We start from the raw sequence: 43,366 nt of genomic DNA on the forward strand, positions 1-43,366 counted from the left end.
GCGTGGAGGTGACCGTACGCGACGACGACGGGCGACCGGTGCCCGACGGAACCGAGGGGCGGCTGCACATCGCGGGCTTCTCCGTGGCGCTGGGCTATCTCCACCGCGCCGAGGCCACCCGCCGCACCTTCGCCGCCGGTGGCGCCTTCACCGGCGACATCGTCCGGCGCGGCGAGGAGGGCGAGATCTGGTACCTGTGCCGGGCGGACGACGTGCTGAACCTGGGCGGCCACAAGGTCGCGCCCGCCGAGATCGAGGCGGTGCTGCGCGACGTGGACCAGGTCGCGGAGTGCGCGGTGGTCGCCGGGCAGGACGCCAACGGGCTGGAGCAGGCCGTGGCGTACGCGGTGCCGGTGGCGGGCGCCGACCACGCGGCCGTGCGCCGCGCGGTGCTGGCCGCCGTACGGTCCGGGCTGGCGCCCTTCAAGCGGCCCGCCCGTGTGGAGGTCATCGACGTGCTGCCCACCACCTCCACCGGAAAGCTGGCCCGCAACCGGCTGCGCGAATCGGCGGGCCGCCGATGAGCTGGGACATCACGGGCATGGGCGCCGTCGCCGGGATCGGCGCCACCCCCGAGGAGATCTACGGCGCGCTGTGCGAGGGCCGCTCGGGGCTGTCCCGGCTGCGCGCCTTCGACCTGGCCCACTACCGTGCGCACCAGGCGTACGAGATCGACGACCGCACCGGCGAGGGCCACGACCAGCCGCTGCGCGCCACCCGCTGGCTGCTCGGCGCCGTCGAGCAGGCGCTGGCCGACGCGGGCCTGACCGGGGACGCGGGGCGCTACCCGGTCCTGGTGGGCACCACACTGCGCGAGCAGCGCTCGGCCGAGCTGTGGTGGCGCCATCAGGCCCCGCTGGGCATGGGGGACCTGCACTTCGGCACCGCGCTGCGCGAACGCTTCGGCACCGCGCGGACCTACACCTTCGCCAACGCCTGCGCGGCCGCCCTGTACGCGCTCGGCATGGCCACCGACCTGATCGAGCTGGACCTGGCCGACACCGTGGTGGTGGCGGGCACCGACTCGATCACCGAGAGCGCCTTCGGGACGCTGGACCGCGTACAGAACGAGACGCCCGTCGCACTGCGGCCCTTCGACCGGGCGCGCGCCGGGATGCTGATGGGCGAGGGCGCGGTGGCCGTCGTCGTACGGCGAAGCGGCCTGTCGGGCACGGGAGTTCACGCGGTGCTGCGCTCGGTGAGCATGAACTGCGACGCCGGGCACCCCACCGCGCCCGACCCGGTGACCATCTCCTCGGCGATCCGGGACGCCTGGCGCCGCGCGGAGGTCAAGGCCGAGGAGATCGACCTGGTGATGCTGCACGGCAGCGGCACCCGGCTCAACGACTCGGCCGAGGCGACGGCGGTGAGCGGGGTGCTCCAGGGCACCGGCGCCGATCCGCTGCTGACCGCCGTGAAGTCGATGACCGGCCACACGCTGGGCGGCTCCGGGCTGCTCAGCCTGGTCACCGCCGTCCTCGCGCTGCAGCACGGCGTCGTACCGCCGGTGCTGGGTCTGGACGACCCGATCGAGGAGGTGGCCGGGCTGCGGCTGGTCCGCGAGCGGGCCGCGGCGGCACAACTGTCCACGGCACAGATCAACGCCTTCGGCTTCGGCGGGATCAACGCGGTGGCGATCGTGGGAAACCCGGAGAACCCGGGAAACCCGGGAGAGGGGACGTATTGATGCCGCCGGCTCCACCGATACCGGCCACCGCGGTGATCACGGGAGTGGGCATCGCCGTACCCGGCCTCCAGGAGGCGGGGGACCTGCTGCAACACCCGGACGCGCACGGCGTCTTCGAGCCCGTGCCGGGCGGCGGCTTCGACCCCGCCACCGGCCTCAAGGGCCGGGAGATGCGGCACAAGGACCGCGCCTCGCGCCTGGCACTGCGGGCGGTGGCGCCCGCGCTGCGCGCCGCGGGGCTGCTCACCGACGACGGCTACACCGGGTCCGGGCAGACCACCGCGGTGGTCGTCTCCACCAACCTGGGCAACCTCGACAGCGTCTGCTCCTTCGCCGACACCATCGCCGAGGAGAGCGTGACCGGGCTCAGCCCGCTCGGGCTGCCGCACACCTCCAGCAATGTCATCGCCGGCTGGGTGGCGATCCAGTACGGGCTGCGCGGGCCCAACATCACCGTGTGCAACGGGGCGACCAGCGGTGCGGACGCGCTGTTCTGGGCGCGCAATCTGCTAGCCGTACGGCGGGCCGAGACGGTCGTCGTCATCGGCGTGGAGCCGGACACCGAACCGGCAGCGCGGCTCCTGGCGGACGGGTCGGGGCGCGGTGTGCTGGACGGGGCGGCGGCGCTGGTGATCGAGCCGGCCGCGCGGGCCCGGGAGCGGGGCGCCCGCGCGCTGGCCACGCTCACCCACAGCGCACGCGCCGCCGATCTGGCCACGGCGGCCTCGATGGCGCTGCGGGCGGAGGCGGAGGGCGAGCGCACGGCGGTCGGGCTGTGGCTCAACTCGCCCGACCAGCAGGCGGGTTCGCCGGAGCTGCCCGACCCCGCGGGGCGGCTGGCCGGCGCCTACCGGATCGATCTGGCGGACCGGCTGGGCCACTGCTCGGGGGCGCTGGGCGTGCTGCAGTGCGCGGCGGGCACCGCGTATCTGGCGGGCGGCGGCCCGGGGCCGGTGCTGGCCACCAGCGGCGGCGCCGAGGGCGACGACGCGGCGGCGGCGCTGCTGCTGACCGGGGCGGGTGAGGCGGCGTGAGCACACGGGAAGCGGCCGAACTCGCCGTACCGGACAGCGCAGTGGAGCGCAGCGGCAGGCGGGTGGTGATCACCGGGCTGGGGGCGATCTCCCCGCTGGGCTCCGGCGTCCGGGCCTTCTGGCGCGGGCTGGCCGCCGGCGGCAGCGCTCCCCGTACGGTGCCCGGCCCCGACGGCACGATGGCGCACCGGCTGATGTACCTGGTCCCGCCGGGGGACGTCCCCGCGCGGCCCGAGCGGCATCTGCACGTGGCGCTGGGCGCCGGGCCGCGGATGGCGGTGGCCGCCGCCCGGGAGGCCGTCGCGGACGCCGCGCTGCCCGAGGACGTACGGTCCCAACTGCCCGTCGTCCTGGGCGTGGAGATGGGCAACGCGGGGATGCACGAGGCGCGCCGGGCCGTGGCCGCGCACGGCGGCCCCACCGAAGCGGCCGGGGCCCGCTGGTCGCCGCTGACGGTGACCGCGGCGGCGGTCGCGGGCGCGCTGGGCACCTACGGCGCCGCCACCAGCATGGGCAACGCGTGCGCGGCCAGCGGGTACGCGGCGGCCGTCGCCGCCGACATGATCCGCTCCGGCGAGGCCGACGCGGTGCTGACCGGCGGCGCGGAGGGCCCGACCCGGGTGGGCATGGGCGTCTTCAACCGCCTCGGCGCCGTCGACCCCGTACGCTGCCGCCCCTTCGACCGGGCGCGGCAGGGCACCATCTTCGGCGACGGCGCGGCCATGCTGGTGCTGGAGTCGGCCGAGCACGCCGCGGCCCGCGGCGCCCGGGTGTACGCGGAGCTGGCCTCGGCGTCCTTCAGCTGCGACGCCCACCACCCCACCGCGCCCGACCCGGACGCCACCCAGGCCGTGCGCGGCATGCGGCAGGCACTGGCGGACGCGGGGCTCAAGCCCGGCGACATCGGCTCGGTGGTGCCGCACGGCACCGGCACCCCGCTCAACGACGTGGTGGAGAGCCGCGCGCTGCACGAGGTCTTCGGCGCGCGCTGCGCCCAGTTGCCGCTGCTCAGCCTCAAGGGCATGATCGGGCACACGGCGGGGGTGGCCGGGGCGTTCGGGCTGCTGGCCGCCGCGCTGATGCTGCACCACCGCCAAGTGCCGGGCAACGCGCCCCTGGAGGACCAGGACCCCCAGTGCGCGGTGTGGCTGCCGCAAGGCGGCCCCGTACCGCTGGCCGAGCCCGCCGTCATGGTCAACGCCTATGCCTTCGGCGGCAACAACGTCTCGCTGGTCCTGGCGGGCGCGCGGCCCGGCGCCGCGCACGGGGAGGCGGCGTGAACGGCCCCTCGCTCGCCCTGGACGTCCTCGGTCTGGGCGTGGCGCTGCCCGGTACGGACAAGCCCGCGCAGGCCCTGTCGGTCCCGGCGGCCGGGGCCGGCTGGTTCGAGGTGGCCGCCGCGCTGCCGGGACGCGGCTACAAGCGGCTGCCGCCCGCCTGCCAGTACCTCCTGGCCGCCACCCGCAACGCCCTGGCGGACTGCGGCGACGCCCTGGCGGCGGTGCCCGCCGAGCGGCGCGGGGTGATCGTGGGCACCAACAACGCGGGCCTGGCGCTGCACGACGAACAGGACCGCACGATCATCGAGCGGGGCGCGGACGACATCGCCCCGCTGAGCGCGCCGTACTTCGCGACGAGTCTGTTCGCCGCGCGACTGGCCACCGAGCACGCCGTCAACGGCTTCACGCTGACCGTCAACTCGCCCCGTACCGCCGCGCTGGACGCCGTCCGGGCCGGGGCCCGCGCGCTGGCGGCGGGCCGGGCCGAGGTCCTGGTGGTGGGCGCGGCCGAGGAGACGCTGCCGCCCGGCGAGCCGGGCGCCGAGGGCAGCGACACCGGGGCCGCCGCGCTGATCTGCGTCCCTGCCGCAAACCGGCCGCGCACCGGCACGTACGGAACCGTGCGGGTACGCAGCGCCTTCCTGCCCCCGGGCGGCGACCCGGCCACCGCGCTGGCCGGCGCCTGGAGCGCGCTGTGCGCGGGCGCCGCGCCCCCGCGCGTGGAGGCGGTGCTGGACGACTCGCCCGCCGGTGTGGCGGTGGCGAACTGGCTGGCGGGCCGCGCCGAGGGCCTGACCGTCCACCGGGCCGGGGCCGGGGCGCTGACCCCGCTGCGCCACCTGGTGGCACCGCTGGCCTCGGGCGAGGACCCCGGGCGCCTGGTGGTGACCGCCTCCGCCGAAGGACATGTGGCCCTGGCCCGCCTGAGCGCCAGGGACATCAACCACCCCCATCCGAAAGGGAATCGGGAATGATCACGGAAATCCGGGGGACCTGGTCCCTGGTCCTGGGCGTCTCCAGCGGCTTCGGGCGGGCCACCGCCAAGGCCCTGGCCGAGCGCGGCGGGAACATCGTCGGCGTGCACTTCGACACCGCCGACGGCGCCGAGGCCGCCGCCAAGTTCGCCGACGAACTGCGCGCCACCGGCGCACAGGCGCACTTCTTCAACCTCAACGCGGCCAGCGCCACCACCCGCCGGGAGGTGGTCGCCCAGGCCGCCGAACTGACCGGCGGGCAGGGCGTACGCATCCTGCTGCACTCCCTGGCGTTCGGCTCGCTGCTGCCCCTCGCGCCCACCGAGCAGCGCCCGGAGACGGTCACCTCGCGGCAGATGGCGATGACCTTGGACGTGATGGCCAACAGCCTCGTGTACTGGGTGCAGGACCTGCTCGGCGCCAATCTGCTGCCGCGCGGCGCGAAGATCTACGGGATGACCAGCGCGGGCAGCACCCGGGTGCTGGACAGCTACGGGCCGGTCTCCGCGGCCAAGGCGGCGCTGGAGGCGCATCTGCGGCAGCTGGCGGTGGAGTTGGCGCCGCGCGGGATCGCGGCCAACGCGCTGCGCGCGGGCACCACGCTCACCCCCGCGCTGGAGAAGATCCCCGGCAGCGCCGCGTACGCCGAGGCCTGCCGGGCCCGCAATCCGCACCGGCGGCTCACCGAGCCCGAGGACGTCGCCGAGGCGATCGTCCTGCTGTCGATGACCGACTCGTCGTGGCTGACGGGCAACGTCATCGGCATCGACGGCGGCGAACTGATCACCGCCTGACCCCGACCGCACCACCCACCAACTGCCAACCACCAACCACCAACCACCACGCAACGCCTGGAAGGAACACCATGACCACCACCTCCCGGAACACCGCTTTCGACACCGAGGAACTGCGCTCGCTGATCGCCGACGCCCTGGAGCTGCCCGAGGAGGAGGTCACCGACGAGGCGCACTTCGTCAACGATCTCCAGGTCGACTCGCTCATGGCGCTGGAGATCGTCGTCAACCTGGAGAAGACGTACCACATCAAGATCGCCGAGTCGGACTTCAAGCAGGTCACCAGCCTGGTCCAGGTCCGCGACCTGGTGACCTCCAAGCAGGCCTGACTCCCGCCCCACGCCCCGACGAGCAAGGAGAGACAACGACATGCCAGCCAGCTCCCGTCCGGTCGCCCTGGTCACCGGCGGCTCCCGCGGCATCGGGGCCGCGGTGGTGACCCGCCTGGCCCACGACGGGTTCGACGTGGCGTTCTGCTACCGCTCCGACTCCGCCGCCGCCGAACGCGTCACCAAGGAGGCCACCGGGCACGGCGCCCGGGTGGCCGCCCACCCCGTCGACGTCGCCGACCCCGCCGCGGCCCGCGGCTTCGTCGAGCGGGCCGAGAGCGAACTCGGCCCGCTGGACGCCGTGGTCACCAACGCCGGTGTGGTGCGCGACAACCCGCTGGTGCTGATGGGCGACGACCAGTGGCGCGAGGTGATCGCCACCAACCTCGACGGCACGTACTCCATCTGCCGGGCCGCCGTCTTCTCCTTCATGAAGCGGCGCACCGGCTCCATCGTGACGATGTCCTCCGTGGCGGGCGTGTACGGCCACGCCGCCCAGAGCAACTACGCGGCCTCCAAGGCGGGCATCATCGGCTTCACCCGCTCGCTGGCCAAGGAGGTCGGCCGGTACGGCATCCGCGCCAACTCGGTGGCCCCCGGCCTGATCGAGACCGACATGACCTCCGAGCTGACCGACGACGCCAAGAAGAAGATCCTCCAGGACGTCCCCCTGCGCCGCCTGGGCACCCCCGACGAGGTCGCCGACCTGGTGTCCTTCCTCGTCTCACGCCGCGCGAGCTACATCACCGGCCAGGTCCTGGGAATCGACGGCGGGCTAGTGGTGTGAAGCAGGACCGGAACCGGGGGGCCGGTATGAGGGGGCGGGTGGCGGCGGTTCTTGTTGCGCCGCTGGAGGCGTTCCGTACGGCGTATGCGGCGTTTCATCCGCCGCGGGCCGAGCGGTGTCGCAAGCCCGGGCAGTTCGGGCTGGTGGCGCGGGAGTTCACCGTGTACGGGGCGGACGGGGTGCGGCTCGCGGCCTGGCTGTGCCGGGGCGCGGACCGGGGGCGGGTGGTGGTGCTGGGGCACGGGCTGGGGCTGGAGAAGTCGCGCAGCCTGCCCTACGCCCGCTTTCTGCACCGGGCGGGGTACACGGTGGTGCTGTTCGACTTCCGTAATCACGGCGGCAGTTCGCACGACGCGAGCTTCGGCGGCTACGACGGGCGCTTCGCCGACGACGCGGTGGCGGTGGTCCGGCAGGTGCGCGCGCTGCCCGACTTCGCGGGGGCGCGGCTGGCGCTGTACGGCTTCTCGCTGTCCTCCTTCGCGATGCTGCGCGCGCTGGAGCGGCTGCACGGCACGGTGGACGCCGTCGTCTGCGACAGCGGCCCGGCCTGCGACCCGCCCGCCATCTCGGTGAACCTGCTGCGCCAGGGCCTGCTGCCGCTGCCGGAGGCGATGCGCCGGGGCGCGGCGAAGGCCGTGGTGGAGCGGGTGTTCAAGCTCCTGAACCGCCGCACGATGGGCGCCGGCGCCCCCTGGCCGCCACCTCCCTCGGCGGCGGGCTACGCCACCACGCCGCTGCTCTTCATCGGCGGCGGCGCGGACGCGGTGGTGCCCGCCGAGGAGGTTCTGCGGCTGGCCCGCCGCTACCCGCGCGCCGAGACCCTGGTGGTCCCCGGCGCCCGGCACCTGCGCGCCCTGTGGGCCGACAAGGAGCGCTACACCCGTACTGTGCTGGAATTCCTGGAGCGTTGCCTGGCCCCGGACACCCCGGGGGCGGACACAACTACCGGCGAGACGACCAGGGCGGTGCGCTGATGCGACTGGGACTGAACCTCAGGTACCTCGGGAGTCTGGGCGCGGGCCCGGACCCCCTCACGGCCGCGCACTACGCGCAGGAGGCCGAGCGGCTCGGCTACGACTCGGCCTGGACCTCGGAGGCCTTCAGCTCGGACGCGGTCTCCGTGCTGGCCTACCTGGCCGCGCACACCAGCAGCATCGGCCTGGGCACCGCCGCGATGCAGATCCCGGCCCGTACACCCGCGATGACCGCGATGACCGCGGCCACCCTCGACATCGTCTCCCAGGGCCGCTTCCGCCTGGGCCTGGGCGTCTCCGGGCCGCAGGTCTCCGAGGGCTGGCACGGGGTGCGCTTCGACCACCCGCTGGCCCGCACCCGCGAGTACGTCGACGTGGTGCGCACGGCGCTGCGCCGCGAGGACCTGGCCTACAACGGCGCGCACTACCGGCTGCCGCTGCCGGACGGCCCCGGCAAGGCGCTGCGCCTGGGCAACCGGCCGCGCCGCAAGGATCTGCCCGTCTATCTGGCGGCGGTGGGCCCGCGCAACATGGAGCTGGCCGGGGAGATCGCCGACGGCTGGCTGTCGGTGTTCCTGCGGCCCGACGCGGGCGGCGAGCACCTGGAGCGGCTGCGCGCCGGCCGCAAGCGCGCGGGCAAGGGCCTGGACGGCTTCGACGTGGTGGCCGCGGTGCCCGTCGTGGTGGAGCAGGACCTGGCCGTGTGCGCGGACCGCGTACGGATGTACACCACCCACTACCTGGGCGGCATGGGCAGCCGGGAGCAGAACTTCTACAACCGCCTCGCGGTGCGCATGGGGTACGGGGATGCCGCGCGCCGCGTACAGGAGCTGTATCTGGAAGGGAAGCTGCGCGAGGCGGCGGCCGCGGTCCCGCAGGAGTTCCTGGACCGCACCTGTCTGCTGGGGCCGGTGGACCGGATCGCCGAGGGGCTGCGCGCGTACGCCGCGGCGGGGGTGACGACGCTGTCGGCGATGGTCTTCCCCACCGGGGTCGAGGACGGCGTACGCACGCTGCGCGCGCTGGCACAAGCACTGGAGAAGTCGGGCGTGGGCGCATGACGCCCGTGCGCCGGGCCACAACGGGTCCGGCCGGGGACAGGCCAGGAAGGGACGCCGCTTCGTGTATGACGTCATAGTGGTGGGGGCGCGGGTCGCCGGGTCCCCCACAGCGATGCTCTTCGCCCGTGCCGGCTACCGGGTCCTGCTGCTGGAGCGGGCCCGCTTCCCGCGCGACACGCTCTCCACCCTCTACATCCACCAGCCCGGCGTGGCCCACCTCAAGCGATGGGGGGTGCTCGACGAGGTCATCGCCACCGGCTGCCCGCCCATCGACCGCTCCCGCCACCAGGTCAAGGACGTGGTCCTGACCGGGTGTTCGTGGCCGTCGGACGGGGTCAGCGCCGCCTATGCGCCGCGCCGCCATCTGCTGGACGCCATCCTGGCCCGCGAGGCGGTGGCCTGCGGGGCGGAGTTCCGCGACGGCTGCACGGTGGAGGAGCTGCTGCGCTACGACGGGCGGGTGGTGGGGGTGCGCTACCGCTCGGGCGGCCGCACCTTCGAGGAGCGGGCCCGTCTGGTGGTCGGCGCCGACGGGATGCGCTCGAAGGTCGCCGAACTCGCGGGCGCCCGCATCGAGTCGGAGGACCCGATGCTGACCTGCGTGTACTACGCGTACTGGTCCGGCATGCGCACCGGCTTCGAGGTGTACCAGAGCACCGGCAGGTGGGCGGGGTTCCTGCCCACCGGCGACGGGCTCACCCTGGTGGCCACCTACTTCCCGATGGCCCGCTTCGCGCGGGTGCGCACCGACATCCGCGGCGCCTATCTGGCGAACATCGCCGCCGTCGCCCCGGGCCTGGCCGACCGCCTGGCCGAGGCCACCCAGGAGGACCGGATCTACGGCACCGGCGAGCAGCGGAACTTCTTCCGGCAGGCCTCCGGGCCCGGCTGGGCGCTGGTGGGCGACGCGGGCCACCACAAGGACTCGCTGACCGGCAAGGGCATCACCGACGCCTTCCGGCAGGCGAGTGCCCTGGTGGAGGCCGTCGGGGACGGGCTGCAGGACCGGCCCCGGCTGGAGGAGGCGCTGACGCGGTACGCCAAGGAGCGGGACGCGCTGGTGCGGGACGGCTACCACGACACGCTGCGCGCCGCCGAGCTGCGCCCGGGGCGCCGACTGCCGCTGATGCGCTCCATCGCCGACGACCCGGAGATGATCGCCCGCTTCTACTCCGTCATCTCCGGGGTGCTGCCCTCCAGCGAGCTGATGACCGAGGAACTGCGGGCGCGGGTCGGCGTCTGACGCCGCGGCCGCCGGTGAAGGCGGCGCCGGGCCACCGCCGCGTGGGCGGTGGCCCGGTTCCGTACCGGTGTCACAGGGCGGGCACCGGGCTAGCCGAGGATGTCGGGGTGGGCGGCCACCGAGCGGAAGTACTCCCGGGGGCCGGCCAGGAGCCTGCGCTCCTTGATGTCGAACACGCCGCCGACGTTGAACACCTCGGCGACCAGGGTGCCGTCGGGGCGGGTGAAGCGCTGCTCCACGCGGAAGGACTTGCCCTCCCCGAAGACGAAGGCGCAGCTGATGTCGACCTCGTCGCCCGCGACCACTTCACGGTGGTACTTGACGGTGGTCTCCAGGTTGATCGGGCTCACCCCTTTGGCCAGCAGGTCGCCGTGGTGGATACCGGCGGCCCGCAGCAGCTCCCAGCGGGCGTGCTCGGCGTGCTGGAGGTACACGTTCCCGTTCAGATGCCCCTGGGCGTCGGTCTCGTAGACGCGGACGGTGATCCGTACGGTAAACGGCTTCGCCATGCTGTTCCTCTCTGGTCCGGGCCGGTCCGGCCCGGGCTGGACAGTGCCGGTCCGTCTGCGGCGGTCATGCTCCGTAGGCGACGTAACGGGCCACCTCCACCCGGGAGTTGATGTCCAGCTTCCGGAAGATGGCCCGCAGGTGGTAGTTGACGGTGTGCGGGGACAGGCTGACCCTGCGCGCCACCTGGCGGTTGGTGAGGCCGTCGCTGACCAGCCGGGCGATGGTCCGCTCGGTCTCCGTCAGCGCCTCCCATCCCAGGTGGGCGCCGCTCCTGGCGGAGCGGGAGGGCACCGCGGCCGGCGCGCCCTGCTCGTCCATGAACGCCCGTACGCGGTCCACGTCCGCCTTCGCGCCGATCTGCTCGAAGCGGTGCAGCGCGGAGCGCAGGCTCCCCGCCACCAGGGCGCCGTTCTTGCCCTCCTCCGCCGCGAACAGCATTCCGAGGTCCTCGTCAGCCAATGCCCCCGCACACGGGCTGACATGGTCCCTGGAGGCCCGGCGCAGCGCCCCGGTGTCCCGCTCCAGCAGGCCTCTGGCGTGCGAGGCGGACACCGCGACCGTCGGGTACTGGCGGTTGGCCGCCGCCAGGCGTTCGGCGGCGGTGACCACCGTCGTCGCCAACGCGATGTCCTCGGCGGCCAGCGCGAGCCGTACGAACCAGGGCGCCGCGCCCGCCTCCTCGACGATGAGCTGCGGTGCGGTCAGGAGGTGGACGTACCGGGTCGTCAGCAGCTCGGCCGTGCGCCGTGGCCCGAGCTGTGCGGTGGCCACCAGGCACTCCCCCCAGTCGAAGTGGATCGAGGGAAAGACGGTGGTGTCCGCGCCGACCACGGCCCGGCAGCGCCACACGTAGTCGGCGGCCGAGGACAGGTCGCCGCGGCGCAGCGCGACCAGGATGAGCACGGCCTGGCCGACGGGGACGGCCCAGCCGCCGCCCGACTTCGCCGCGGCCGCCAGCCCCGCCTGCGCCGCGTCCTGGGCCTCCTGCAGGCGGCTGGACTGGAGCAGCAGTCTGGCGCGGGTGATCAGCGGCGCCACCATGTGGGCCGGATCGCCCAGCGCCTCCGCCTCCTCCCGGGCGGTGTGGATCATCCCTTCGGCCTCTTCGAACTGGCCGAGGTCGGAGAGTTTGGAGGCCAGTGCGAGGCGTACGTAGGGCCGCCACATGGGCGGTGAGTACGGGCTCAGGCTCTCCGCCGCCCGCCTGCCCCAGCGCAGCCCCTCGGTGAGATTGCCCGCCGCCCACTCCAGGTTGGACATCAGCACCGTGGCGGTGACCACGTCCGCCGCGCCGCCGTCGCCGGTGTGGGCCTCCAGCGCCTCGCGCGCCCGGTCCATCACGCGCTGCTCGTTGTCGGCGAAGAGGGAGACGATGGTGCGGGCCATGCGGTCCGCGCGGTCGGGGTCGGCGGCCGCCGAACCGGCCGGGGCCGGTACGGCGGCCAGGGACGCGATGAGCTCGTTGCGCAACTCCTCGGCCAGGCCCATCGGCAGGGGCTCCCTGCGGACGCTTCTGGCCAGCAGCAGGGCCGGCACCATCCGGCGGGCCAGGCCCGGTCCGGTGGTGTGCGGTGCGGGCTGCGGCGCCACGGCCGGCGGGCCGCTGGGCTGGGCCGGGACGGCGAGGCGTCCGGGGACCGGCGGGTGCAGGGGTGTGGTGCCCGCCGACAGCGAGGCCAGTGGTGTCGTCGGGGGCATCGGCGTGATCGCTGCCCCCGCGTCGATCGCGAGCAGGTGCGTGCCGGGCGCCAGGGCGTGCGCCGGCCCTTCCTGCACGGCGCCGGGCATCGGGCCGGTGAGCAGGAGTTCGGGCGTCAGCGGTGTCTGGACGCCGCGCCTGCTGCGCAGCGCGCCGACGTCCTGGCACAGCGCGCGGCGCACCGCGGCGGGCAGCGCCTCCGCGATGGACCTGCGGACCAACTCGTGCTGGAAGACAGCCTGTTCGCCGGGGCAGATGAGCAGCCCCGCGGCCATCGCCTCGTTGAGTGCCGGCAGCATGGACGCGGTGGTCTCCCGTTGCATCGCGGCCACTTCGCCGATCATGAAGGATCCGCCGACCGCGGCGGCCACCTGGACGAGCTGCCTGGCCTTCTCCGACATGGAGTCCAGCCAGTGCAGCGCGATATCTCGTACGCGCTGTGGAATGCGCTCCTCGACCAGCTGCGCCAAATCCCCCAGAATTTCCACGGAGCCCTCTTCGCGGAGGCCTTCCGCCAACTCCACTATCAGCAGGGGATTTCCGCCCGCGCCCTCAACCATAAGGGCGAGTTTCGCGTCCGGCCGAGCGCCCAGGACGTCCGTCACAAGCTCCAGGGAAACCTCGTCGGACACCCGCCCCAACTCGATACGGGAGGACCGGCCGGCCTCGCCGGACAGCCTCCGCACGGCCCGGCTGTCATGGTGGGCGCGCAGCCCGATGAGCCTTATCAAAGGGGCGGTTCTGCCGAAGTGCGCCAGCGAGATCACGGTATTGGCGAATTCGGCGGAGGCGTCGTGGAAGTTGTCCACGACGACCAGTCGCGGCTGCGCCTCGGCCGTGGGCCCGCAGTCCAGCGCGGCCAGGAACGAGGCGATGCCGCCCACTCCCGGCAGCCCGCCGACGGCGGGCATCGGGAACGAGGTGACGGCGAAACCCCGCTGCTCAGCTGCCAGTTCGGCTTCCAGGAGCAACCGGGTCTTGCCGACGCCGGGCGGCCCCTGGACGATCAGTGTGCCACTGTGCCCTTCGGAGCCCGCGGCGAGCATGTCGGCCACGCGCCCCCATTCCTGCTTTCGACCGAGAATCCGAATGCCTTCGGTACGTTCCGTCATAGCGCCTCAAATTTTTGGAGCCGACGAGAAAGTCACGATGCCGTTCTGGTGTGCATGGATGGAGCGACAGGTCATGAAGAACTCTCCTGCAACTGGGCGAGCAACTCATCGAACTGTGGCTCACACCACACTCGCACGGCAACCGATCGCGTGTGCGATCATTAGCGCAATCGCCATGTGATCTACATCTCACGGCAGTCAGCGGCCGTGAGATGGGCATGCTCTCTTCATGTCCGAGTACGAGTGGGACCGCACCACCATGGCCGTCGTCGCCTGCGCCCTGTCCGGCGACAGCGAAGGCGCGGTGGAACTTCTGCGACCTCTCCCCCAACGCGATGTGTGCCATATCGCCGTCCGGCTGGCCGCCATGGCAGCAGACGCGCTCATCGCCGCGGCGGAGGACACCGGGGGCGACCGGCGGGAGGCTCTGGCGCACTGGCAGCAGTGCATCCTCCAGCACGAGTCCGAACACAACACCGACTAGCGGTGGCCCGGGTGGCGCACGAGGCCCGGGAGCCGCACCGGGTGTGCCGTTGTCACCGGGCCGGCGGCCCGAGGGCAATGAATGCGGCATCCCACGATCGTGACAGCCCGCGCGGGCAAGGTCGACGCAATTGTTTGCCGGGCGGACGCCGAACACCCGCGCCCCGTCCGGTGGTTGAGCGCTCATGCATTCGGTCCTGCAATGGTCGCGCTTTCCATCATCCTGGCGAGCGTGCCGCCGAGCGCTTCCAGCCGCTCGCCGTCCGCGCCGTGACAGCCCGCCAGGTCCCGTACGCCCAGCTGTATTTCGGCCGGCACCTCCCAGGCCGCGCCGGGCAGCAGGTCGCGCAGCGCGCCGTCCACCGCGCTCCAGTCGGCCAGCGCGCACCGGCTGACGACGAAGGCCGCCGCCGAACCCGGCACCCCGGCCTCCGGGCGCGCACACCGTGACCTCAACGCGTCCCACTCCCCCGCGAGTTCGGCCACCCCGCGCTCGGCGCTGCCCGTCAGCGCGGCCTCGTAGCCGACGTACGGATCGTCCGGGGCCAGGGCAAGGGCCGCCTCCAGGGCGCGGCGGGCGTCGTCCGCGCGGCCCGCGCGGCGGTGGCAGCCCGCCTGGAGCGCCAGTGCGTGAGCGCACTGGCGGTCGCACTCGGTGGCGCGCTCGAAGTCGGCCAGCGCCTGCTCCGTGCGGCCGAGGAAGAGCTGGACCCGGCCGCGCAGGAGACGGCAGCGGACGCTGTCCTGGCCGAGCTCCACGGCCCGGTCCAGGTCCTCCAGGGCGGCCGTCAACTGGCCGCTGGCGCAGCGCACCTGGCCGCGCAGCAGCAGGAGTTCCGGGGCGTCCGGGGCGTCGCGCAGCTCCCTGTCGATGTCGGTGAGCGCGTCGGCGGGGCGGCCCAGGAGCAAGTGGAGCTCGATGCGCTGCTCGGCGAGCCAGGCGGCGCCGAAGCGGAGGTTGCTGATCCGCGTCAGTTCGGACAGGGCCTCCTCGCGGCGCCCCAGGTACCGCAGGACCACGCCCCGGTGGGCGCGGGCCCACACATAGTCCGGGTTGATGGCCAGCGCCCGGTCGAACTCCTCCAGCGCGTCCTGGTACCGGCCCATCATCCGGTAGGCCTCGGCGCGTTCGGCCATCGCCCAGGTGTAGGCGGGGCGGCGTTCGATGGCGCGGGTCAGGCCCGCCAGCGCCTCCTCGTACCGCGACAGGCGGCGCAGGCAGGAGCCACGGCTGGCGACGGCCCAGGTCAGGGACGGGTCGAGGGCCAGGGCCCGGTCGAACTCGGCGACCGCCTCCGCGTGCCGGCCCATCATGCGGTAGGTCTCGGCCCGGTTGGACAGGGCCGTGGCGGAGCCGGGGTCCAGCTCCAGGGCCCGGGTGAAGTCGCGGACGGCGCCGTCGAAGTCGCGCATCCGCTGGCGGGTGACGCCGCGGCCGACGTGGCCCTTGGCGTAGCCGGGGTCCAGCTCCAGGCAGTGGTCGTAGTCGGCCAGCGCGGCGGGCCAGTCGCTGCGCCGGCGGTGGGCCCGGCCGCGCAGCCGGTAGACGCGGGCCTGCTCCTCGCCGCCCCGGGCCAGCAGCGCGGTGAGCACCTCGGGCTCGGCGCCCCCGTCGGCCGTATCGTCGGTGCACGCCGCATGCAGCCGACCGCCCCACTCGGCGGCCTCCTCCACGTCGCCGTCCTCGCCCGCCTCCACGAGCGTGCGCGCGATGCGTCGGACCGCCGCGGCGGCGTACTCGGTGGCGTCCAGGACGTCGGTCAGGGCCTGTGGCAGGGCGGTGCGGGCGTCGGCGCACAGGCCGTGGTAGATGCCCTGCAGCCGGTGTTCCAGCCACCGTTCGTCGGCCCACTGCTCCTGCGGCGGCCTGCCGTGGGCGAGTTCGGCGCAGCGCGCGGCGGCGGCGTCGGCCAGCCTGCCGTGCCGGGCCGCCCAGGTCTGCGGGGAGCGGCGGCGCTGGAGCCGCAGCATCGCCGTACGCACCACCTGGTGGTACTGCCAGCTGCCGGCGCGCTCGGCGACGAACGGCAAGGAGCGCAGCCAGCCGAACTCCCCCGCCGCGTCCGGGTCGACGGCCAGCCGGTAGACGTCCTCGTCCAGCGTGCGCGGCAGGGCGGCCGCCAGCGCCGCCTGCCGACGCACCGGGTCGCTCTCCCACTTCAAGAAGCGCTCGACCGCGGTGTCGCTGGGGTCGTCCACCGCGTCGGGGCCGGGCGGGCGGTTCTCGGCGAGGGTGGAGACCAGCACCGGCAGGCCGCCGGACAGCCGCCAGATCTCCTCCACGACCCGCTCGTCGGTGATCTGCCGGGCGGCCAGGAACTGCCGGGCCTCGGTGGCGGTGAAGGGGTCCAGCGCGATGTCGCTGACGCAGTCCAGGTAGTCGGCCCAGCAGCGGCGGTCCAGCTCGGTCTGGCCCGCCAGCGTCACGACGACATTGAGCGCCAGGGGCCCGTAGCGGTCGCTGACCAGCACGTCGCGCAGCCAGGTGTCCAGGAAGGGGCCGGTGCGCTCGTAGGTGTCGAAGAACAGCGCCAGCCAGGGCACGTTCTCGGCCACGGCGCCCAGGTCGCGTACGAAGACGGGGGTGAGCGCGTCCAGGGGGCTGAGGACGAGCTGGACGTCGTCGGGGCTGCGCAGGCGGGCGCTGAGCAGTCCGCGCAGCCGGTCGGCGCCGCGCGCCACCTGCCCGGGGTCCACCGCGCCGGCCAGCGCGCCCACGCCGGGCACCAGGCCCAGCCCGGCCAGCCCCGCCCGGGCGGCGGCCAGGCTGCCCGTGGAGGGCCCGGTCTCGTGCTGCGCCTGCGGGCCCTGGACGGCGGACTCCGCCTCGTGGCGCCGCTCCCGGTAGGTGGCCAGCAGTTTGTCGAAGGCTTTGAGCGGGTGGCCCTGGCGCTCCAGCTGGGCGCTGATGGCGGCCATCGCCTCCGGGACGCCGGTGGTGCCCTCGTCCACGCACGCGGTCGGCGCGCCGTGCCCGCGCGCCGTCTGCTCGAACTGCCGCACCAGCGAGGTCTTGCCGACCCCCGCCTGCCCGTGCACATGGAAGAGGAACTGATGCGCCTCGTCCTCCGCGTCCTGCCCGAAGTTGTCGTCGAACACGGCCAGTTCGCTGCGGCGGCCCACGAACCCGGCCCTGCGCCGCCTGCCGATCAGCTCCTGCCTGGACGGTCTGGGCGCTCCCGACGGTCTGGACGCTCTCAACGGCCTTGGATGGTCCACCGCACCCCTCCCTCTACGACCCGTGAGCGCAGGCTAGCGCCCAACGGGCCGGTGAGCGGAGGGGCTCGGGCCACCGCCTGAGCTGGTGGAGCGGCCCGCGACGGCTGGCGGGACCACCGTCCCGCGGCACCGGCCGCGGCGCCGGCGCGGTCAGTCCAGGACCGGCAGCAGTTCCGGAAGATGTCCGTCCGAGGCCAGCGCGGCGTCCTGGCGCTCCTGGGGCACCGGGCCGTAGGTGGTCGTGCGCGGCCGCGCCGGACGGCCCGCCGCCTGTGCGATGCCCACCAGGTCGCGTATGGAGCGGTACGAGCCGTAGGAGGAGCCCGCCATACGGGAGATGGTCTCCTCCATGAGCGTGCCGCCCAGGTCGTTGGCGCCCGAGCGCAGCATCTCGGCGGCGCCTTCCGTGCCGAGCTTGACCCAGCTGGTCTGGATGTTGGTGATGTGCGGGTGCAGCAGCACCCGGGCCATGGCCGTCACCGCGCGGTTGTCGCGGGTGGTGGGGCCGGGGCGGGCGATACCGGCGAGGTAGACGGGGGCGTTGGTGTGGATGAAGGGCAGGGTGACGAACTCGGTGAAGCCGCCGGTCTCCTGCTGGATCTGTGCCAGCAGCCGCAGATGGCCCAGCCAGTGCCGCGGCTGGTCCACGTGCCCGTACATCATGGTCGAGGACGAGCGGATGCCCAGCTCGTGGGCGGTCCTGATGACCTCGACCCAGGTGGCGGTGGGCAGCTTGCCCTTGGTCAGCACCCAGCGGACCTCGTCGTCCAGGATCTCGGCGGCGGTGCCGGGGATGGAGTCCAGGCCCGCGGCCTTGGCCTCGGTCAGCCACTCCCGTATCGAAAGGCCGGTACGGGTCGCGCCGTTGACGACCTCCATGGGCGAGAAGGCGTGCACATGCATGCCCGGGACGCGCTCCTTGACCGCCCGCGCGATGTCGAAGTAGGCCGTGCCGGGCAGGTCGGGGTGGATGCCGCCCTGCATGCACACCTCCACCGCGCCCACCTCCCAGGCCTGTTGGGCACGGTCGGCGACCTGCTCCAGGGAGAGGGTGAAGGCGTCGGCGTCGGTGCGGCGCTGGGCGAAGGCGCAGAAGCGGCAGCCGGTGTAACAGACGTTGGTGAAGTTGATGTTGCGGGTGACGATGTAGGTGATGTCGTCGCCGACCGTGGCGCGGCGCAGGTCGTCCGCGATACGGCAGAGCGCGTCCAGGGCCGGGCCGTCCGCGTGCAGCAGGGCCAGCGCCTGGTCGTCGGTGAGCCGGGTGGGGTCCTCGGCCGCCTGCCCCAGCGCCGCGCGCACGTCGGTGTCGATGCGCTCGGGCACCATGCCGGGCGCCGCGGCCTCGCGCAGCGCCTCCCAGTCGCCGTAGACCTCGTCGAAGTCGTTGCGGCGATCGCCGGTGCGGCCTTCGGTGTCGATGGTGCGGTGCAGGTCCGTACGGCCCGAGGACGCCAGCGTGAAGCCCTCGTCGGGCTCCTGCCAGGGGTGGCCCTGCACGACGGCGTCCGGGAGCGCGAGGCCGGTCTGCGGGTCGGCCAGCGCGCGGACGTGGGGCAGCAGGCGGGGGTCCATCCAGGGCTCGCCGCGCTGGACGAACTCCGGGTAGACGCACAGGCGTTCCTCCAGGCGGAAGCCGGCCGCCGCGGACCGCTCGGCCAGCTCCTCCAGCTGGGGCCAGGGCTTTTCGGGGTTGACGTGGTCGATGGTGACCGGCGAGACGCCGCCCCAGTCGTCGATGCCCGCGCCGATGAGGCGGGCGTACTCGCCGTCGACGAGGTTGGGCGGGGCCTGCAGATTGCCGGAGGGGCCCATGATGTGCCGGGCGACGGCGACGGTGGCGACCAGGTCGTCCAGCTCGGCGTCGGGCATGCCGCGCATCGCCGTGTCCGGCTTGGCGCGGAAGTTCTGGATGATCAGCTCCTGGATGCCGTGGTAGGAGCGGGAGACGCGGCGCAGCGCGAACAGCGACTCGGCGCGCTCCTCGACGCTCTCACCGATCCCGATCAGCAGCCCGCTGGTGAACGGCACGGAGGAGCGCCCGGCGTCCTCCAACACCCGCAGCCGCACGGCCGGTTCCTTGTCGGGCGAGCCATAGTGGGGCATGCCCGGCTCGCTCCACAGCCGCTCGGCGGTGGTCTCCAGCATCATGCCCATGGAGGGGGCGACCGGCTTGAGCCGCTGGAAGTCCGTCCAGGTCATGACGCCGGGGTTGAGGTGCGGCAGCAGCCCCGTCTCCTCCAGGATGCGGATGGAGATGGCGCGTACGTAGGCGATGGTGTCGTCGTACCCCTCGGCCTCCAGCCACTCGCGGGCCTCGGGCCAGCGCTCCTCGGGCTTGTCGCCGAGCGTGATCAGCGCTTCCTTGCAGCCCAGTTCGGCGCCGCGGCGGGCGATGTCCAGCACCTCGTCGGGGGACATGAACATCCCGTGCCCGGCCCGGCGCAGCTTGCCGGGGACGGTGGCGAAGGTGCAGTAGTGGCACTTGTCGCGGCACAGGCGCGTCAGCGGGATGAAGACGCTCCTGGAGTACGTGATCACGCCGGGGCGGCCCGCGGCCTCAAGGCCGGCGTCGCGCACCCGGGCCGCCGAGGCGCACAGGTCGGCGAGGTCCTCGCCGCGCGCCTGGAGCAGCACGGCGGCTTCGGTGACATCCAGCGCCACACCGTCGCGGGCCCGTTTGAGCGCACGGCGCATCGCGTTCGCCGTCGGTGCGGGCCGGTCTGCCTGTGCGCTGGAAGTCATCCTCCGAGCATACGAGCGGCCACCGGCAAGACGAATGCCTGGCCACCCACCATTTGTGTGCCACTGATCACGTTATACGGAGGAAGCCTCCGCACACGCCGGGCACCCCCTGACGGTCCGTCCGCCGCGGCTTCCGGCGCAGGTCACAGGGGGTGGGGCAGGAGCGACCCAGGGGACGGCACGGCCCCCTGTGCTCACAGGTACTGCGCGTACTCGTCCAGCTTGCGCAGCACCTCACCCTCCCCTGCCGACGGCAGCCCGACCACGACCTCCCGCACCCCCATCTCGCGCAGCCGCGCCAGCTTTCCGGCCGACGGCACCACGGCGTAGGGCACCACCTCAGGCTCCCCCTCCCGGCCCGCCGCACGCCACACCTGCCGCAGCTGGGGCAGAGTTTCGGCCAGCCCGGCACCGCCGATCGGCAGCCAGCCGTCCGCGTACTCGGCGATCTGCGCGAAGAGCTTGGGACCCGCCGCCCCGCCGACCAGCGTCCGCGGGGCGCCCTTGACCGGCTTGGGGTACGCGTGCGACGCCCGCACCGACCCGAACTCACCCTCGTACGCGGTTGGTTCGTCCGCCCACAGCGCCCGCATCAGCGCCATCCGGTCGCGCACCGCCGAGCGCCGCGTCGCCCAGCGCACCCCGTGGTCCGCCGCCTCCTCCACGTTCCACCCGAAGCCCACGCCGAAGGTGAGCCGGCCGCCGGAGAGGAAGTCCAGCGTCGCGACCTGTTTGGCCAGATCGATCGGGTCGTGCTGGGCGACGAGCGTGATGCCGGTGCCCAGCGTCAGCCGCTCGGTGACGGCGGCGGCCTGGCCGAGCGCGATGAACGGGTCCAGGGTGCGCCCGTATTCACGCGGCAGCGGCTCTCCCATGGGCGCCGGGGTGTCCCGGCTCGCGGGGATATGGGTGTGTTCGGGCAGATAGAGCCCCGCGAAGCCGCGCTGCTCCAGCTCGGCCGCCAGCCGCAGCGGCCGGATCGTCTCGTCGGTCAGGAAGATCGTGGTCGAGATCCGCATACGGAACACCTCCGGCTCGGCAGTACGCCCCTTACTACCGGCCTCTCACGGCTCAGTCCACCACGCCGCAGCGACGCGGGGCCGATTCCCGACCGTCCTCTTCCCTTGTCCATCCGTTCACGGCTGAATACCAGAGTTCCATCGCGTAACGGGATTCCACCGCGTACCGGAGCCCCGCCGCACCACCCCTGTCCCGCCCGACGACCCTGGGAGCCGACGGCATGTGCGAGGACGGCACGAACGACAAGGACGGCACGGACGGCACGGACGGCACGGACAGAGAGGACCGCACCGGCGGCACCGACCGCACCGGCGGTGGCGCGAAGGGCGCCCTCGCTCGGCGCGCCGTGCTGGTGACGGGAGCCGCCGCGGCGCTTACGTTGAAGGGCGTGAGCTTCGCTGGAGCCGAACCGGCACCGGGCGCACGCCGCCCGGGCAACGAGTCCCGCGTCATCACCGGCCATCTCGACCCGGGCGCGGCCGACTACGTCTACCTGCCCGTCGAAGTGCCGCGCGGGGTAAGGGAGATGGCCGTCTCGTACACCTACGACCGCCCCACCGTGCCGCAGGGCACCGTCGGCAACGCCTGTGACATCGGCATCTTCGACGAGCGCGGTACGGACCTGGGCGGCAAGGGCTTCAGAGGCTGGTCGGGCGGCGCCCGCACGGAGTTCTTCCTGCGCGCCGACGACGCCACGCCGGGCTATCTGCCCGGCCCTCTCAACTCCGGCACCTGGCACATCGTCCTGGGCCCGTACACCGTCGCCCCGCAGGGCCTGGACTACCAGGTCACCGTCACCCTCCGCTACGGGAAGCCGGGCCGCCCGCCGAAGGCCGTGTACCCCCCGCAGCACGCCAAGGGCCGCGGCCGCGCCTGGTACCGCGGCGACAGCCATCTGCACACCGTCCACTCCGACGGCAGGCGCACCCCCGCCGAAGTCGCCGCGCTGGCCCGCGCCGCCGGGCTGGACTTCCTGACCACCACCGAGCACAACACCACCTCCTCGCACCGCGCCTGGGAAGGCCTGTGGGGCGAGGACCTCCTCATCCTCACCGGCGAGGAAGTCACCACCCGCAACGGCCATGTCGTGGCCATGGGCACCGACCCCGGCATCTTCATCGACTGGCGCTACCGGGCCCGCGACAACGCCTTCGGCAAGTACGCCCGCGCCATCCGCCGGGCCGGCGGCCTGGTCATCCCCGCGCATCCGCACGCCACCTGCATCGGCTGCAACTGGAAGTTCGGCCTCGACGACGCGGACGCGGTGGAGATCTGGAACGGCCCCTACACCCCCGACGACGAGATCTCCCTCGCCGACTGGGACAGCACCCTGGTCGCCTACGCGCAGGGGCGGCGCGGCCGCTGGCTGCCCGCGGTCGGCCACAGCGACGCGCACCGCGACCCGGACGTGGTCGGGCTCCCGCAGACCGTCGTCCTGGCCGACGGCCTGTCCCGTACGGCCCTCCAGGACGGCATCAGGGCCGGCCGCGTCTGGATCGCCGAATCCTCGAAGATCGACCTCGCCTTCACCGTCGAGACCGCCGATGGCACCACCGCCTCCGCCCACCGGGCCGGGATCGGCGAACGCCTCCGCGTCGCCGACGCCACCCCCGTCATCGCCCGCCTGAAGGTCACCGGCGCCCCCGGCTGCTCGGTCCGCTTCCTCACCGACCAGGGCCAGCTGCACACCGCCCCGCTGCCCGACTCCGGCACCGGCACCGTCGCGTGGCGCACCACCCCCCAGTACGCCTCCTACGTACGCGCCGAAGTCCGCCACCCCCCGCTCCTGCCCATCCCCGGCATCCCCGGCCCGATGGCGGCCCTGACCAATCCGGTGTTCCTGGGCCGGTGGTAGCGGCTCGCCACCGTGCCATCGCAGCCGTACGAACAGCCGCCCAAGTCCGCCCCCACCGGCCCGCGACTTCACATCCACACGCCGGCCCATCAGGGGCGCGAGGAACCGCGCGAACACCCCCCACCGGCCCGCAGATCCCCAACCGCCCCCCGGCAGACCCACCAGGGGCGCGGGGAACCGCGCGAACGCCCCCCACCGGCCCGCGGTTCCACGACCGCACGGCCCGCGGAGTGCCGGGCCGTGCGGGCCCCGCCCCGTACGGCATGCTGGCCACGGCGCCAACCACAAGAAGGGGCCCGCCACTTGACGACTACGGGCAGCCGCGGCGCACGCCGGACGGTCACCACGGCGGGCCCCGCCGCACTGGGCGCCGCCGTGGGCGCGGCCATCGTCATTCCCTCCCCCTTCCTCGGCGAGCCCCGCTGGCCGGTCTGGGCCGCACTGGCCATCGGGCTCACCGGCACGGCCGGCGCGGTCTTCACGTACGGAAGAACCCGCTGGCAGCAGCTGCCCGACACCGAACGCCCGCCGCCGCGCACGTTCGGCACCCCCCTGCTCCTGCTGCTGACCGGCACCCTCGCCATCGGCCTCGTCCCGCACGCGGTGGGCCACAACTACGGCTGGCGCGGCTCCGCGCTGGTGGCCGTGGCCGTCCTCGGGGGCATCCCGGCGGCCGCGACCGGCCTGGCCGTCCACCGCACCGCCCGCGCCCCCACCTGGGCGGAGTCCCGCGGCCACGGCGAGCAGGTGGCCTGGCTGATCGACCGGCGCCGGCTGGTCAAGGAACTCCTCGTGGTCAGCGGCAGCCTGGTCGCCCTGTCCACGCTCGCGCTGGGCGCGGCGGCCCAGATCCAGGGCGATCTGGTCGACGCGGGCCGCCTCGCTCCGGAGCAGGCCGTGACGCCGCAGGTCGTCGTCATCTTCGGCTCGTTCGGGTCGCTGACCGTCACCTGGATCTTCGGCCCGGCCGCCGGTGCGCTCAGACGCCGGGGCCGGCAGCTGTGCGCGGAGCTCTTCGACATCGCCGGGGCGTGCGACGCCGCCGAGATCCTGGACCGCGCCGAGCAGCGCCAGAAGCTGGAGGCGGTCCTCGGCGCGGACGCGGGCCTGTTCGCCGACCTCCAGTCCGGCCTGGCCCTGCTCTCCCCCCTGATCGTCGGCGCAGCCGGCCTCCTCCTGCCGAAGTAGCCCGCCCCCACCCGGGCGCCCGTCACCCGAAGACGTCGGCGACGTCGGCGGCCACACCGACCGCCGCCGGGGACGGGGCGGCTTCGGGAGCGGGCGGGGCGAAGGAGACCGACCCCAGGACGTGGGTGAGAAGGGGGAAGTAACGCTCCCACTCCTCCAGGTCGTTGGTCATGAAGCAGAGGACCGCGACCTGGCGGCCGTGGGGGAAGGGGAGGAAGAACTGCGCCTGCCGGACCAGCTCCACATCCCCCTCATCGGTCTCCCCCGCCTCCGGTCCCGCGTAACGCCCGGCGCCCGGCACCGCCCGGTCCTCCACCACCCCGACCGCCGGCCCGCACGGCAGCAGCATCGTCGCCACCTCGCGGTGCTCACCGGTCCCGCCGTCCTGACCGGCGAGTTCGGCCGCGGTACGCCGGGCGAAGGTCTCACGGGGTCCGGTGGGCTGGTCGCGGACGAAGACGGTGAGCATGCCGCTGGTGAGCGTGGGCTCGTCCTCGTCCACCCGGTAGAGGCAGCTGGAGATGTGCACGACGTCCTGCGCCAGCAGCTCCAGCAGCATGACCTCGCTGCTGGCGACGTAGGCCAGCTTCCGGTCCGGCGACTCGTCCGGATACATGGTGTCGACGATCCGGGCGAGGCGCACCATCCGCTCGTCCGAGGGCTCGTCCAGGGGCAGTTCGGTGAAACCCTCGGGCAGGTCGAACCAGAGCGGGACGGGGTACGCGGGCAGGGGCGCGGCGGGCTCAGCCATGGGAGCCCCCCCCCCCCCCCCCGCGCCGAAGAGGCTGCCGATCCCGAGCAGCGACCCGGCCACGCCGCCCTTGCCGATCCTGCCGCTGCCCAGCAGGCCGCCCGCGCCGGTGATGGCGGTGTTGGCGCCGGTGGCCTTCGCGGCCCGGTCCGACGCGCCCTGGCTGAAGTCGCCCAGGGTGACCGCCGTCGGCGCGGCCAGCCCGAGCTGTACGGTGCCCTGTGCGCCCTTGGCGACGTTGGCGGCGACCGTGGGACTGGCTCCCAGCTCCGCTGCCGCGCGGCCAACTCCCTTGGCGAACAAGGGGTTTTCCATCGCCGCCTTCGACCCTTGGGTGAGCCCGCGGGACAGGCCGGTGCCACCGGCCCGCAGCCCCTGGGTGACCTTGGCGCCCGAGGCTGCGAACTTGGCGCCCTTCGCGCCGGCCGACACGCCTCGGGAGACCGCGCCGACCACCGGGATGGCGCCGAGCGCGTCGCCGCCCAGGGTGAGCCAGTTGTTGATGTTCTTCCCCGGCGGGAACAGCCCGCTGACGCCGTACTGGGCGGCGTGACCGGCGAACGCGGCCAGGCTCAGTACGACCGCGACGGGCGCCAGGATCGGGAGGAACAGCGCGGCGACGCCCACCACGGCCGCGGCCACGCTCAGCAGGTCGGCGCCGTGGTTCTTCACCCAGTCCCACGCCTTCTTGTACCAGGCGGGCTCCGGCGGGGCCTTGCTGTCGGCGGCGTCCCGGACCTTCTTGGAGGTGTGCTGGGCGACGTTCTCGTGGTCGCCGTGCAGGTCCTTGGCACGCTTGAGGATGTCGTTCAGGCTGGTGGTGGCGTTGTTGACCTTGTCGGTCGCCTCGTCGAGGATCTTGCGCGCGGCGTTGTAGCGGCGCTGGGCGTCATCCAGCGCGGCCTGGTTGTCGAACGTCTTGCCCGCCAAGCCGAGATCCGGCGCGCCCTTGGCGCTCGCATACGCCTCTTCCGCATGCTTCTTGTCGGCCTTGGCCTTGACCGCCTGCCGCTCCAGATCCTCGGCTTTGGGGCGGTTCTCCGTCAGCGTCCGGTGCCACTTGTCCAACTCGCGCGAGGCCTCCGTGATGGAGTCCCCGGCGTCCTTCAAATACCCCGGCAGCTTGCCGAGTTTCCCGGCGAAGGCGTCGGCCGCCTCTCCGGTCCACTCGCCCTTCCCCTTGGCAATTTTGTCCAGTACGTCATGAACGCTGATCAGCCGCTCGGAAACCTTGGCGAGGCTCGCGGACAGTCCATGGACCGTTCCGCTCTCCCCCGGCGCCGGATTGAAGCCCAGCCCGGACCAGTTACCGCCCTTGCCCGCCATCAGCCCTTCGCCCCCATGCTCTCCTTGTTCGCCTGCTCGGTGTCGGCGTAGTTCTTCTGCACCTGCCGAAGCCCCTCGTCGAGGGTCTCCACGCACTCCCGGACCTTCTTGAGTCCGTACTCCCACTTGTCCTGGAAGTGGGCACAAGAGTCATCCAGGAAGTCGAAGCCCAACCCCTTCGGCCCGATCTTCTTCAGCGCCTGAAGGCCACCGTCCAAGTCATCGGCACAGCCCTTCAGATCGTCCGCCAGCTTCTTCAAAAGCTGGACGTCCACCGTGAAGTCACTCACGTCACCGCTCCCCCGTCCTTCATGGCCCGCCATTCTTGATGTTGTCGCGCAGCCCGGCGCCGCTTTCGCTCTTCCGTGGCGATGGGCCAGCCCACCAGCACGCCGATCACGGCCGTCGAACCGAGCCAGCCCACCAGTTCACCGGACAACTCAGCGTGCCCCGGCGTGTTGGGCGAGGCTTCGCCGTCCGGGTCGGCCAGCACGGTCACGTGCTGCCCGACCTTGTAGACATCGCCGTCCTCAGGACGGAATTCACCACCGGGTACCGGTCCCTTGCCGTCGGCCCGTTCCAGCCGGAAATACCAAGTCGGCCCGGCCTTGCCGTGGCTTTCCATCCTCTTGCCGGTCACTACTGCCTCGACGCGCTCGCCGCGGAGTTGGAGCTGCAGGTCGTTCCAACCGACACCGCACGCCGCCGTGCCCAGCACGGTCAGCAGAAGGATTCCGATCCCCGCGTAACAGCCCGCTTCTCCGGACAGGAGCGCAATCGCGACGGTGTAGACGACAAGAAGCAACAACACCACCGGCACGGCCAGCCACCAACTGACCGCACTTCCCAGCAGGGCGATTCCGAGCATGGCGGCACCCGCCCCCACCGTCAGTGCGGCACCGCCCAGCACCAGCAGCCAGATACGGCGCGGCGGATCGTACCGAGGAGGCTTCTTCCGCCCCTGCTGACGCGGCTTCTTCGACGCCTTACTGGTCCCCCGTCCGGATTGCATGGAGCGCATTTTGCCACCGGGCCATGAGGGTTCCTCAAAAGGGGTGTCAATCCCTTTCCCAAGCTCTGTCGAAAACCTCGCGCAATTCCAGGAAGCGGCAATGATGAAGCCGTCACTCTTCCGGATCCGGGCACCCTCAGCCCCGGCGCCGCTTTCTCTCGTCGACGGCGACGGGCCGGCACATCAGCACTCCGAAAGCGGGCGTCGAGCCGAACCGGCCCGCCAGTTCACCGCACGGTTCGGCGTAGCCGTGGGTGGTCGGACCTCAGTCCTTCATCACCATGGCCGGTGTGGAGCGGGTCAGTATGTCGCCGCGGAAGAAGGCCGGGCTGCGGTGGTGCATGAGCAGCATGAGGACGAGGCCCAGGAGCAGGAGGCCGACGCCGATGACGAAGACGGAGCCGATGCCGAGGACCGAGCTGCCGGAGCCGTAGGACGGGTTCCACATGTCGAGGAGGGTCTTGGTGAAGACGGCGGCGAGGAGGAGGCCGCCGAGGAGGGGGAAGAGGCCCTTGAAGAGGAAGTCGCGGGCGCAGCGGCGCAGTTCGCGGCGGAAGTACCAGGCGCAGGCGAAGGCCGTGATCGCGTAGTAGAAGCAGATCATGAGGCCGAGGGCGTAGATGGTGTCGATGAGGACGTTTTCCGAGAGGAAGGTCATCACGGCGTAGAAGGCGCCGGTGGCGATGCCCGCCGCGACGGTGGCCCGGCCCGGTGAACGAAAGCGCGGGTGGATGCGGGAGAAGGACGGCGGCAGGGCCTCGTACGCGCTCATGGCCAGTACGGTGCGGGCGACCGGGATGAAGGTGGTCTGGAGGCTGGCGGCGGCCGAGGCGAGGACGGCGACGAACAGCAGGATGCCGAGGCCGGGGCCCATGACGGGGCCGGCGAGGGCGGCGAAGACGTTGTCGGAGGTGTCCGGGTTGCCGAGGCCGGGGCCCTGGTCGCCGACGCCGGAGAACATCTGGGCGGCGACGGCGGTCAGCAGGTAGGAGCCGATGAGGACGAGCATGGCCAGCAGGGCGGCGCGGCCCGGGGTGCGGGTGCTGCCCGCGGTCTCCTCGTTGACCGTCAGGCACGCGTCCCAGCCCCAGAACATGAAGATGGACAGGGACAGGCCCGCCGTGAAGGCGGAGAAGGACTGGACGGCGAAGGGGTCGAGCCAGGTCCAGGAGAAGGAGAGGGAGCCCTCGAAGGCGCCGGAGCGGGCCTTGGTGAGGGCCAGGGCGACGAAGACGGCCAGTACGGCGAGTTGGAGTCCGACCAGGGCGTACTGGAGGCCCTTGGTGGCGGTCATCCCGCGGTAGCTGATGGCCGTGGCGATCGCGATGAGGACCAGGCAGGTCAGGACGTGTACGGGCTTGTTGCCGTCGAGCGCGGAGATCGCCGGGCTGCCGGTGACCTCGCCCAGCAGGAGGTAGAAGAAGGAGGTCGCCACGCCCGCGAGGTTGGAAAGCACGATGATCGTGGCGATCACCAGGCCCCAGCCGCACATCCAGCCGATGCGCGGGCCGAAGGCCTTCACCGACCAGGTGAAGGAGGTGCCGCAGTCGGGGACCGCGCGGTTCAGCTCGCGGTAGGCGAAGGCGACCAGCAGCATCGGCAGGAAGCCCGCGAGGAAGACGGCGGGCATCTGGAGGCCGACCTCGCCGACGGTGGGGCCGAGGGTGGAGGTCAGGCAGTAGACGGGGGCGACGGTGGAGATGCCGATCACCGCGCTGCCGAGCAGGCCGACGGAGTTGCCGTTCAGGCCCTTGCCGCGGGCTGTGCCGACGCTCGTTACCGTGTCTCCGGCCGGGGGCCGGGCTTCCACCTGGGTCATGAACAGGACGTTAAGGGCTGCTGTTTCCGTATTCGGGAGGTTGAGATCCGCAGTACGGAACCTTCAATATGCATGCCGGGGCGGCCAGTTGATCAAGCAATGAGTGATTGATCGCGGGCGCGGCTCGCAGAGTGGAAGGCGTCGGGGCGCTACCGCCGGTATACGGGAACCGCAGCCCCGCCCGTTTTGTCCCAGTTCAAAAATTTCCCCGCCCGTCGCCGACCCGCCTCGTCCGACCCGCCTCATCCGATGGGCCGCACCCGCTCCGTACCATCCGCCCGGTCTCACCCGCCCCGCCTCACCCGGGCCAGACCACCGCCTGCAGTTCGCTGTACGCGTGCAGCGCGTACGAGCCCACGTCGCGCCCCACCCCGCTGCGCCTGAACCCGCCGAACGGCGCCTCCATGTTCCGCCCGACCGTATTGATGCCCACCCCGCCCGCGCGCAGCCGCCGTGCCACCCTGAAGGCGCGGGCCACATCGCCGGACCAGACGTAGTCCAGCAGCCCGTAGTCGCTGTCGTCGGCGAGCGCGACGGCCTCCTCCTCGTCGTCGAAGGGGATGACCACGACCACCGGACCGAAGATCTCCTCCCTGGCCACCCGCATGATGTTGCTGCAGTCGGCGAAGAGGGTGGGGGCGACGTAGAACCCCCGCTCCAGCGGCGGGCGTTGGCCGCCCACGACCAGCCGGGCGCCTTCCTTTCGCCCCAGCTCGACGTAGGACTCGACCCGGTCGCGGTGGGCCGCGGAGATCAGCGGGCCCAGGACCGTGCCCCGCTCCCGGGGATCGCCGACCTTCAGGGACGAGGCGTAGGCGGCCAGCTTCTCCACCAGGCGCTCGTAGATGCCGCGCTGGGCGAGCACCCGGGTCGGCGCCGTGCAGATCTGGCCGCTGTAGAAGGAGAAGGTGGTGCCGATGCCGGCCACCGCCGCAGCGAGGCCCTTGTCGTCGATGTCGTCGAAGACCAGCGCGGCGCCCTTGCCGCCCAGTTCCATCAGCTGGCGCTTCATACCGCGCCCGCACACCTCGGCGATCTTCGTGCCGACGGCGGTGGAGCCGGTGAAGCTGACCATGTCCACCTCCGGCGCGTCCACCGCGGCCGCCCCGGTCGTCGCGTCGACGCCGCTGACCACGTTCACCACGCCCGGCGGCACCCCGGCCTCCTCCAGGGCCTCGGCCATCTTGAACACCGACAGCGGGTCCTGCGGCGCGGGCTTGACCAGGACGGTGTTGCCCATCGCCAGCGCGGGCGCCACCTTGCCCGCAGCGTTGGCCCAGGGGTTGTTGTAGGAGGTGATGCAGGTGACGACGCCGACCGGGCGGCGCACGGCCAGCGCGCCGAGCACCGCCGCGGGCCCGAACGGCCCGGCCTCGTTGACCTGCGGCGGCAGCGGTGTCTCCACCGGCTCCAGGGCGCCGCGCGCATAGCGGCGGAAGCGGGCGGCGGCGACCGCGACCTGCATGCCGCGGGCCGTCGCGGTGGTCGCGCCGCTCTCGGCCTGCGCCAGCTTCGCGTACGGGCCGAGGTTGCGCTCGATGAGGCCGGCGGCCCGGTCCAGGATGCGGGCGCGCTCCTCGGGGGCGGTACGCGACCACGGCCCGAACGCCTCGCGGGCCGCCGCGGCCGCCTCGTACACCTGGCCGCGGCCGGCCACGGGAGCGAGCCCGACCGGCTCCTCGGTCGCCGGGTCGGTCACCTCGTGGTACCCACCCCCCGGCTCGACCCACCGCCCCCCGACGAACAGCCGCTGCCTCACCCCGACTTCCCCCTCACCGCCCCCGGAACCCTCGGCGCCCGCACCCCCGCCGCTCACCGCGTACTCACCGTCTCCGTGTCCCGCCCCGACCGCAGGACCGTGCCCGGCACCGCGCCGGTGACCGTGTCGTCGCGGATCGTCTCCACCCCGTTGACCCGTACGCTCACCACACCGAGCGCCTTGGAGTCCAGGCGCGGGCTGTTGCCCGGGAGGTCGTGGACGAGGGTGGCCGGGCCCGCCTCGATGCGTTCCGGGTCGAAGAGGACCAGGTCCGCGTGGAAGCCCTGCTGGATGCGGCCGCGCTCGCGCAGGCCGAGCAGCCGGGCCGGGTCGTCGGTGAGCATCTTCACCGCCTCCTCCAGACCGGCCAGTTTGCGGCCGCGCAGACAGTCGCCGAGGAAGCGGGTGGTGTACGGGGCGCCGCACATCCGGTCCAGGTGCGCCCCGGCGTCCGAGCCGCCCAGCATCACGTCCTCGTGCTGCCAGGTCTGGCGCCGCAGCTCCCAGCTGGCGGCGTCGTTGTCGGTGGGCATCGGCCACAGCACCGTCCGCAGGCGGTCGTTGGAGCAGATCTCCACCAGGCAGTCGAAGGGGTCCTGGCCGCGTTCGGCGGCGATGTCGCCCACGACGCGGCCGGTGAGGCCCTCGTTCGCCGTGGAGTACGTGTCCCCGATGACGTACCGGTCGAACTTGGTCAGGCGGCGGAAGACCCCGGCCTCCTCGCTGTCCGCGCGGCGCAGCATCTGCGCCCGTACGGCCGGGTCGGCGAGCCTGGCCAGGCGCTCGGGGACGGGCAGGCCCAGGATGTCGCCCCAGCCGGGGATGAAGTTCAGGGCGCAGTACGTGCCCAGCGACATGTTCATGGGCGTGAGGATCGGCATGGTCAGGGCGACGATCCGGCCGCCGCACTTGCGGGCCAGCTCGCCGGGTTCCAGCTGGCGCGGCACCCGTTCGGGCACGGCGGCGTCGATAGTGAGCACGTTCCAGTTCAGCGGGCGCCCGGCCGCCGCCGACATCTTCACCAGCAGGTCGATCTCGGCGTCCGCGAACCGGTCCAGACAGCCCGCGACGATGCCCTCCAGCTGGGTGCCCTCGTGCTCGCCCACCGCGCGGGAGAGGGCCAGGAGTTCCTCGGGGGCGGCGTGCCGGGAGGCCACCGGGGCGCCGTCGCCGTCGGAGTGGGTGGCGGACTGCGTGGTGGACAGGCCCCAGGCGCCGGCGTCCATCGCCTCGTGGAACAGCCGCAGCATGTCCCGGAGTTGGCCCTCGCCCGGCTGTCCGCCGACCGCGTCGGGCCCCATCACGTACCTGCGCAGCGCGCAGTGCCCCACCATGAAGCCCGCGTTGACGGCGATACGGCCCTCCAGGGCGTCCAGGTACTCGCCGAAGCCGGACCAGTTCCAGGGCGCGCCCTCCTCCAGCGCCACCAGCGACATGCCCTCGACCTTGCTCATCATCCGCCGGGTGTAGTCGGCGTCCTCGGGCCGCTCGGGGTGCAGGGGGGCGAGGGTGAAGCCGCAGTTGCCGCCGGCCACCGTCGTCACCCCGTGGTTCATGGACGGGGTGGCGTACGGGTCCCAGAACAGCTGCGCGTCGTAGTGCGTGTGCGGGTCCACGAAGCCGGGGGCGAGCATCAGGCCGCCTGCGTCCTCGCTGGTGCGGGCGGGTTCGGTGACGGTGCCGGGCGCGGCGATCACCGCGATCCGGCCGTCCTTCAGGCCGACGTCGGCCCTGCGGGCGGGCGCGCCCCTGCCGTCCACGACGGTCGCGCCCTTGATCAGATGGTCGAGCATGACGGGGCTCCTCTCCCTTGCCGTCCCTTCCTGAAGCCGCTGCCCGGTCAGGCCCCGGCCGCCTGCCGGAAGCGCGTGGTGCGGTGCACCGGATCGGTGTCGATCTTCGGGATCACATGCTCACCGATCAGCTTGATGGTGGTCATGGTGTCCTCGTACGGGACCCCGATCGGCAGCCCGAAGGAGAGCTGGTCGGCGCCGGCCTGCTCCCAGCGCTTGCACTGGGTGAGGACTTCGTCCGGGTCGCCGCAGATCATCAGCTCCTCGGCGATCAGCAGCTCGATGATCTCCTCGGTGTACTCCGGCAGGAGTTCGGGCCACTGCGGTATGCCCTCGGGGCGGGGGAAGGTGTCGTGGTAGCGGAAGAGCAGCGACTGGAGGTAGTTCAGACCGCCGCCGACGGCGATCTCGACGGCCTTGTGGTGGGTCTCGGCGCAGATCGCGGTGGAGGTCACCATGACGTTGTCGTTGACGAAGGCGCCGACCGGCTCGGCCGATTCGACCGCCGTCTTGTAGGACTCCAGGACCCACTCCATGTCGGAGACCTTCTGCACGCTGAAGCCCAGCACGCCCAGGCCCTTGCTGCCCGCCATGGCGTACGAGGTGGGCGACCCGGCCGCGTACCACATCGCGGGGTGCGCGCCCCCGTACGGCTTGGGCAGGACCTTGCGCGGCGGCAGCTGCCAGTGCTTGCCCGCGAAGCCGGCGTACTCGTCCTGGAGCCACATCTTGGGGAACTCCGCGATGGTCTCCTCCCACAGCTCCTTGGTGTGGTTCATGTCGGTCACACCCGGCATGAAGCCGAGGATCTCGTGGCTTCCGGCGCCGCGGCCGGAGCCGAACTCGAAGCGCCCCTCGGAGAGATGGTCGAGCATGGCGACCTTCTCGGCGACCTTGACGGGGTGGTTGACGGGCGCGAGGGGGTTGAAGATGCCCGAGCCGAGGTGGATGCGCTCGGTGGCGTGGGCGAGGTAGCCGAGGTAGACGTCGTTGGCGGAGAGGTGGGAGTACTCCTCCAGGAAGTGGTGCTCGGACGCCCAGGCGTACTTGAAGCCGGAGCGGTCGGCCTGGATGACGTACTCGGTCTCCTCCATCAGCGCGTGGTGCTCGGCTTCCGGGTCGGTCCTGGCCCGCGACGCGGGCACATATCCCTGCACAAAGAGGCCGAATTCCAAGGGAGTTCACCGTCCTCAATCTTCTGACGCTTCGTCAGATCCTGCTCGACTCTCGCACCGCCGCCGTCCACCGTCAATAACTGACGAGGCGTCAGACGATGCTGACCCCGGACAGCCAGCCGCCGTCGATGACGAAGGGCTGGCCGGTGATGTAGGAGGAGTCGTCGCTGCTGAGGAAGAGGGCGAGCGAGGCGACCTCCTCCGGCCTGCCGATCCGCCCCATGGGCACCAGCTTCTCGTAGAGCTGGTCCAGCGCCGCCCGGGCCGTCTCGCGGTCGGCGACGGGGGCGAGCGAGGCGGGACTGGCCATGGGGGTGTCCACCGCGCCCGGGCAGATCGCGTTGACCCGGATCTTCCGGGCCGCCAGCTCGACCGCCGCGACCCGGGTCAGGCCCAGGATCGCGTGCTTGGTGGCGGCGTACGCGCCGACGTAGGCCACGCCCGTCAGGGCCGCGTAGGAGGCGGTGTTGACGATCGTGCCGCCGCCCGCCTCGGCTATCTCGGGTGCGACGGTACGTATCCCCAAAAAGACGCCGACCTGGTTGACCTGCACGACCTGCTGGAACTCGGCGAGCGGGGTGTTCACCAGCTCGTTGAAGCGCAGGATCCCGGCGTTGTTCACCAGCCCGTCGATGGCCCCGAAGGCCTCCTTGGTGGCGGCGACCGCGCCCGCCCAGTCCTCCTCCTGACTCACATCCAGATGCACATAGCGGGCAGCGTCCCGCCCCAGCTCCTTGGCCAACGCCTCGCCCTGGTCATCCAGCACGTCCCCCAGCACGACCCTGGCCCCCTCGGCCACGAACAGCCGCGCCTCCTGCTCCCCCTGCCCCCGCGCCGCACCGGTGATGATGACAACCCGCCCGTCCAGCTTGCCCATGTCAGGCTTCCCTCCGTCGAGTTGGATACCGCGCACATGCAAGTCCGCACCTCAAAAAGGGGCGCGGGGCTGCGCCGATCTGCGGCTCCGCCGCGTGGGCGCGACCAGCCCGCCCCACAGAACCGCGGCCAAATATCCGAACCGGCCCGGCGCAGCGCTCCGCGCAGCGCGCCCGCTCAGTCGCCCAGCAACGGCGCCACCTCGGCACCGAACGCCGCCATCTGGTCGGTCAGTTCACCGCGGCTACGGCTGCGGAAGCGCACCTGGATCTGCCGCACCCCCATGGCCCGGTACTCCCGCAGCGACTCCGCCAGCCGCTCCGGCGGCCCGGTCAGCGTGCGCCGCCCGACGTGCCAGCCGGGCTCGCCCACGTACAGCGGCTCGGCGATGGCGCCGATCTCCGCGGGGGACTCGATCCCCGCCTCCTGCCGCCAGTGCGTCAGCCGGGCTATCTGGTGCGGCAGTTCGTCGCGGGTGTCCCCCTGCGGGAGCCAGCCGTCGCCGCGCACCGCGGCCCTGCGCACGGCGGCGGGCGAGGAGCCGCCCACCCAGATGGGCGGGCGCGGGGTCTGGACGGGGCGCGGCGCCTGGCCCAGCCCCTCGAAGGCGAAACGTTCCCCCTCGAAGGAAGGGAACTCCTCCGGCCCCAGCGCCGCCTTCAGCGCGTCGATCGTCTCGTCGAGTACGGCGCCCCGGCGCGCGAAGTCCACGCCGAGCGTGGCGAATTCCTCCGGTACGTGTCCGGCGCCGACCCCGAGGATCAGCCGGCCGCCGGAGAGGTGGTCCACCGTCGCGTACTGCTTGGCGCTGATCAGCGGGTGCCGCAGGCCGACCACCGCGACATGGCTCAGCAGCCGCACCCGCTCGGTCACCGCGGCGAGATGGGCGAGGGTGGCCACCGGGTCGTACCAGACCGTGCTCATCGCCCCGGCCAGCCGCCGCGGGATCGCGATGTGCTCGCAGCAGCCGAGGTAGGCGAAGCCGTGCCGGTCGGCGGTGCGCGCGATCTCCACGAGGTCGGCGGGGCCCGCGCCCGCCTCCCAGGCCTCGGCGTACAGGGTGCTCTGCGACTGGACCGGCAGCTGCATCCCGTAGGACAGCCGCCCCTCGGGCAGGACCCGCACCATATGACCCCCTTCGCCGTATCTGACGGGCCGTCATGACTGGCGGTGGGGCCATCCTCGGGGCAGATGGTTCATCAAGCAAGAGTGCCGCGAAGGGCGTTGGGCACTACAGACAGCGCGGGCACCGCCCCCAAGGGGGGTACGCGCAGGAGCCCGTCAGGCGACCGGCACCGGGCTCGGGCTCGGGCTCTGGACCGGGCTCGGGCTCTGGACCGGGCTCGGGCTCGGGCCCTGGAGCAGGCTCGGGCCCTGGACCAGGCTCTGGCTCTGGATCGGGCTCTTCCTGTCCCGAAGCCCCTGCGGCCGCGCACCGCTCTCGTACACGGGCGCCGCGGTGCCGACCACCGGGTAGCGCCGCAGCGCCGCGCGCGCCGCGGCGAAGGCGGCGTCGGCCACGAAGGAGGGGGTGCCGGGGGCCACCGCGAAGGAGACCGCGATGGGCTCGGGCGGCGGCGGCAGGACGCCCTTGGGCAGCCGCCACAGGTTCAGCGCGTCGTCGTTGTCGGCGATCAGGCACACCACGCCGAGGCCCGCCCTGGCCGCCGCCCGCAGTCCGGCCAGGTCCGGGCCCTCGTAGGCGATGTGCCAGGGCAGCCCGTGCGCGTCCAGCGTGCGCACGACATGGGAGCGCAGGTTGCACGGCTCGGTGAACAGCACGACGGGCAGGGAGGCGCAGGGGTCGGCCATGCTGGGCAGCTCCTGCCCGAACCAGGCCAGCCGCACCGAGCCCAGCGCGCGGCTGTGGTCGTCGCACGCCGGGCGGATCAGCAGCGCGAGATCGATCTCCTGGTCTGCCACTCGCGCGGCCAGCGACTCGCTCAGGCCGGTGCGCACGCTCAGCCGGGCTCCCGGCAGCCGCCGGGTCAGCTCGGCGAGCAGGTCGGGCAGGCCCTCGCCGAACTGCTCCGCGGCGCCGATGGTCAGCCGGATCTCGTCGCGGGGCGTGGTTAATCGGGCCAGCGCCTCGTCGTTGAGGGCGACCAGGCGGCGGGCGTAGCCCAGGAGTTCCTCGCCCGCCGGGCTGAGTCTGAGGGGCCGGCGGGTGCTGGTGAAGACCGGGCCGTCCAGCAACGCCTCCAGTTGGCGGATGTGCTGGCTGACCGCCGACTGCGTCAGGGAGAGCGCGGCAGCCGCGCGCCGGAAGCCGCCGGTCTCCACGATCGTGCACAGGGTGCGGAGCTGATTCATGTCCAGGTTGCGGTACATCGGCGCCTTGTCTGTGGTCGCGGCGGGGCACACCGGGTGCGGGTCACCGTGTATCTGGCCATCGCCGCCCCTGTCCACGCCCGGACGGCCATAAGTTGATCGGTTCTTGACCGTCGCCCGCGCCGCCCCAGGAGCCCGCACCGCCCCCGCGAAGTGGCCGGCACAGGGCCCGCGGAGTGAACAGCGCTCCTTATCCACTTGATGAAGAACAATAGTTTGATTGTTCCGCGCCCTGACCATACGCTCGTCCAAGCCGAGCTGAAGCGCATGTTCCGGAATTCAGTGAATGTTTTTCATCCACCTTTACGGGAAGCCGTAAGTTGCTGTACGAAAGGCTTGGGAATTGTCTCAGATCGCAGCTTCCGAAACCGACCTGTGGAACCCGGAGACATACGATGCGCTGCGCCGGCAGCTCATTCCCTCCTTTGACCTGTTGTACGACAGCGCGGTCGGCGCCGTCGCCATGACGGTCCAGGACCGCCCCCGCATCCTGGACCTCGGAGCGGGAACCGGCCTGCTCAGCGCCGCCCTGCTGCACCGCCTCCCGGACGCGGACCTGCTCCTTCAGGACCGTTCGGAATTGATGCTCAACCAGGCACGGCAGCGTTTCTCCACCACCGAGCAGGTATCCATTCGGATAGCGGACCACATGGATGAACTTCCCGCGGGTTCCTTTGACGCGATCGTGTCCGCGCTCTCCATCCATCACCTCACGCACGAGAACAAGCAGAACCTGTTCCAGCGAATTCACCAGGCGCTGCGCCCGGGCGGAATTTTTGTGAACGTCGAGCAGGTTCTCGCCCCGGCCCCCGCGCTGGAGCCGATGTACGACCAGCAGCACGAGTCCCATGTCCACGCCTCCGGCACCCCGGCGCAGGAGTGGGCGGCGGGCCGCGAGCGGATGAAGCACGACATCCCCATCGATGTCGGCGCCCAGCTCCAGTGGCTGCGCGAGGCGGGCTTCGGCACGGTCGACTGCCTGGCCAAGGACTGGCGCTTCGCCACGTACGCCGGCTGGCGCGCGGCGTAACGGGCCACGAGGCCGAGAGAGAGGGGCGGCAGCGACCGTGCTGTACCAGCGACTTGGGGAAATCGCCGACGACCGGCCCGAAGCGGTGGCGCTGCGGACGGCGGACGGCCAGGAGCTGACCTACGCCGGACTGCGCGAGCTGGTGGACCGCACGGCGGGCGGGCTGCACCGCGCCGGGGTCCGCCAGGGTCAGGTCGTGGCCTGCTCCTTGAGCAACAGCGCCGGCTATGTGGCGCTCATCTGGGCCGTGGCCCGGCTCGGGGCGACGTACGTACCGATGATCCGCGAGTTCGGGCCCGAGGACATCGCGGCGGCCCTGGAGCTGACCCGGCCCGCCCTCGTCGTCGAGGACGGCACCCGGCCCCCACTGGCCGGCGCGTCCGTCCCGGCCGTCCCGCTCGCCGAACTGGGCCGGGCCGAGCCGCTGCCGCCCGAGGCGCTGTCCACCCAGCGGGGGCCCTTCCGGCTGCTGTGGAGCTCCGGCTCGACGGGGCTGCCGAAGATGATCTCCTGGCGGCAGGACAAGTTCCTGGCCGAACGGCGCCGCTGGAACCGGCACATCGGCATCACCGAGGACGACGTCTTCTTCTGCCGCCACCCGCTGGACGTGGCGCACGCCACCGATCTGCACCTCTTCTCCGCGCAGCTCAGCGGCGCCTGCTGCGTCCTCGCCGACTCCCGGGCGGCGCCCGCCGCCCTCGCCCGGCAGCTCGCCGACAGCGGCGCCAGCGTCATCAGCGCGCTGCCCGGCCACTACGAGGAACTGGTGCGCACCGCCCGGGAGCTGGGCGAGCTGGACCTGAGCCGGCTGCGCCTGCCGCTGTGCGGCGGCACGTACGTCTCCTCGCAGGTCATCCGCGACTGCGCCGAGGAGCTGGGCATCCGCGTCCGGCAGCTGTACGGCTCCACCGAGTTCGGGCTGGCCGCGGTCAACCTGAGCGACACCGTGCAGACCGGCGCCGAGGTGTCGCTGGTGGACGGCGTACGAGCCCGGCTGGAGCCGCTGGCGCCGCAGGACCCGGACGTCGGGGAGCTGGTGCTGCGCTCCGAGTTCACCAGCGAGGGCTACCTCAACAACGACGCCGCGCACGCCCGTACCTTCCGCGCGGGCGAGTACTTCAGCGGGGACATCGCCCGCCGGACCGCGGACGGCTCCTACCGCGTCATCGGCCGTACCAACGAGGTGCTGGCCGCCGCCGGCGGGCCGCTGCTCGCCCCGATGCTGGACGCGGAGATCAAGCGGGACTGCCGGGTCACCGAGTCCGTCAGCCTGCCGAGCGACCCGGAACGCTACGGCCAGGAGGTGTCGGTGATCGTCGAGTCGGGGCCCGGCCGCGACGACGCCGCCCTTGCGGCATCGGTACGCGCGGTGCTGGACCGGCACGGCCTGACCGGGGACATCCACTGCGTACCGGCCATCGCCCGCACCGCGGTCGGCAAGCCGCACAAGTCCCTGCTGCGCGCGCGGCTGGCCCGGCCCGCCGCCGCACCTCGGACACCGCTCGACCCTCCCCCCGCGAGCGAGGGCGATCTCCTCCACTACACCCGGCACTCCGCCCGCCCCACCCTGCTGCTCGTCCCCGGCCTGGGCATGACCGCCCGGTACTTCGACCCGGTGGTGGCCGGGCTGCGCGCGGACCACGACATCGTCACCGTCGACCTGCGCGGCCACGGCGCCAGCCCCGAACCCCCGCCGGGCTGGGCCCTCAAGGACGCCGCGGCCGACCTGCGCCAGGTCATCGAGCGGCTCGGCCTGCGGGACGTCACCCTGCTGGGCTGGTCACTGGGCGCCGCCGTCGCCTACACCTACCTGGACACCTACGGCACCGACCGGGTCGGCAAGCTCGTCTCCGTCGAGATGTCCCCGCGCCTGCTGGCGGAGGAGGGCGACGGCGCTCAACAGCGCTGGGAGCACGCGGCGTTCGGCAATCTGGACGCGGCCGGGGCGCTGCGCGCCGCCCACACCCAGTGGACCGACCCGCACACCTATCTCGAAACCCTGGTCAGGGCGTGCTTCGCGGCCGGCAGCGAGCCCGCCCCCGAGGTGCTGCGCCCGCTGCTGGAGGAGTCGCTGGGCTGCTCCCGTACGGCGCTGCTGGCCCTGTGGACGGACGTGCTGGCCCAGGACTGGCGCCCGCGGCTGCACACCCTGACGCTGCCCACCCTGCTGGTCCACGGGGCCAGGAGCCAGGTCTTCCCCACCGATGTGGGCAAGTGGCTGCTGGGCGCTCTGCCCGACGCGCGGCTGGAGATGTTCTCGCACAGCGGCCATGTCCCCTTCATCGAGGAGCCCGAGAAGTTCGTCTCGGTGCTCCGCCGGTTCGTCGACGAATGAGGAAATCGTGATCGGAAGCATTGACTGGGAGATACTCCGGGCGCACGCCCAGCGGCTCGCCACGGACCACGCCGGAAAACCGGTCGCCCCCTCGGCGCGCGGACTGTCCGACCTGGAGGTCTCGGGTCCCGCCGAGATCACCGCGATGACCCGGGCCGCCGCCGCCCACAACGGCAGCGTGCTGATGTCCAGCGGCGGCACCACGGGAACGCCCAAACTCACCTATGTCCCGCACGAGATGGCCCTGGAGCGGCTGCTGCGCTCCTGGCGCCCGCTGCAGCCGGGCAATGTGCTGCTCAACCTCTACAACCCCGGCCGCATGTGGGGCACGCACTACTACATGCAGAAGCTGGCCGAGGTCAGCGGCTGCACGGTGATCCCCTCGGGCCCGTACGCCCCCGAGGAGCTGGGCACCTGGCTGCCGATGTTCCGCGACGTCGGCGTGGACGCGCTGGCCGCCACCCCCACCGGCCTCGCCGACTTCGCCGAGGGCGTCCTCAAGTCCGGCGTGGAGCTCCCCGTCAAGACCATCATCTGGATGGGCGACCCCTGGACCGAGAGCAAGCGGGAGCTGGTCCGCGAGGCCTTCCCCGAGGCCGAACTGTGGGCCAACTACGGCTCGGTGGAGACCTGGGTGATGGCCACCAACCGGCCCGGCTGCGACGAGTCCACCCTCCATCTGCTGCCGGACCAGATCATCGAACCGGACTACGCGGGCGCCCTGCTGACCAGGGCCGGCGAGGGCTGGACGGTGCCGGTGGTGCGCTACCGCCTCGGCGACCGCGTCGAGCCGGCCCGGTGCCGCTGCGGGCAGGGCGACGCGCTGCGCATCCTGGGGCGCGCCGATGACGCCTTCAACCTCTTCGGCATCCTGTTCAACGTACGGGAACTGCTGGACTCCGCCCGGCAGTTCACCGGCGTCGTCGACGCCCAGCTGGTGCTGACCCGCACCGCCGACTCCCCCAAGGCCGCCAGCGCGCTCACCCTGGAGTTCACCGGAAGCGCCGATGCGCACTCCGTCCACCACTGGCTGACCAGCAGCTTCTACCGGCTCGCCACCCTGGACGGCCAGCACCCCGGGGCGATCTCGGCCCACCGGGTCGACCAGCTGCGGCGCATCGACCGTACGAACAAGACGCCCGCGGCGGTCTGGAAGGACATCCCGGGGAGGGCCGCATGAGCAAGCTGCGGGCAAACCCCTGGGCCACCCTGATCGTCCTCTCCCTCGGGTTCTTCCTGACCCTGCTGGACCTGACGATCGTCAATATCGCCATCCCCAGCATCACCAGGACGCTGCACGCCTCGCTCCCGCAGGTGCTGTGGGCGATGAACAGCTACATCATCGCGCTGACCGCGCTGCTGATCACCGCGGGGCGGCTGGGCGACATGCGCGGACCGCGCCAGCTCTTCGCGCTGGGCGTGGGCATCTTCACCGTCGCGAGCCTGCTGTGCGGCCTCGCGGCCACTCCGGAGATGCTGGTCGCCGCCCGCGTGCTGCAGGGCATCGGGGCCGCGCTGCTGCTGCCGCAGACCATGACGCTGATCGTCAGCTCCTTCCCCGCCGAGCGGCGCGGCACCGCGCTCGGCGTCTGGGGCGCCATCGCCGGTGTCGCCTCGATCATCGGTCCCACCCTCGGCGGGTTCCTGGTCAGCACGGTCGGCTGGCGCTGGATCTTCTTCATGAACATCCCGATCGGCGCCGTGGTCCTGATCGCGACCGCGCTGATCATCCCGGACCTGCGTACCGGCAAGTCCCAGCGGCTGGACCTGCTGGGCGTGGTCATCGCGTCGGTGGCGCTCGTCTGCCTGGCCTTCGCGCTGATCAACGGCCAGGACTTCCACTGGAACGCCACCATCTGGCTCACCCTCGCGGCGGCCGTCGTCCTCGGTGTCGTCTTCTGCTTCCAGCAGCGCGGGCGCCAGTCGCGCGATCCACTGGTGCCCTTCGCGCTGTTCCGCAACCGCAACTACACGCTGCTCAACGGCGTTTCCGCGTCCACCACGGGCGGCATCTTCGGCCTCACCCTGCTCGCCTCGCTCTACTTCCAGTCCGTGCTGGGCTTCAGCGCGTTCAAGGCGGGCCTGATCCTGGTTCCGGCGTCGGTGATGTCGGTGCTGCTCGCGCCGTTCACCGGGCGGCTGGCGGACCGTATCGAGGGCAAGTACATCCTGCTGACGGGCATGGTGCTGACCGCCGTCGGCATGCTGTGGGCCGCGCTGCTGATGTCGGGCGACACCTCGTGGGCGGCGTTCATGGCGCCGATGGTGGTCGTCGGCACCGGCAACGGCTTCGTGATCGCGCCGCTGGCCACCGTCGCGATGCGCGATGTGGAACCGGCCCTGGTGGGCGCGGCGTCCGGCACCCTCAACACCATGCGCCAGCTCGGCTCGGTGATCTGCAGCGCCGGTGTCGGCGCGCTCGTGCAGAGCCGCCAGGCCGCCACCGGCAGTGCGAGTACGGCGATGCAGACGACCATGGCGCTGCCGATCGCCGTGATCGTGCTGGGCGCCCTGGCCTGCCTGGCCATGCGCAAGCGGGCGGCCGCACCCGTGGTGGTCACCGGGCGGCCCGCCGCCGCGGTGCCGGAGAGCAGCGGACAGCAGTAGGTACGCCGTAGGACCGCCACTCTTCCTCAGGGAGCTTGTGACCGTGCCCGACTCTCTCGTGTCTCCTCACGCACAGCGCCCCTCGGGGATGCCGTTCCACAGGTACCGCCCGTACGAGGCCGTGCGGTTGCCCGACCGCACCTGGCCGGATGCCCGTATCACCAAGGCGCCGCGCTGGCTGTCGACGGACCTGCGGGACGGCAACCAGGCGCTGATCGATCCGATGTCGCCGGCCCGTAAGCGGGAGATGTTCGATCTGCTGGTGCGGATGGGCTACAAGGAGATCGAGGTCGGTTTCCCTGCCTCCGGCGAGACCGACTTCGCGTTCGTCCGCTCGATCATCGAGGAGGGCGCGGTCCCGGAGGATGTGACGATCTCGGTGCTGACGCAGGCGCGCGAGGATCTGATCGAGCGCACCGTGGAGTCGCTGGTGGGCGCGCGCCGGGCGACCGTGCATCTGTACAACGCGACCGCGCCGGTGTTCCGGCGGGTGGTCTTCCGTGGGTCCAGGCAGGACATCAGGCAGATCGCGGTGGACGGTACGCGGCTGGTGATGGA

34 protein-coding genes (1 of these 34 running past the window's edge) are annotated in these 43,366 nt (G+C 72.5%); 19 read left to right on the forward strand and 15 right to left on the reverse strand.

The genetic code is table 11. The features are described 5' to 3' along the window. The 11 genes from AC4IJH_RS17080 to AC4IJH_RS17130 form a co-directional block, all read left to right on the forward strand. Positions 1 to 524, forward strand: partial view of an AMP-binding protein gene (locus AC4IJH_RS17080; RefSeq protein WP_490852575.1) — the end only. Its footprint begins 1,006 nt before the window's first position; the window shows 524 of its 1,530 coding nt (coding positions 1,007–1,530); its start codon lies off the left edge, out of view; it ends in the stop codon at positions 522 to 524. After that, positions 521 to 1,687, forward strand: coding sequence for a beta-ketoacyl-[acyl-carrier-protein] synthase family protein (locus AC4IJH_RS17085; protein WP_490852576.1), 1,167 nt, complete (start codon positions 521 to 523; stop codon positions 1,685 to 1,687). Before AC4IJH_RS17080 ends, AC4IJH_RS17085 begins: the two co-directional genes overlap by 4 nt. After that, positions 1,687 to 2,721, forward strand: a complete 1,035-nt coding sequence (locus tag AC4IJH_RS17090; RefSeq protein ID WP_490852577.1) for a beta-ketoacyl synthase N-terminal-like domain-containing protein — start codon at positions 1,687 to 1,689, stop codon at positions 2,719 to 2,721. Before AC4IJH_RS17085 ends, AC4IJH_RS17090 begins: the two co-directional genes overlap by 1 nt. Further along, entirely contained in the window at positions 2,718 to 4,001 is a 1,284-nt protein-coding gene (locus AC4IJH_RS17095) for a beta-ketoacyl synthase N-terminal-like domain-containing protein (protein WP_490852578.1), read from the forward strand. Before AC4IJH_RS17090 ends, AC4IJH_RS17095 begins: the two co-directional genes overlap by 4 nt. Beyond that, positions 3,998 to 4,975, forward strand: a complete 978-nt coding sequence (locus AC4IJH_RS17100) for a beta-ketoacyl synthase N-terminal-like domain-containing protein (protein WP_490852579.1) — start codon at positions 3,998 to 4,000, stop codon at positions 4,973 to 4,975. Before AC4IJH_RS17095 ends, AC4IJH_RS17100 begins: the two co-directional genes overlap by 4 nt. After that, positions 4,972 to 5,769 carry an SDR family oxidoreductase gene (locus AC4IJH_RS17105; RefSeq protein WP_490852580.1) on the forward strand — a complete coding sequence of 266 codons (798 nt, stop codon included), beginning with the start codon at positions 4,972 to 4,974 and terminating at the stop codon, positions 5,767 to 5,769. Before AC4IJH_RS17100 ends, AC4IJH_RS17105 begins: the two co-directional genes overlap by 4 nt. 71 nt (positions 5,770 to 5,840) lie before the next feature. Beyond that, positions 5,841 to 6,098: an acyl carrier protein gene (locus AC4IJH_RS17110; protein ID WP_490852581.1), complete on the forward strand. Its 258-nt coding sequence runs from the start codon at positions 5,841 to 5,843 to the stop codon at positions 6,096 to 6,098. Positions 6,099 to 6,138: 40 nt separating this feature from the next. After that, positions 6,139 to 6,885, forward strand: a complete 747-nt coding sequence (fabG, locus tag AC4IJH_RS17115) for a 3-oxoacyl-[acyl-carrier-protein] reductase (protein ID WP_490852582.1) — start codon at positions 6,139 to 6,141, stop codon at positions 6,883 to 6,885. A gap of 38 nt (positions 6,886 to 6,923) precedes the next feature. Further along, positions 6,924 to 7,859: an alpha/beta hydrolase gene (locus tag AC4IJH_RS17120; RefSeq protein WP_490852583.1), complete on the forward strand. Its 936-nt coding sequence runs from the start codon at positions 6,924 to 6,926 to the stop codon at positions 7,857 to 7,859. After that, complete coding sequence (locus AC4IJH_RS17125; protein WP_490852584.1) at positions 7,859 to 8,920, forward strand: LLM class F420-dependent oxidoreductase; 1,062 nt, start codon at positions 7,859 to 7,861, stop codon at positions 8,918 to 8,920. The genes AC4IJH_RS17120 and AC4IJH_RS17125 overlap by 1 nt, the downstream gene beginning before the upstream one ends. Positions 8,921 to 8,981: 61 nt before the next feature. Next, a complete protein-coding gene (locus tag AC4IJH_RS17130; protein ID WP_490852585.1) occupies positions 8,982 to 10,163 on the forward strand; it encodes an NAD(P)/FAD-dependent oxidoreductase in 1,182 nt (393 codons plus the stop codon). An 89-nt stretch (positions 10,164 to 10,252) separates the two neighbouring features. Here the strand turns inward: AC4IJH_RS17130 and AC4IJH_RS17135 are convergent, their stop codons facing one another. Together AC4IJH_RS17135 and AC4IJH_RS17140 are read right to left on the reverse strand one after the other, a co-directional pair. After that, a complete protein-coding gene (locus tag AC4IJH_RS17135; protein WP_490852586.1) occupies positions 10,253 to 10,672 on the reverse strand; it encodes an acyl-CoA thioesterase in 420 nt (139 codons plus the stop codon). A gap of 64 nt (positions 10,673 to 10,736) precedes the next feature. Continuing rightward, positions 10,737 to 13,418: a helix-turn-helix transcriptional regulator gene (locus tag AC4IJH_RS17140; protein ID WP_490852609.1), complete on the reverse strand. Its 2,682-nt coding sequence runs from the start codon at positions 13,416 to 13,418 to the stop codon at positions 10,737 to 10,739. 295 nt (positions 13,419 to 13,713) lie between these two features. Here AC4IJH_RS17140 and AC4IJH_RS17145 point away from each other — a divergent pair, with 295 nt between their 5' ends. Then, positions 13,714 to 13,968: a hypothetical protein gene (locus AC4IJH_RS17145; protein ID WP_490852587.1), complete on the forward strand. Its 255-nt coding sequence runs from the start codon at positions 13,714 to 13,716 to the stop codon at positions 13,966 to 13,968. Between the two features lie 182 nt (positions 13,969 to 14,150). Here AC4IJH_RS17145 and AC4IJH_RS17150 read toward each other — a convergent pair whose 3' ends face one another. The 3 genes from AC4IJH_RS17150 to AC4IJH_RS17160 form a co-directional block, all read right to left on the reverse strand. After that, positions 14,151 to 17,090 (reverse strand): tetratricopeptide repeat protein, encoded by a 2,940-nt coding sequence (locus AC4IJH_RS17150; protein ID WP_490852588.1) that lies wholly within the window; start codon positions 17,088 to 17,090, stop codon positions 14,151 to 14,153. A gap of 246 nt (positions 17,091 to 17,336) precedes the next feature. After that, positions 17,337 to 19,931 carry a bifunctional FO biosynthesis protein CofGH gene (locus tag AC4IJH_RS17155; RefSeq protein WP_490852589.1) on the reverse strand — a complete coding sequence of 865 codons (2,595 nt, stop codon included), beginning with the start codon at positions 19,929 to 19,931 and terminating at the stop codon, positions 17,337 to 17,339. Positions 19,932 to 20,125: 194 nt separating this feature from the next. Continuing rightward, a complete protein-coding gene (locus AC4IJH_RS17160) occupies positions 20,126 to 20,950 on the reverse strand; it encodes a TIGR03619 family F420-dependent LLM class oxidoreductase (protein WP_490852590.1) in 825 nt (274 codons plus the stop codon). Positions 20,951 to 21,171: 221 nt separating this feature from the next. Between AC4IJH_RS17160 and AC4IJH_RS17165 the strand changes: the two genes are divergently transcribed. Both AC4IJH_RS17165 and AC4IJH_RS17170 read left to right on the forward strand, forming a co-directional pair. Beyond that, the gene (locus tag AC4IJH_RS17165) at positions 21,172 to 22,806 is read left to right on the forward strand and encodes a CehA/McbA family metallohydrolase (RefSeq protein ID WP_490852591.1); all 1,635 of its coding nucleotides are present in this window, start codon (positions 21,172 to 21,174) and stop codon (positions 22,804 to 22,806) included. Between the two features lie 303 nt (positions 22,807 to 23,109). Continuing rightward, entirely contained in the window at positions 23,110 to 23,994 is an 885-nt protein-coding gene (locus tag AC4IJH_RS17170; RefSeq protein WP_490852592.1) for a hypothetical protein, read from the forward strand. A gap of 22 nt (positions 23,995 to 24,016) precedes the next feature. On the opposite strand, the gene AC4IJH_RS17175 is transcribed toward AC4IJH_RS17170, so the two are convergent. The 10 genes from AC4IJH_RS17175 to AC4IJH_RS17220 all read right to left on the reverse strand — a co-directional run bounded on the left by AC4IJH_RS17175 (position 24,017) and on the right by AC4IJH_RS17220 (position 36,836). Continuing rightward, the gene (locus tag AC4IJH_RS17175; RefSeq protein WP_490852593.1) at positions 24,017 to 26,071 is read right to left on the reverse strand and encodes a putative T7SS-secreted protein; all 2,055 of its coding nucleotides are present in this window, start codon (positions 26,069 to 26,071) and stop codon (positions 24,017 to 24,019) included. Continuing rightward, complete coding sequence (locus tag AC4IJH_RS17180; protein ID WP_490852594.1) at positions 26,071 to 26,361, reverse strand: WXG100 family type VII secretion target; 291 nt, start codon at positions 26,359 to 26,361, stop codon at positions 26,071 to 26,073. The genes AC4IJH_RS17175 and AC4IJH_RS17180 overlap by 1 nt, the downstream gene beginning before the upstream one ends. Further along, a complete protein-coding gene (locus AC4IJH_RS17185) occupies positions 26,358 to 27,083 on the reverse strand; it encodes a hypothetical protein (protein WP_490852595.1) in 726 nt (241 codons plus the stop codon). The genes AC4IJH_RS17180 and AC4IJH_RS17185 overlap by 4 nt, the downstream gene beginning before the upstream one ends. 265 nt (positions 27,084 to 27,348) lie before the next feature. After that, positions 27,349 to 28,902, reverse strand: coding sequence for an APC family permease (locus tag AC4IJH_RS17190; protein ID WP_490852596.1), 1,554 nt, complete (start codon positions 28,900 to 28,902; stop codon positions 27,349 to 27,351). Between the two features lie 298 nt (positions 28,903 to 29,200). Then, on the reverse strand, positions 29,201 to 30,661 hold the full coding sequence (locus AC4IJH_RS17195) for an aldehyde dehydrogenase family protein (RefSeq protein WP_490852597.1): 1,461 nt from the start codon (positions 30,659 to 30,661) through the stop codon (positions 29,201 to 29,203). A gap of 53 nt (positions 30,662 to 30,714) precedes the next feature. Then, on the reverse strand, positions 30,715 to 32,454 hold the full coding sequence (locus AC4IJH_RS17200) for an N-acyl-D-amino-acid deacylase family protein (protein ID WP_490852598.1): 1,740 nt from the start codon (positions 32,452 to 32,454) through the stop codon (positions 30,715 to 30,717). A gap of 47 nt (positions 32,455 to 32,501) precedes the next feature. Then, the gene (locus tag AC4IJH_RS17205; protein WP_490852599.1) at positions 32,502 to 33,629 is read right to left on the reverse strand and encodes an LLM class flavin-dependent oxidoreductase; all 1,128 of its coding nucleotides are present in this window, start codon (positions 33,627 to 33,629) and stop codon (positions 32,502 to 32,504) included. Positions 33,630 to 33,720: 91 nt separating this feature from the next. Continuing rightward, positions 33,721 to 34,506 carry a glucose 1-dehydrogenase gene (locus AC4IJH_RS17210; RefSeq protein WP_490852600.1) on the reverse strand — a complete coding sequence of 262 codons (786 nt, stop codon included), beginning with the start codon at positions 34,504 to 34,506 and terminating at the stop codon, positions 33,721 to 33,723. A gap of 176 nt (positions 34,507 to 34,682) precedes the next feature. Further along, entirely contained in the window at positions 34,683 to 35,633 is a 951-nt protein-coding gene (locus AC4IJH_RS17215; protein WP_490852601.1) for an LLM class F420-dependent oxidoreductase, read from the reverse strand. 153 nt (positions 35,634 to 35,786) lie between these two features. Next, the gene (locus AC4IJH_RS17220; protein WP_490852602.1) at positions 35,787 to 36,836 is read right to left on the reverse strand and encodes a LysR family transcriptional regulator; all 1,050 of its coding nucleotides are present in this window, start codon (positions 36,834 to 36,836) and stop codon (positions 35,787 to 35,789) included. Positions 36,837 to 37,179: 343 nt separating this feature from the next. Between AC4IJH_RS17220 and AC4IJH_RS17225 the strand changes: the two genes are divergently transcribed. The 5 genes from AC4IJH_RS17225 to AC4IJH_RS17245 all read left to right on the forward strand — a co-directional run. Continuing rightward, the gene (locus AC4IJH_RS17225; protein WP_490852603.1) at positions 37,180 to 37,866 is read left to right on the forward strand and encodes a class I SAM-dependent methyltransferase; all 687 of its coding nucleotides are present in this window, start codon (positions 37,180 to 37,182) and stop codon (positions 37,864 to 37,866) included. A 37-nt stretch (positions 37,867 to 37,903) separates the two neighbouring features. Continuing rightward, positions 37,904 to 40,201, forward strand: coding sequence for an alpha/beta fold hydrolase (locus AC4IJH_RS17230; RefSeq protein WP_490852604.1), 2,298 nt, complete (start codon positions 37,904 to 37,906; stop codon positions 40,199 to 40,201). A gap of 7 nt (positions 40,202 to 40,208) precedes the next feature. Next, complete coding sequence (locus tag AC4IJH_RS17235) at positions 40,209 to 41,381, forward strand: AMP-binding protein (RefSeq protein ID WP_490852605.1); 1,173 nt, start codon at positions 40,209 to 40,211, stop codon at positions 41,379 to 41,381. Beyond that, positions 41,378 to 42,808 carry a DHA2 family efflux MFS transporter permease subunit gene (locus AC4IJH_RS17240; RefSeq protein WP_490852606.1) on the forward strand — a complete coding sequence of 477 codons (1,431 nt, stop codon included), beginning with the start codon at positions 41,378 to 41,380 and terminating at the stop codon, positions 42,806 to 42,808. The genes AC4IJH_RS17235 and AC4IJH_RS17240 overlap by 4 nt, the downstream gene beginning before the upstream one ends. Positions 42,809 to 42,896: 88 nt before the next feature. Next, positions 42,897 to 43,366 (forward strand): hydroxymethylglutaryl-CoA lyase-like TIM-barrel protein (locus AC4IJH_RS17245; protein WP_490852610.1); only part of this gene is annotated, 470 nt, incomplete at its 3' end.

The sequence above is a fragment of the Streptomyces sp. UF-297 genome, from assembly GCF_058245575.1.

Bases quoted from the DNA above. Each gene is read 5' to 3' on its own strand.
- AC4IJH_RS17240 (WP_490852606.1), top strand. From the start codon at position 41,378: ATGAGCAAGCTGCGGGCAAACCCCTGGGCCACCCTGATCGTCCTCTCC.
- AC4IJH_RS17175 (WP_490852593.1), bottom strand. From the start codon at position 26,071: ATGGCGGGCAAGGGCGGTAACTGGTCCGGGCTGGGCTTCAATCCGGCG.
- AC4IJH_RS17090 (WP_490852577.1), top strand. From the start codon at position 1,687: ATGCCGCCGGCTCCACCGATACCGGCCACCGCGGTGATCACGGGAGTG.
- AC4IJH_RS17165 (WP_490852591.1), top strand. From the start codon at position 21,172: ATGTGCGAGGACGGCACGAACGACAAGGACGGCACGGACGGCACGGAC.
- AC4IJH_RS17110 (WP_490852581.1), top strand. From the start codon at position 5,841: ATGACCACCACCTCCCGGAACACCGCTTTCGACACCGAGGAACTGCGC.
- AC4IJH_RS17190 (WP_490852596.1), bottom strand. From the start codon at position 28,902: ATGACCCAGGTGGAAGCCCGGCCCCCGGCCGGAGACACGGTAACGAGC.
- AC4IJH_RS17145 (WP_490852587.1), top strand. From the start codon at position 13,714: ATGTCCGAGTACGAGTGGGACCGCACCACCATGGCCGTCGTCGCCTGC.
- AC4IJH_RS17140 (WP_490852609.1), bottom strand. From the start codon at position 13,418: ATGCTCGCCGCGGGCTCCGAAGGGCACAGTGGCACACTGATCGTCCAG.
- AC4IJH_RS17210 (WP_490852600.1), bottom strand. From the start codon at position 34,506: ATGGGCAAGCTGGACGGGCGGGTTGTCATCATCACCGGTGCGGCGCGG.
- AC4IJH_RS17125 (WP_490852584.1), top strand. From the start codon at position 7,859: ATGCGACTGGGACTGAACCTCAGGTACCTCGGGAGTCTGGGCGCGGGC.
- AC4IJH_RS17215 (WP_490852601.1), bottom strand. From the start codon at position 35,633: ATGGTGCGGGTCCTGCCCGAGGGGCGGCTGTCCTACGGGATGCAGCTG.
- AC4IJH_RS17105 (WP_490852580.1), top strand. From the start codon at position 4,972: ATGATCACGGAAATCCGGGGGACCTGGTCCCTGGTCCTGGGCGTCTCC.
- AC4IJH_RS17160 (WP_490852590.1), bottom strand. From the start codon at position 20,950: ATGCGGATCTCGACCACGATCTTCCTGACCGACGAGACGATCCGGCCG.
- AC4IJH_RS17220 (WP_490852602.1), bottom strand. From the start codon at position 36,836: ATGTACCGCAACCTGGACATGAATCAGCTCCGCACCCTGTGCACGATC.
- AC4IJH_RS17085 (WP_490852576.1), top strand. From the start codon at position 521: ATGAGCTGGGACATCACGGGCATGGGCGCCGTCGCCGGGATCGGCGCC.
- fabG (WP_490852582.1), top strand. From the start codon at position 6,139: ATGCCAGCCAGCTCCCGTCCGGTCGCCCTGGTCACCGGCGGCTCCCGC.
- AC4IJH_RS17185 (WP_490852595.1), bottom strand. From the start codon at position 27,083: ATGCAATCCGGACGGGGGACCAGTAAGGCGTCGAAGAAGCCGCGTCAG.
- AC4IJH_RS17200 (WP_490852598.1), bottom strand. From the start codon at position 32,454: ATGCTCGACCATCTGATCAAGGGCGCGACCGTCGTGGACGGCAGGGGC.
- AC4IJH_RS17155 (WP_490852589.1), bottom strand. From the start codon at position 19,931: ATGACTTCCAGCGCACAGGCAGACCGGCCCGCACCGACGGCGAACGCG.
- AC4IJH_RS17135 (WP_490852586.1), bottom strand. From the start codon at position 10,672: ATGGCGAAGCCGTTTACCGTACGGATCACCGTCCGCGTCTACGAGACC.